This window comes from Nonomuraea sp. MG754425, from assembly GCF_021699195.1.
GTDB lineage: Bacteria > Actinomycetota > Actinomycetes > Streptosporangiales > Streptosporangiaceae > Nonomuraea.
Map to the genome: position 1 here is coordinate 1 of NZ_SSXE01000062.1, position 46,760 is coordinate 46,760.

Sequence of the window (46,760 nt, forward strand, 5' to 3'; positions counted from 1 at the left end):
GGCCTTCCACTTCTCGTTGCCGAGCAACCAGTCGAACGACTCGGTCTGCAGGGCGAGGAGGTCAGGAACTTCGAGAGGCTCCTGGATACGCGCGAAAGAAACCCGGCGGGGACCAGCGGGTACGGCGGAGGCGTTGCGCGAGGCTGCCAACGGTTGTCCTTCCGGATGGTACGGAGGCGTGAGAGGGCAGCATAACGCAAAAGGCAAACGGAAGACCACTCATATTGTGAGTGTCAACTCCTTCTGCCGAGTTCACTATCCCACACGCCTCGAGCACTCGTCAATTTCCACGGTCACAGGGGAGGGCGCGTCGTTCGGCTACCCAGGGTTATCGCAAAGTCGCGACGGGTAATGCTGTGGTTGCCGACCACTCCGTCGGCAGCCCCCAGAACGGAGAATCCCCCATGACCGTGTCCTCTGCGGAACGCCTGCGGATGCGCTTCCAACTCCTCGACATCGACGGCAGCGACACGCTCACGTCCGCCGACTTCGCGCTGTTCGCCGCGCGCGTCTGCTGCGTGCTGGGCGTGCCCATCGACGCACCCAAGGCCCACGCCCTGGTCGAGGGGTGCCAGCGCTTCTGGGAAGGGCTGGCCCTGTCCGCCGACCACGACCACGACGGGCAGATCACCTTCGGCGAGTACGAGGCGTTCTCGCACGACCGCTCGTGGTTCGCCAAGCACGGCGAGGCGTACGCGGCGGCGGTCTCCGCGATCTGCGACCTCGACGACGACGGCCTCATCGAGCGCGATCACTTCATCGGCCTGCACAGCGCGGGGGGCTTCCCGCTGGCGTACACGACGAAGCTCTTCGACGACCTCGACGGCGGCGGGGCCGGCCGGGTGCGCGCCGACGCCTTCGCCGCGTTCCTGCACCGGTTCTACACCAGCGACGACGACCTGCTCTGAGCGTGCGCCCGGCCACCCCTCCCACGCGGGCGCGCGGCCGATCGGCCCCCTTCCCCGGCGACGGCCGGGGGCATCACGCGAAGCGCTCGGTGAACGCGTCCCGGTTCGCCGAGCGCGGGGCGCGGTCCCGCACGGCGAACACCATGCGCTCGAACACCCCCGCGAACGCCCCGGTCAGGTGGGCGTGGAAGGCTCCGGCGACCTGGCGCGGATCGTTGCGGAACACGCCGCACCCCCACGCCCCGAGCACCAGCGCGCGGGCCCCGTGGTGCGCGGCCACGGCCAGCACGCGTCCGGCCCGCTCGTCCAGCGCCCGCCGGATCCGCTGGCCCGCGTCCGGGTCGCGGCGCAGCACCTGACCGGCGTTGGGGGCCGGGCAGGTGAGGAACGAGACGAGGTACGGCTCCGCCAGCAACCGCCCGTCCTCGCCGCGGTGCACCGGCACGCCGGGCGACCAGATGACCCGGTGGCTGTAGAGCAGGTCGGGCGAGGCGCGGTGCGCGGCGTAGTAGTCGGGGGCGCGCAGCAGGCACGGGTACAGCAGGGCGTGCCGGCACAGGTCCTCCTCCTGCGCCTTCGCGCCGCCGAGGTAACCGCCGCCGGGGTTGCGGGCGGAGGCGAAGTTCAGCACCGAAAGGCCGGCGGCGCCGTCGAGGTGCAGCCGCCGGGCCGCCCCGAGGCTGCCCTCGCCGGTGACCTCGAACGCCGTCGGGTACGCGCCGGAGCCCGCCCGGACGATCGGGCCGTCGGGCGGATGGCTGACCGTACCGGCGAGGGCGGCGCGCAGCGCGGGGGCCACGTCCACGATCGTGCCGTCGGGGGCCTGGTAGCGGCCCTCGGCGGCGATGCGCTCGTTGTCGGCCGCGACCTGTCGCAGTCGTCCACTCATGCGTCCTCATCGTAGATCGCGGGGGCCTGGTGAAAGGAGTGGTTTTCTTTCATCCCGCTCCTGAAAAGTTTCGGCGGACATAAGCGCTTGTCGAGATGCTGGTATCGACCCGTTCACAGCGTGGGTTACCGAAATATTTCTAGCCGACGTTGACATGTTTCGGGGGCGTATCCACAATGACCGCAAGCCACCCCCCACGATCAAGGACTCAGCGATGATCGATCGCAAACGCGGGCCGGGTCTCGCCGCCGGGCTGTTGGGCGCGCTCCTCGCCATCTGCCTGGCCGTCACCGCCACCTCCGCCATGGCCGCCGAACGCGTCCGCGCCGCCGCCGCGGACTGCAGCGCCGGCTACGTCGGGCTGACGTACGACGACGGGCCCAACCCCGGCAACACCGCCACCCTGCTCAACGCGCTGACCTCGAACGGCCTGCGCGCCACGATGTTCAACACCGGCCAGAACGCCCAGAACAACCAGGCCCTGGTGCGCGCGCAGCGGGACGCGGGCATGTGGATCGGCAACCACAGTTGGTCGCACCCGCACCTGACCCAGCTCAGCAGCTCCCAGATGTCGTCGGAGTTGCAGAGCACGCAGCAGGCCGTCCAGCAGGCGACGGGCACCGCGCCGCGGCTGTTCCGCCCGCCGTACGGGGAGACGAACGCGACCCTGCGCTCGGTGGAGCAGCAACTCGGCCTCACGGAGGTCATCTGGGACGTCGACTCGCAGGACTGGAACGGAGCCGGCACGGCCCAGATCGTCCAGGCCGCGGGACGGCTGCAGAACGGCCAGGTCATCCTCATGCACGACCAGTACGCGACGACGGTGGCCGCCGTCCCGCAGATCGCCGCGAACCTGCGCAGCCGCAACCTGTGCGCCGGGATGATCTCCCCCGCCACCGGCCGGGCCGTCGCCCCCGACGGCGGCACGACGCCGCCGACGACCCCGCCGCCCGGCGGCGGCTCCTGCACGGCCACGATCGCGCAGGGCCAGCAGTGGAGCGACCGGTTCAACCTGTCGGTGACGGTCTCGGGCAGCAGCGCGTGGATCGTCACGGTGACCATGACGCCGCCGCAGCGGGTCATCGCGACCTGGAACGGCACCCCGTCGTGGGACTCCGGCGGCAACGTGATGACCATGCGCCCGAACGGCAGCGGCAACACCTTCGGCTTCACCGTCCAGCACAACGGCAACTGGAACTGGCCCTCGGTCTCCTGCCGCACGGGCTGACCCCCGTGCGTCCCAACCTGTCGTACAGGTGATAAACCTGTACGACAGGTTGTGTTTCACCGCGAGGAGGACATCAGGTGGCCGACTACGACGTCGTGCTGGTGGGCGGCGGGATCATGAGCGCCACCCTCGGCGCGCTGCTGCGCCACGTCCGGCCGGACTGGTCGATCCTCGTGCTCGAACGGCTGGACGGCCTCGGCCTGGAAAGCTCCTCGGCCTGGAACAACGCGGGCACCGGCCACGCCGGGCTCTGCGAGTTCAACTACACGCCGCTGCGCGGTGACGGCTCGATCGACGTGAGCGGGGCCGTCGGCGTCGGCGAGCAGTTCCAGCTCTCCCGGCACCTGTGGGCGCGGCTGGTCGAGCGGGGCACGCTCGGCGACCCCGCCGGGTTCATCCGCACGGTCCCCCACTACGGCTTCGCCCGCGGCGCGGACGGGGTGGCGCACCTGCGGCTGCGGCACGCGGCGCTGCGCGGGCACCCGCTGTTCGAGGGCATGGAGTTCACCACCGACCGGGACGTGATGGCGCGCTGGCTCCCGCTGATGTTCGCCGGCCGCCCCGGCGGCGGGCGGCTGGCCGTGTGCCGCACCCGTGGCGGCACCGACGTCGACTACGGGGTGCTCACGCGGCGGCTGCTCGCGTCCCTGGAGCGTGACGGGGCCGACGTGCGGACCGGCCACGAGGTGCGCGCCCTGCGCCGCGCCGGCCGGTCCTGGCTGCTGCGGGTACGCGACCTGCACGGGGCCCGCGACCAGCGGGTACGCACCCCGTTCGTGTTCCTCGGCGCGGGCGGCGGCACGCTGCCGCTGCTCCGGAGCGCCGGGGTGACGGAGACGCGCGGGTACGGCGGCTTCCCGATCAGCGGGCGCTTCCTGCGTACCGCCGATCCCGGCCTGGTCGCCCGTCACCACGCCAAGGTGTACAGCCACGCCGCGCCGGGCGCGCCGCCGCTGTCGGTGCCGCATCTCGACACCCGGGTCGTGGACGGGCGCTCGTACCTCATGTTCGGCCCCTTCGCCGCGTTCTCCCCGCGTTTCCTCAAGCACGGACGTCTCGGCGACCTGCCGCGCTCGGTGACCCCGCGCAACGCCGGCACACTGCTGGGCGCCGCCCGCGACCACCGCGACCTGCTGCGCTACCTCGTCGGGCAGCTCGCGCAGACCCGGAGCGGGCGGCTGCGGGCGCTGCGCGGGTTCGTCCCGGACGCGCGGGCGGGCGACTGGGAGCTCGTCAGCGCCGGGCAGCGGGTGCAGGTGGTCAAACGGGTGAACGGGCGGGGGTCGATCGCCGGGTTCGGCACCGAGGTCGTGACATCGGCGCACGGTGGCCTGGCCGCGCTGCTCGGGGCGTCCCCCGGCGCGTCCGCGTCCGTGGCGATCATGCTGGACGTGCTCGGACGCGCCTTCCCCGGCCACCTGCCCGCCTGGGAGCCCGCGCTGCGCGACCTCGTCCCCGGGTACGGGGGCGCGCTGTCGGGACGTCCGGAGCTGCTGCGCGACCTCGTCCGGAGCAGCGGCGAGATCCTCGGCCTGAACGACGACCTGCCAGGAGGCGGACAGTGACCACACAACACGAGCCGGACCCCACCGGCCGGGCGTCGCACGCACCCGTCACGAGCCCTGCCGACCTGGTCGGAGCCGGGCATGGGGCGAGCCTCGCCGACCGGGTGGAGGGTGAGTTGCGGCGGGGCATGGGGCTGGGCGACTGGCGGCCGGGCGAGCTGCTGCCGTCCGAGGGCGAGCTCGCCGTCCGCTTCGACGTCAGCCGGACCGTCGTGCGCGAGGCCATCTCGCGGCTGCGGGCGGCGGGGCTGGTGGAGACGCGACGCGGGCGCGGCTCGTTCGTGCTGGCCCGACCGGCGGCGCAGGACTTCGCGCACTCCCTCGGCACCGTGCGCAGCCCGCTCGACCGGCGGCAGCTCCTGGAGCTGCGCCGCGGCATCGAGGTGGAGGCCGCCGCGCTGGCCGCCGCCCGCCGCACCCCGTCCGCGCTGGCCGCGATCGACGCCGCGCTGCGCCGGATGGCCGCGGTACGGGGCAGCGCCAGCGACGCGGTCGAGGCCGACTTCGCCTTCCACCGCGCCGTGGCCGCGGCCACCGCCAACCGTTTCTACCTCGATCTGCTCGACACCTTCGGCGCGGGCGCGATCACCCGGCCGTACGCGGGGACCGAGCACGACCCGGGCCACCTGGACCAGGTGGTCGGCGAACACCGCAGGATCCGCGACGCGATCGCCGCCGCCGACCCGCTGGGCGCCGCCGCGGCCATGCGCACCCACCTCGACGCCTCCATGACCCGCCTCCGAACCTGACCCACCGACGGCCTCCCACCGACTATTCATTGAATGTATAGTCCCGATCATGTCAACCGGTCACGTGTTGCTGGGCCTGCTCGTCGAGCGCCCGAAACACGGATATGAGCTCAAGAAGGAGCACGACCACCGTCTCGCCGGCGCCAAGCCGCTGCCGTACGGGCAGGTCTACGCCACGCTGCAACGCCTCGAACGCGACGGGTTCGCCGAGGTGTCCGGAACCCGGCAGGAGGGCGGCCCCGAACGCACCGTGTACTCGATCACCGACGGCGGCCGGACCGAACTCGAACGGTGGCTCAACACCGTCGAGCCACCGGCCCCGTATGTCACGAGCCCCCTGTTCTCCCGCGTCGCCGTCGCGGGCACGGCCGCCGACGGCTTCCTCATGCGGCAGCGGGAAGCGCACCTGGCCCGTATGCGGGAGCTGACCGCGCAGAAGGCGTCCGACGTACCCGCCCAGGTGCTGGCCGCCGACTACGCGCTGCAGCACCTCGACGCCGACCTGCGCTGGATCGAGACCGCGCTCGCGCGGATGAAGGAGGACGACCTTGCTTGAGGCCAGGAACGTCAGCAAGACCTACGGCCGGACGAAGGCGCTGGCCGAGGTCTCCCTGGAGATCGCCGAGGGCGAGATCGTCGCCGTCACGGGTCCGAGTGGCGCCGGCAAATCGACGCTGATGCACTGCCTGGCCGGGGTTGTCCGGCCAGAGTCCGGCGAGGTCGTCCTCGACGGCAGGCGGATCGACACGCTGGTGGAGGCGGAGCTGACCGCGTTACGGCGGGAGAGCTTCGGCATCGTCTTCCAGTTCGGCGAGCTCGTGCCCGAGCTCACCGCGGCCGAGAACGTCGCGCTGCCGCTGCTGTTCAACCGGCGGGACCGCCGGGAGGCGATGGCCACGGCGGCGGAGTGGCTGGCCAGGCTGAACGTCTCCGACTGCGCCGATCAGCGGATCGGGGAACTGTCGGGCGGGCAGCGGCAGCGGGTGGCCGTCGCGCGCGCCCTGGTGACGGGGCCCCGGGTGGTCTTCGCCGACGAACCCACCGGATCTCTGGACTCGACCGGCGGCGAGCAGGTGCTGCGGGCCCTGCTCGACACGGCCCGCGCCGACCGCACCGCCGTCGTCATGGTCACCCACGACAACCGGGTGGCCGCGTACGCCGACAGGGAGATCGTCCTGCGTGACGGCGCGGTGCCGGCGGGGGCGCCGCGATGATCGACGTGCTGCGAATGCTGAACAGGGGACGCTCGCGCCCGGAGCGGGTGCGTGCCTGGCTGGTCATGGCGGGTGCCGGGGTGGCGACGTTCCTGCTCTGCACGGCCGTCAGCCTGGTGGACGTCCGCGACGACGGCGCCTCGCTGACCGGGCTGGGGCTGGCGCTGCTGGCGCTGCCGGTCGCCGGGCTGGTCCACCAGGCCAACCGGCTGGCCTCGGCCACCAGGGAGCGGCGGCTGGCCGCGTTGCGGCTGGCCGGGGCGACGCCGGGTGACGTGCGGCGGCTGGGCGCGCTGGAAGGCGGCGGGCTGGCGCTGGCCGGGTCGCTGGCGGGCGCCGCCGGCTACGTGCTCACCCACCTGTCCGGACCACTGCCCCAGGTGCCTGTCGTGCTGCTGCTGATGACGGCCGCCGGGGCTGTGTCGGGGCTCCGTGCCGGACGGCAGGTCATCGCCTCACCGCTGGGGGTGGTTCGGCGTGCGCGCGTACCGGGGCCGCGCGTGCGGGATCTGGTCGTCGCCGTGTCGGGGGCCGCGCTCATTGCCTGGGGGGCCGTCGTGCGGGCCGGCTTTCCGATCGCGGGGCCGTACGGAATGGCGCTGGTCATGACCGTGGGAATGGTGCTGCTGCTGGTCGGTGTGACGATGGCCGCGACCTGGTTGATCAGGGCGTACGCCGTTCGGGCCGGAGCGCGGGCTCGCTCCCCCGAGGCGCTGCTGGCAGCGCGGCTGGTCGAGGCGAACCCGAGGGCGTGGGCCAGGGCGTTGTCCGTGGTGGGCCTGGCGGTCTTCTTCGGCGCGGCGTCCGGGGCCCAGCAGGCGGCCACCGGCTACTGGCAGGCGCACGCCCTCGTGGACGTCGCACTCCTTTTGGCCCTGGTGGCCGCGGCCGCCGCGCTGGTCGTGCACCAAGCGGAGGAACTGATCGACCTGCGCCGCTCGTTCGCCGCGCTGGCCGCCGCCGGGGTACCGGAGCGGTCGCTGGGTGGGGTGCTGGTCCGGCAGGCAGTCATCACCTCGCTGCCGGTCTGCGCGGTGGCGGCCGTATCGGGTGTCGCGGTGGTGGTCGCCAGTGCGATCGATATCTACCAGGTGGGCTGGCTCGGGTGGGCGGCGGGCCGGGCGCTGGTCATGACGGGTGTCGGGGTGCTGACCGCGGTGCTGGTCGCTCTGGCGGCCCGGCCACTGCTGCGCGGGGCGCTTCGGCTGGAGACGCTGCGTGGTGGGTGAGAGTTGCTCCGCTGTGTTCGTGGCGGTTCCCGTACAGGGTGTGGAGCTGGGGAAGTTGGCTTGGTGCCTACTGCAATAAGGTGGCAATTGCGGGGTATGTGCATAATGGGGTGATTCTCGTACCCGATCACCACCGGAGACTCACCGCATGAGCCGCCCGCCCCGTCTCGCCCTGTTCAGAAGGTCGCTCGTCCTGGTGGCGGCTCTCGCGCTGGCCGCCTGCGGGCAGGCGCCAGCAGTGCGGGAGGCCGGACCCGCGGCGGCGCCGCCGGCCGGGTTCCCCGTCACGGTCACCAACTGCGGGCGTACGCTCACCTTCGACCGGCCGCCCGCCAAGGTCGTGACCGGCTACCACCCGGCCCTGGAGACGCTGACCGCGCTCGGCCTCGGCGACCGGATCGCCGGGCGCACGAACTTCTCCGAGAGCACCTTCCTGCCCGGCCAGCAGGAGGTCTACGACCGGATTCCCGAGATCTCGTCGACGATCATGCTGCCGCAGAAGGAGGTCATGCTCGCCCAGGGCGCGGACTTCGTCCTGGACAACGCGATGGCCAGCTTCGACGCGGGCGGCGGCTACGCCACCGTGGAGGAGCTGGACGCGGCCGGCTCCCCGGTGTACATCCTGGGCGGCTGGTGCAGTCCCGAGGAGACGCTCGAGTTCACCCTCGACGACACCTTCACCGACCTGAGCAACCTCGGCAAGATCTTCGGCGTCCCCGACCGCGCCGAGAAGCTGGCCGCCGACCTGCGCGGCAGGCTGGACGACGTGCGCACGCGCGTCGCCGGCCGCCCGCCGGTCAAGGTGCTGGCCACCGACGGCGGCAGGGGCCCGGTCAACGCCTACGGCGGCTCGGGCATCACCGACCAGATGATCAACGCCGCCGGCGGCACGAACGTGCTGGCCGCCGTCAAGGGCGATTACACCGAGGTCAGCGTGGAGCAGGTCAGCGCCTCGCAGCCCGAGGCGATCCTGGTCAGCGAGTACGCCACCCTGCGCGGCGAGACGATGCCCACCGTCGCGGCCAAGACCGCCGACGCCCTGTCCATCGCCAGGAACAGCCCGGCCGCCGAGGACGAGCGGGTGCTGCCGCTGCCGGTGTCGGCCCAGCACCCGGGCTACCGCAACCTCCTGGCCATCGCGGACATCGCCCGCTTCCTGCACCCCGACGCGTTCGCCCGATGACCGGCGACACCCGGCGCGCCCCCGCGCAGGCCACGTCCATCTTCAAGGGCCGGGCGGGAACGGAGCGCCGGTTCGGGCTGCTCGTCGGCGCGCTGGCCGTGGCCGTGGTCGCCTCGACGTGGCTCGCGGTGAGCATCGGCGCGATCCCCGTCGCGCTGCCGCAGACCTGGGGCATCGTCGCCGACCGGCTCGTGCCCGGCCTGGTGCCGCGCACCTGGACGCCGGTGCAGGAGCAGATCGTGTGGGACTTCCGGCTGCCGCGCGCGCTGCTGGCGCTGCTGGTCGGGGCCGGGCTGGCGGTGGTCGGCGCGGTGCTGCAGGCCCTGGTGCGCAACCCGCTGGCCGATCCGTTCCTGCTCGGCATCTCCTCCGGCGCGTCGTTCGGGGCGGTTCTCGTGCTGATCCTCGGCATCTCGACGCTGGGCGGGCTGCCGCTGTCGGCCGCCGCCTTCGCCGGCTCCCTGCTGGCGCTGGGCCTGGTGTACGCGCTGGCCCAGCGTTCGGGACGGATCACGCCGTCGCGGCTGGTGCTGGCCGGTGTGGCGCTGGCCTACCTCTTCCAGGCCCTCTACAGCTTCGTGCTGCAGCAGGCGCAGAGCGGCCGGGCGGCCCAGCAGGTGCTGTTCTGGCTGATGGGCAGCCTGGGCGGGGCCCGGTGGGAGATGTTGCCGCTGCCGGCCGTCGCGCTGGCCGGGGGGCTGGCGTACCTGCTGCTGCAGCACCGGCGGCTCAACGCGCTCAGCGCCGGCGAGGAGACCGCCGTCTCCCTCGGCGTGAACGTGCACCGGCTGCGGCTCACGCTCTTCGTGCTCACCTCGCTGCTGGTCGGCGTCCTGGTGGCCACCAGTGGCGCGATCGCGTTCGTGGGGCTGATCGTGCCGCACGCGGCCCGCCTGCTCGTGGGGGCCGACCATCGCCGGGTGCTGCCGGTCACGGCGCTGCTCGGCGCGGCCTTCCTGCAGCTCGTGGACATCGCGGCCCGCACCGTCAACGCGCCGCAGGAGCTGGCGCTCAGCATCGTCACCGCGCTGTTCGGTGTGCCGTTCTTCCTGTGGCTGCTGCGCCGCCGCTCGGTCGATCGGGCGGTGACCGTCGCATGAGGCTCGACCTGAGCGGCGTCTCGGTGCGCCTCGACGACCGTCCGATCGTGCACGAGGCCGGGCTGCGGGTGGACGACGGCGAGTTCGTGGCCCTGGTCGGCCCGAACGGCTGCGGCAAGTCCACCCTGATGCGGACGATCTACCGCGCGCTGCGCCCCTCGGCCGGCCTCATCACCGTGGACGGCGACGACGTGCACGGCCTGTCCTGGCGGGAGTCCGCCCGGCGCACCGCCGTGGTGGCCCAGGAGACGCCCGCCGAGCTGGACTTCACCGTGGGCGAGGTCGTGCTCATGGGCCGCACGCCGTACCGGCTGGAGGGTCAGGCGGACGCGGAGCGGTGCGCGCGGGCGCTGGAGCGCGTCGGCCTGACGGACGGTGCGGACCGGGTCTACGCGACCCTGTCCGGCGGCGAGAAGCAGCGCGCCCTCATCGCCCGCGCCCTGGTGCAGGAGACCCGCCTGCTGCTGCTCGACGAACCCACCTCCCACCTGGACGTCCGCCACCAGTTGGAGATCCTGCACCTGGTCAGGGAGCTGGGCGTGGCCACGCTGGCCGTCCTGCACGATCTCAACCAGGCCGCGGCGTTCTGCGACCGCCTGTACGTCATGAGCGCCGGCCGCGTGCTCGCCGGCGGCCCGCCCGGGCAGGTCCTCACCCCCGAGCTGATCTCCGAGGTGTACGGCGTGCGCGCCGTGCGGCGCACCCAGCTCGTCTTCGAACGGCTGGAAGAGCGATGAGTTCTCAACGGGCCGGCGGCTGTTCGACGTCGTCGACGGGCCCCTCGGGTGGAACGAGAAGATGGGCTTCGGCGCCGCCGTTCTTCGTGGTCACCCACGAGCCGCCGCGCGAGGTGCGACTGGCGCGGGAGCTGGGGCTGCGTTTCACGTTCGCCGGCGCTCTGGTGTCCGCGATCGAGCAGGCCCGTGCCGCCGCGACCGGCGGCGACGTCGTGATCATGGGTGGTGGCGACGTCCGCCTCGTGTACGAGCGGGCCGGCGACGCGTGACCGCCGGACGGCCGCCCGGGGCGGGCGGCCGTCCGTGCCCCCGCCGCTCACACCGCGCGCTCACGGACGTTGACCAGGCGGGCGCCGAGCGCGCGGGCGCCGATCACCATGGCCGCGGCGGCCAGGACGATGTCCTTGAAGATGTACTGCGCCTCCAGCGTGGGCGCGCCGGGGAACAGGTTGGTGAAGAACAGCGCGTACGGTGCGAAGAACCCGGCCAGCGCGCCCGTCATCACCACCAGCCCGGTCTTCAGCAGCTTGCCGGTCACCAGCGTGAGGCCGATGAAGACCTCCATCGCCGCGATCACGGCCTGGGCGGCGTAGCCCGACAGCAGGCCCAGGGACAGCCGCTCCAGCGTGGCCACCGAGAGCGCCTCCGCGGGGCTGACGCCCGGGAAGAACTTGAGCGTGCCGAAGGCCACGAAGACCAGCCCGAGGCTGACCCGGAGGATGTCGATGCTGTTGCGGGCCAGCCAGCCGGCCAGCTTGGAGATCATGGATTCGATGGTGGCGGTCATGTCGTGCTCCCCTGTCGATGTCGTCTCGTGCTGCTTCAGCCTCGCGAAATCGGCGGCGGGGAACATCGGGCCGGAGGAGGCACCTGGGATACGTCTTCGCGGGTACGCCGGGGCCCGCGCGTACGCCCGCGGGCCTCGGGAACCCTCCCTAGGGGACGGCCCGCACCACGTCGGAGCGCGGCCGGGCGTACTCCGGCGGATGTATCAGGAGGCGGTGCGCGTCCATTGCTGGTTCGTGCCGGTGCCGCAGGTGTACTGCTGGATGTCGGCGCCGTCGGCGGTGGAGGCGCCGGTCACGTCGAGGCACTTGCCGCTGTGGCGGGCGCGGAGCTGGAAGTAGGAGCCGGTGGCGGTCCACTGCCACTGCTGGTTGGCGCCGGTGCCGCAGGCGTACTGGACGACGTTCGCGCCGTCGGCCGTGGAGGCGCCGGCCACGTCGAGGCACCTGCCGCTGTTCTGGCTGATCAGGCGGTAGTAGCCGCCGCCGGCGTCCTGGAAGAGCCATTTCTGGTTGCCGCCGCCGTTCCACGGGTACTGCTTCACCTCCGCGTTGTCCGCCGTGGACGCGCTGACGACGTCCATGACCTTGCCGCTGTGGCGGGCGGTGATCCGGTAGTACGGGACCGTGGCGTCCAGGCCCCAGGAGTAGCGCAACTGGTCGCGGCCGGAGGCGTTGGTCGTGGACAACGACAGGGCGGTGCCGGAGCCGTTGACGGTCTGCAGCCGGTACGGGTCGTTGGGCCGCACGCCCGGCCAGTAGACGGTGCCCAGTTGCAGGGCACGGGCCTCGGCCGCGACCCCGCGGACGAACGCGACGAAGCTGTCCCCCGCGCCGGGCACGTCGTAGTCGCGGCCGTCGGTCATGGGCGCGCCCCATTCGGTGACGACGACGCGGGCCGCGTAGCCGCCGACGCTGGTGCGCAGGGCCTCCCGCCAGGAGTCCTCGGTGGTGCGGCTGCTGTCGAAGAACTGGTAGATGTGCCGCGAGATCAGGGTGCCGTCGAACCGGCTGTCCGAGCCGATCGTGGTGAGCCGCTGGTTGTAGCCCGCGCCGCTGATGATGACCCGGCCGCGGGGGACGCCCGGATAATTGCCCAGCCATTGGGCGGCCAGGTTCTTCCAGTCGGCGTCGCTGTAGGCGTACGGCTCGTTCATCGGCTCGAAATGGACGAGGGCGGTGCTGCCGTACTTGGTGACGATGGTCTGCCACATCGCCCAGAACTGGTTGAGGTCGTCCACGGCGCCGTTGCGGGAGCTCGCGCTCTCCCAGTAGCTCAGGATGACTTTCATGCCCTTGGCGACGGCCGTGTCGATGACGCCGGTGTAGGAGTTCCAGTACGCGCCCGTGACGGTGGCGTGGTTGACGGGGAGGCGGACGGTGTTCGCGCCGAGGTTGGCCTGGAAGCCGGACAGGACGCGGTCGGCCTTGGCCTGCGTCGTCGCGTAGCTGTCGGAGGTGCTCAGGCCGCCGAGGACGAGCACGCCGTCCACGAAGTTGTCGCGCTCGTCGGCCCAGTTGACGCCCCGGAAGTCGGTGGTGGCGGCGAGCGCCGGGGTGGTGCCGGGCAGGGTCAGGGCGGCTGCGGCGAGGAGCACGGCGGCGGCCGAGCACAACCGTTTCACGTTCACGATCGATCACCTCTGTTAGCGCTAACATTCTGTCGCGGCGAATCCCCCGATGGTTCGGCGTATTACGGGTTGCGTGTCGAGAGTGTTGACTCTTACCCCGGCCTTGTCAACAGTGTCAGGAGCCGGACGGGATGATCAGCGGTTCGCCGTTGGCGCGGACGTTCCTGAGCACCAGGCCCTCCACGTGCTCCACCACGCTCGGCGTCGCGATCGTGCCGAAGTCGACGTCGGCCAGCGTGACGCCACGGATGGGCGCGTCGGCGTACCCGCGCAGGTTGAGCGCCCGGTTGGCGGTGCGCACGGTCACGTCGCGCACGTCGATCCCGCCCACCACGGGGTTGAAGCCGTGGCCCGGCCCCTCCTCGTAGTTGAAGTTGACGTCGATGACCGACCCGCCGACCTGGCCGATCTGCAGGTCGCGGGCGTGGAAGCCGTCGATGAACCCGCCGCGCACGGAGTTCGTCTTGAACCGCAGCGCGATGTCCAGGTTGGGGCTGGACATGGTGCAGTCCCTGATGAAGACCTCGCGCACGCCGCCGGACATCTCGCTGCCGATCGTCATGCCGCCGTGCCCGTCGCGGAAGGTGCAGCCCTCGACGACGATGTACTCGCTGGGCACGTTCACCCGGCGGCCGTCGGCGTTGCGTCCCGACTTGATGGCGACGCAGTCGTCGCCGGTGTCGAACGTGCAGCCCTGGATCACCACCATCCGGCTGGACTCGGGGTTGCAGCCGTCGTTGTTCGGGCCGTGCGAGCGGACCGTGACGTCGCGGACGAGCACCCGCTCCGACAGCGTGGGGTGGATCTCCCACATCGGCGAGTTGACGATCGTGACGCCCTCGATCAGCACGTTGCGGCACCGGTAGGGCTGGATGAAGGACGGGCGCAGGTAGCCGCCCTCGCCGTACACCCGCTGCTCGACCGGCGTCCCCTGCTCGGCCTGGGCGAACAGCGCGGCCCTGGCCTCGGCCTGGCGCGGCTCGCCCGGCTCCCAGCCGTGGTCGCCCGAGCCCTTCCACGGCCACCAGTGCTCGTCGTCCGCCTGCCCGTCGAGCACGCCGGAGCCGGTGACCGCGATGTCGTGCTGGCCGTGGGCGTAGATCAGCGGCGAGTAGTTGTACAGCTCGACGCCCTCGAACCTGGTCAGCACCGCCGGCAGGTACGCCTTCGGGTCGGTGCTGAACAGCAGCGTGGCGCCCGTGGTCACGTGCAGGTCCACGTTGCTCAGCAGGTGGATCGCGCCGGTCAGGTAGCGTCCCTCGGGCACGTCCACGTGGCCGCCGCCGGCCGCGTGACACGCCTCGATGGCGGCGCGTAAGGCCGCCGTGCAGTCCGTGCTCCCGTCCCCGACGGCGCCGAATTTCCTGATGTCGAAGCGGCGGTGCGGGAACCTCGGCCCGCGCACCTTGGCCACGACGCGGTTGGCGGCGGCCCACGGATCGGCGGACGCCCCCGCGGTCCCCGACCCGAGGACCGGGACGGCGAAGGCGGAGGCTGCCATGGCCAGCATGGCGTCGCGGCGGCTCAGCATGGACGGATCTCCCTACCCGCTCGGAACATCCCGGATGATATGCCGACCCATTGCAGTGATCTAGAGGGAAACGAGACATCACCCCAGGAACAGCACCGCAACCGTTTGCATCATCGCGTCCGGCGCCGGGCGTACCCGAGCAGCAGCAGGAGCGCGGCCACGGCGGTGAGCGGCGCGACGGCGGCGGCGGAACCCGGCCCGCTCGTCGCGGCGAGCGCGTTCACCATCGCTCCAGAATGCCCTCGGTCGGTTTATCACTAATTCGGTAGGTTATGCTGGTTTTGCCGCCGCGGTTCGCCCTGCGCGCTCCGGGAACGGTGACATCATCACCCGCGGGGCCGACCTGTTCACCTCGCACACCCTCGTCATCATGAGCAAAGGACGCATCGTGCAAACCGGAACCAGCCCGCGGCCCCGCACCGGCCCCGGGCCCGACGACGCCCGCCGGTCGCCGGCTCAGGCCACGGAGCGGGTGCGATGAGGCTCGGCTTCTTCACCCGGGTGCTCGACGACGCGCCGCCCGCCGAGCGTTACCGGCTGGCCACCGAGCAGATCCGGCACGCCGAGGCGTACGGGTTCGACAGCGCGTGGGTCGCGCAGCACCACTTCGACGGCGAGGAGGGCGGGCTGCCCGCGCCGCTGGTGTTCCTGTCCCAGGTCGCGGCCCGTACCGAGCGCATCAGGCTCGGCACCGGCATCATCACGCTGCCGCTGGAGCACCCGGTGCGGGTGGCCGAGGACACCGCCGTGCTCGACCTGCTGACCGGCGGGCGGCTGGAGGTGGGCGTGGGCGGCGGGGGCACGCCGTCGTCGTTCGCGGCGTTCGGGCACGACAGCGCCGAGCGCGCCGCCCTGTACGCCGAGCACCTGTGGGTGCTGCGCCGCGCCTGGGCGGGCGAGGACCTCGGCGGCGGCAACCGGCTGTACCCGTCCGCGTCCCGGCTGCTCGACGCCGTGTGGGAGGCCACGTTCTCGGTGCCGGGCGGGGCCAGGGCGGGGCGGGCCGGCCACGGGCTGATGTTGTCGCGCACCCAGCCCAGGCCCGCCGAGCAGCCGCAGGCCACGCTGGCCGACCTGCAGATCCCGATCGTCGAGGCGTACGAGGAGAGCCTGCCGGCCGGCGTCGCGCCGCGCGTCATGGCCTCGCGGACCGCGTTCGTGGCCGACAGCCGCGCCGAGGCGCTGCACTACGCCGAACTCGGCCTCGGCCGCCGCCGCCTGCCGTTCGAACTGCCCAGCAGCGACCTCGACAGCCGGATCACCGCCTTCGACGTGCATCTCGGCACGCCGCAGGACGTCATCGAGAGCCTGCTGGCCGACCCCACGCTGGAGCGGGCGACCGACGTCGTCTTCCAGGTGCACTCGGTGGACCCGCCGCACCCGCTCGTCCTGCGCTCCATCGAGTTGCTGGCGACCGAGGTCGCGCCCGCGCTGGGCTGGCTCCCCTCGGCGGGGGCGCGCACCACCTGATGCGGCGTTTGCGGGACAGCGGCGGTTGTGGTGCATTTGTCGGGTGGCAGGGAAGATCCCGCCCGGCCGCGTCCCGCTGACGGAGCAACTGTGATCAACGTACTGATCGTGGACGACCACGCCGTGGTCCGGGCCGGGCTGCGCCTGCTGCTCGACACCGGGCCCGGCCTGACCACCGTGGGCGAGGCCGCCGACGGGCTGGAGGCGGTACGGCAGTCGCACGCGCTCCGGCCCGACGTGGTGCTGATGGACCTGCACCTGCCCGGCATGGACGGCGTGGCGGCCACGGAACGCATCGTCACCGAACTGCGGGACACGAAGGTGCTGGCGTTGAGCACGTTCGACCTGGAGGAGCACGTGGTGGCGGCGCTGCGGGCGGGAGCGTCGGGCTTCCTGCCCAAGGACGTCTCGCCGGAGGAGCTGATCGACGGCATCAGGATCGTGCACCGGGGCGAGGCGACGGTGGCACCCCGGCTGCTGGCCGGGCTGATCGGCAGGTTCGTCCGGCCCGCGCGACCGGGCCGGGTGGCGCTCCCGCCGGAACTGGACGGGCTCAGCGAGCGGGAGCGGCAGGTGCTCGAACTCATCGCGCGCGGGCTGTCCAACCAGGAGATCGCCGGTGAGACCGGGCTCGCGGTCTCGACGGTGAAGAACCGGGTGAGCGACCTGTTCGCCAAGCTGGGCCTGCGCGACCGGGCCCAGGCGGTCATCGTCGCCTACGAGGCGGGGCTGGTGACCCCCGGCGACCAGCACCGCTGAGCCCGGACGCCGCCTCAGCCCTGGTGCGCGAGGGCGGCGGCGACCGTGTCGGCCGTCGGCGCGGCACCCGTCACCCGGCCAGCGCGCCGCGCAGCCGGCCCGCCTCCTTCACCAGGCGGGACTTCGGCGGCCGGGACGCCACCTCCGCCAGGCCGGGGATCTCGCCGCGCGCCCCGGCGCGGGTGGCGAGGTCCGTCGCCAGCGCCAGCAGATCGCTCAGCCCGTGGACGCGCGCGCCGGACGGCAGCAGCCGCGGCAGCAGCTCCGCCAGCACCGGCCACACCGCCCGCGCCCCCACCGTCACCGAGGCGTCCCGCAGCGCGGACGCCAGGCGGGAGGCCACCGGCACCGTCAGCTCCCCGAGGGCCGCGGCCAGCCGCGCCGGGTCAAGTTCCCCGCGCGAGACCATGACGACCAGCGCGTCCACCGCGGCCGCCCGGTGCTCGCGGCCGTTCTCGTTCAGTCCCCCGGCCAGCGCGCGGTGCGTCGCCTCGCCCTTGCGGCCGGGGAGCGACGCGAGCCGTTCCAGGGTCCGGCAGTCCATGCGCGCGCCGGAGCGGCGTGCCACGTACCACGCCCATTCGGCCTGGACGTCCGGGTCGCACGGGAGGTCCTCCGGGCGGCAGGCGAACACCGAGCGGGCGTGGACGGGGCTGCGCCCCTCGGTGGCGGCGGGTCCGGCCAGCAGGGTGGCGAACGGTTCGGGGTAGGCGGCCGGATCCGCGTCCCGTCCGCCGGTGCGGAGGCGGTCGGCGAGGCGGCGTCCCGCGGGCGAGGTCAGCGCGCCGGCCGCCGCCCGCACGTCGGGATCGTCCTGGGGCACGACCCGCAGCAGCGCCTGCGCCAGGTCCACCGGGCCGGGCTCGGCCGCCAGCCGCTCGTACGCGGCGATGCGCGCGACGAGTTCGGCCGCCGCCACCGTGCCGTCGTCGTGTGTGGCGGTGGCCAGCGGGAACGGCGTCGTGACGCCCTCCTGGAGCCGGCCGATCAGTTCCCGGCCCCGGACCTCGACCATGGTATTGAAGATCGACCCCCTGCTCGGACACGGCACCCCGCACACAACCGCCGCCACCCCCAGGAGGTTCCACGGTTCGTGCCCGGCCTGCGAGAACCACTCGAGGTGATCGGCGATCCCCGCCCGCAGCGCGGTCGCGAGCCTCTCGCGGTCCTGGTGGGCGTGCCGGATCAGGCGGTCCAGCAGGGCGTCCTCGAACGGGCCGTCGTCCTGGTGGCGGCGCCACCAGACGCGCAGGGCCGCGGCGGCGTCCTCGGGGGTGTCGTCCTGCGGGAGTTCCAGCCGCGCCGCCGTCGGCGGCGGGGGCGGGGCGAGGTCGGGCTCGCGCTCCGGGAGCGCGGACGGCTCGGGAGCCTCGGCGCTGCGCGGCAGATGGCGGGCGATCAGCCGCTCGACCCGCTCCCGCAGCGCCGCGTCCTCCAGCGTGTCCCGTGCCTCCGCCAGCACCGGGACCGCGGCGCCCGCCGTCTCGGGCTCCTGCCGGACGACCCGGTCCAGCCAGCTCAGTTGGGCCCGGACGAGCTTCTTCTCCGGGCGCAGCAGCACGTCGCGCGACACCTCGACGACGCGGGCGGGCGTCAGCACCTCGCCGAGCACCCGCTGCGCGTGGGCGGCGACGGTGGACGGGCCGTCCAGCAGCAGCCGGACGTAGTCGTCCGCGTACTTCGCGCACTCCTGCACCGGGGGCGCGAGCCGCTCCAGCGTCCACAGCCGGAACCGGACGTCCGCGGTCGCTCCGGTGCCGCGGACCAGCGCGGCGAGCACGGCGTCGTGGAGGCGGGCGGCGTCGAGGGTGCCGTCGGTGGCGAGGGCCGCGAGCGCGGCCGGCCAGGAGTCGTCCGGGTCGTCGCCGGAGTACGGCCGCAGCTCCGTGTAGCCCTGCGACCCGTCGATCTCGAACAGGCGGTGGACGAGGGGCCGCAGGAACGGGTCATCCGCCAGGACGACGGCGAGCGGGCGATCGTCCCAGGTCGGCGGGGTGGTGTCGATGTTGTACCGGCCGGCCGTCTCCCTGGCCCACGTGAGGACGAACGCGTCCGTGGTCGGGACGGCGCAGCCCGAGCGCCGGATCAGCTCGACGACCAGGTGGTAGTAGGGCAGTTCGCCCTCGTCGAGGCGGGCGGCGGCGAGCCGGCGGACGAGCTCGGCCTGGAAGGCGGCGTCGCGGGTATCGGGCCCGTCGGCGAACAGGCAGGCGATCAGGGACGCGTCGGGCCGCCAGCCCGGGATGCTGGTGACCCGGGTCTTACCCGTGAGCAGCCACTCGGCGACGGCCGGGGCAGTGGCCAGGCACCCCGCGCCGGCGAGCTGCACCGCGATGCGGCGCGGGTCGTCGTAGGTCCACAGGGTGATCCTGCTGAGGGCGGCGCGGGCGGCCTTCAGCGCGGGAACGGCGGCGCGGCGCTCGTCCTCGGTCATGGCGGCCAGGGCGTCGGGGACGGCGCGGTAGTCGCCGTCGTCGATGAGGGTGAACAGCGGGTGGTCGGACATGGTGGGCGCGCTCTCCTGTGCGGTGGTTCGGGTCGGTGGGTGGTGCTGGATCGAGGCGATGCGGTACGCGCGAGGCGGGCCGGACAGGCTGGCCGAGCGGGCGGGATGCTCGGTCAGCGGTTCTGGGTCGTTCCGGTGTCGCCGGGGGTGGTCGGCCCGGTCTCCGTGGCGCCCGCGATGCGTACGGCGAGGGCGTGGCTGCAGGGCCCGCGGCGGCCCTCGTGCTCGGCCCACCACTGGCACGTGCACGCCGGCACCCCCCGCGTGGTTCCGGCCTCGCCCCGCACCCGGTGCGTGCGCCCTTCGGCCGTCGTGACCTGCGCGAGGCCCGGACCGAGGCCGCGCACGCCGCCCGCGGCGACGATCGCGCGGGCGGCCCGCAGCCGCGGGTTGTGGTGCTCGGCCCGGCCGGGGACGAACGGCAGCTCGCGGTGGAAGAACGCGTCCGCGGCGAGGTCGTGGCCCACCCGGCCGTCCGCCCCGAGGCGGGTGAGCGCGGCGCGGGTGCGCTCGACCGTCAGCCCCGCCTCGGCGGCCAGCCCGGCGGTGTCGATCCGGGCGTCCCAGGCGAGCAGGACGGACAGCAGCTCGGCATCGGCCTCGACGTCGGGCCCGGCGAGATCGTCCAGCACCGCTCCCTCCCCCGAGAACCCGCGGCCCGTCTCGGGCGACAGCGTGAGCGTCAGCCGGAGACCACCCGGGAGGGACAGCTCCCACGCCGCGGCCTGCGCAGGGCTGCGGGCGGTCACCGGCGGCCCGTAGAGGCGCAGGCCGCGGGCGTGGCGCAGCACCCGGCGCAGCGCGGTGAGGCGCTGCGGCCCGGGCAGGCACACGGCCCCCGGCACGGGCCTGGACGTGCCGCGCAGCCGCCCGTGGCCGGCGACGACCCACTCCGCGCCGCGCGAGGCGTTGCCGGACCCGGCCCTCGGGAGGGTGCGCAGGAAGCGCAGCGCCTCGGCGGCGGACAGCTCGGCGCGCAGGCCGAACCGGGAGGTGATGACCGAGGTCTCGGCGAAGCCCCGGATCCAGCGGTCGGGCAGCGGGACCTTCTTCTCGACGATGCGCTCGCCGCCGGTCCGGACGGCGAGCTCGTCGGGCCCGACGGTGAGGCCGAGCGGCTCACGGGCGGTCAGCCGTCCGAGGGCGTCCCGCAGCGGGAGGTTGACGTCGACGTTCGTGGTGCCCCGGCCGACCTGCCCGCCGTCCAGCCCGTCCGGGGGCACGTCCAGCCGGGCGTGCACGCCGCAGCAGCCGGAGAACGACTCGAACCGCAGCCGGCCGCCCCCGGCCGTGACCACGGGATCGAGGCTGGCGCTCCCGCTCAGCCGGGGGTCGTGGTAGCGGGCGGACGCCACGTCGGCGACGGCGAGCAGCGCCGCGGCGGACACCTCGGGCTCGGTGAGGGCCCCGTCGAAGAAGCGGGGGTTCGCGGCGGCCCCGGCCGGGGTGCGTCCCCCGCAGGTCTGCAGGGCGAGGACGTGCACGGCGGCGTCCAGGGCGGACGGGGCGCGGTAGGTGTACGTCGTGGTGGCTGCGATCATGTGACGGAACCCTAAACCCGGGGTCCGACATCCCCCTGCTCGTGATCGCGACCCCGGCGAGCGGGTGCGCCGCCGGTCACCCCGTCAGCAGAAGCCGACCCAGTAGAACCGGAAGCCGTCGGCAGCGTCGGAGTTGAGGTTGGCGAGCCACCATTTCTCCCCCTTACGCACGGGAATCGTGTAACAGGACGGACTCCCCTTGATGTTCACCGCGATGGTCGACCCTTGACTCCATTCCTCTCTCATCACGAAGATGTACGGCTCGCTGCTGCCGTAGCTTCCTTGATAGGTGTTCTCGACAACCAGGATCCCGTCATGATCTACATGGACGTAATCCGTGCCACCGCCGCTGAACTCGGGTTCCAGCCGCACGGCCTCCTCGAACAAGGCCGACAGGTTGGCCTTTCCGAAAACCGTCGCATCATGGTCGACCTGGAGGTTGCTTCGGGCATAGAGGTCGCCGCGCGCGGTCGTGCTGCCGGAGACGTCGAGTGCGGACCGCGCGGTCAGGTCGCCGTTGACGATCAATCCGTTGGAGCCGACGGTCGTGAGCTTGTTCGCCACCTTCAGGTCATCGAGGGTGGGGTCGGTGATGGTGACGGTGAGGGTGGCGCACCGGTAGCTCGTCTCGAAACCGGTGGTCACGGACGCCCTGAGCGTCAGGGTGGTGTCGTTGACGATCGTGCTGCCCGCCAGCGTGCAGGACGTGGCGGTGCCTTCGTAGAGGGTCGTGCCGAAGCCGTCGTAGAGCTGGAATTCGCTGCCGTTGCTCTCCCAGGTGAGCAGGATTTCCGCCCCGGTCCTGAACTTCGTCCGGGGAACGGTCGGCTTGTCCGGCGCGCCGGACAGGAAGTTGTGCAGGTAGAAGGCGGGTTCCGCGGTGTCCCAGGTCAGGTCCTGCGGTGTCTTTCTGGCGTATTTCCCGCTGGTGGTGCCGGAGGTCTCGGTGGCCGGGCAGGTGAGGATGCTGCCGGGGGTGGCGGCGAGATCGCCGCTGATGCTGATGGTCAGCGGGGTGTCGATGAGGTCGAACCCGGGAATGGGCGGGGCCTGGAAGACGACGTGGTAGTAGTTCGTCGCCGGGGCGAGGCCCAGTTCCCGTCCGGTCTTCACCTGGGCGGACGCGATGCTCCATTTCCCGCTGATCGAGGACCGCGGGTTCTCGGTGAAGTACGCGCCGCCGTCGTCGGGCGCGCTGACCGGCACGGCGACGTCGAGCTTGTCGCAGTAGACGTTCTGACCGGCCGGGCTGGAGACGGTGATGTCGATCGCGTTGGCACCCGGTTTGTCGGGGGTGCCCGCCTGGAGCGGCGCGGTGCTGGTGCTGTAGCGCAGCAGAGGGGCATCGGACATGGGCATGGCCTCCTGGGAGCGAGCCGGCGGTGCGCCCCCGGCCCCGGCCGGAGACGCACCACAAAGATCAACTCCTTGATCCAATCGCCCGCCATTGGAGCGTGACAAGAACCCCGAAGAGCCTACAAAGGGGCAATTCGGTAACACTCTCCGTGTCTTGACACGCCCCCGAGACCGACGAACCTCCACACCGCGAAGCCCTGGATCCGCGACCCGCAGGCGACCACCGAGGCACGCCGAACGGTCAGGCCCTACGGGGCCGGGAAGGCACCGAGCTGCCGCAGCACGGACAGAACGTCGACGACCGCCCAGGTCTCGGCGACCTGCCCGTCGGCGAAGCGGACGATCAGGGTCTCCTGGTACGTGACCGTCTTGCCGGTCGGCGCGATGCCCATGTACTCGCCCTGCTGGGTCCCGGTGACCGTGTTCCTGGTGACCACCTTGTCCCCCTCCGCGATCACGTCCTCGATGTGCACGTCGAGGTCGGGGAAGGCGCGGTCGAGCGCCGCCAGCACCTCCTTCATCGACTGCCTGCCCGTCGTGGCGAGGGGCAACGGCGTGTGGATCAGCACGTCCGGGTGGATGATCTCGTCGATCGTCCTGGAGATGACGTCCGCGTCGCCGGTGCTGACGGCGTCGTGGAAGCGCCGCAGCGCCGCCTTGTTGGTCGCGACTTCGGTGGTGGTCATGTGATCGCTCCTCAGATCGAAAATCGAGTCGTACGTCGCAGTGCCGGCCCGGCGTCCGGTCACCAGCCGTAGGGGCCGAACCGCCCCCAGGCGACGAGCGCGCAGAGCACGAGCAGGACGCCGGGCGCCGCCAGCCCGGACAATTCCTTCCTGCGCAGGTGCAGGGCCCCGGCCAGCAGCATCATGATCGCCAGCCCGGTCGCGGCGATCGGCGTCAGGACGGGCGCGACCCCGGTGGCGGCCGGCACGATCAGCCCGATCGCGCCCAGCAGTTCCAGCACGCCGATGGACCGGACGGCCGTGCCGGAGAACATGTGCGTCCACAGATACTTGCCGGCCAGTGCGTCCATGGGCTGACGGATCTTCTCCAGGCCGGACATGGCGAACATGGCGGCGAGGATCGCCTGGACGATCCACAGGAACACGTTCATGGAGGCGTCTCACCTGTCGCGTCGAGGTTCGGGGCGTCCCGTCGCCGCTCGGGCGGAAGGCCGGGAGGTTTGTCGTTCATGTCCAGGTGACGAACGGGCCTCCGCCGGGGGGACAGCCGGCTCAGAGCTGTTCGAGCCGCCGGGTCAGGAAGCGCCGCTCGGGGGTCGAGGCGGCCAGTTCGAGGGCGCGCCGGTAGGCCGTCCGGGCCTCGGCGGCGCGGCCCAGCCGCCGCAGCAGTTCCCCGCGCGTCGAGTGGAAGTACAGGTAGCCGTCGAGCTCGAGGCCGTCGACGGCACGCAACGCGGCGGCGGGATCGCCGGCCTGGGCGACCGCCACGGCCCGGTTCAGCTCGACCACCGCCGAACCGGTGAGGCCGACCAGCCGCCGGTACAACTCGGCGACCTGCGGCCAGTCGATCCGCTCACGCGCCTGGAGCGAGGCGATGGCGGCCTGCACGACGTACGCGCCGCGCCCGCCCAGCTCCATCGCCCGGTCCAGCACCGCCCGCCCGTCCGCGATCTGCCGCTGGTCCCACAACGAGCGGTCCTGATCGTCGAGCAGGACGAGATCATCACCGGAGAAGCGGGCCCGCCGCCGCGCGTGGTGGATCATCATCAGCGCCAGCAGCCCGTGTGCCTCCGGCTCGCGCGGCATCAGCCCGGCCAGCACCCGCCCCAGCCGGATGGCCTCGGCGCCCAGGTCGACCCGGCCGCTGTAGCCCTCGTTGTAGATGAGGTAGACGACCGCCAGCACCGCGTCGAGCCGTTCGGGCAGGCGATGCGCGCCCGGGACCGCGAACGGGATCCCGGTCGCCTTGATCTTGGCCTTCGCGCGGGTCAGGCGCCGCTTCATGGTCTCCTCCGAGACCACGAACGCGCGGGCGATCTCCGCCGTCTGGAGGCCGCCGAGGGCCCGCAGCGTGAGCGCCACCTGCCCCTCCAGCGGCAGCGCCGGATGGCAGCAGGTGAAGATCAGCTCAAGCCGCTCGTCCTTGATCAGGGTGTCGTCGAACTCGTCCACGATGGCCTCCGGCGCCGGCAGCAGGTGGATCTTCTGGGCCAGGGTGCGTTCCCGGCGGATCCGGTCGATCGCCCGGTTGCGGGCCGTCGTCACCAGCCAGGCGCCCGGAGTGTCCGGCGCACCCGAGGCCGGCCAGCGCTCCGCCGCGATGGCGAACGCCTCCTGCGCCGCCTCCTCGGCCCGGTCGAAGTCACCGAGGAACCCGACCAGCGAGGCCAGCACCCGGCCCCACTGGTCGCGGAACACCTCCTCCAGCACGCTCAGAGCCGCACCACCGGCCTGACCTCCACGGTGCCGCCGAAGCGCAGGGCCGGGACGCGCGCCGCCAGTTCGAGCGCCTCGTCCAGGTCGGCGGCCTCGATCAGGCAGAAGCCGCCCAGCACCTCCTTGGTGTCGGCGAACGGGCCGTCGGTCATCAGCGTCCGGCCGCCGGACAGGCGCACACAGGTCGCCATCTCCGCGGGCTGCAACTGCGCGGCGCCGACGTAGCGCTCGTCGCCGGCCATCGCGACGTACTCGGCGTACGACGCCTCACGCTCCTCGTCCGACGACGTCTCCAGGTAGCCGGGCTCGGCGTAGATCAGCAGGGCGTACTGCATCCCAACCTCCAGGGCAGTGGGCTCTCACCAGCACGACGAACGAGCGGCCGCGCGGGGGACACCGCCGTCCGCTGCCAATGTAACGACTTTCCCGCCCCCGGCTCCGTGCGGCGCCTGTCAGGCGTGCGCGGGAGCCGGCCGTGCGGGAGCGGGGTGGGCGAAGTCGGGATGGGCGAAGTCCCTCTCCCGCAGCGACGCCAGCCTGCGCTGCCACGGCACGAACAACCAGGAGATCACCGGCAGCTTGAGCAGCCGCATCAGCGCCCTGCGCCACAGGAGTTCCACCCGGCTGATCGGGATGAACAGGCTGCGCATCCGCATCCCGTTGTCCTGGAGGTCGTCGATGGCCGGGCGCAGCCGCCGCTCCCACCGCTCCAGCGCCCCGGGCACGTCGCGGGGGTGGCGGGCCAGCATGGTGCCCAGCAGATCGGCGCCGGCCAGCCCGGCCGAGACGCCCATCCCCGCGTACAGGGTCACGCACCAGGCCGCGTCGCCCACGAGCACCACCCGGCCGCGCTGCCAGCGGTCCATGCGCACCTGCTCGACGGAGTCGAACAGGACGTCGTCGGCCGACTCCACCGCGTCCAGCGCCGCGCCCAGCGCCCGCCCCGTCGGCTCGGGACCGAACACCTCCCGTACCCTTGCCGCCATCGGCCGGGTGAACTCGGCCGCGACGTCGTCGGTGCGGTAGCTCAGCAGCAAGGTGGGCGGCCGGTCCTCGAACGGGAAGGTCCACATCGACCGTCCTGGCTCCATGAGGACGACGCCGTCGCTCTGCTTGTGACCGGGCAGCGCACCGGGCAACTGGCAGGCCACCGCCATGCAGTTCGTCGGCCGCAGGTACCTCTCGTCGGGCCCGAACACCAGCCGCCGCACCGTGGAGCGCAGTCCGTCCGCGCCGACGACCAGGTCGAACCGCTCGGTGACCGGCCGTCCGCCGGCGGTGGCCAGCGTCACGTCGGCCCCCTCGGCGTCCTGCTCGATCCTGGTCGGCACGGTGGCGTAGCGGATCTCGACGTCGGACGGCAACGCGGCGAACCCGGCCTTCTCCACATCGCCCCGTGTCATCAGCCACGGCCGGCCGGGAAAGTCCTTGAAGCTCCATCCGGGCCGCCGCCTGCCGGTGCGGTCGATGTCGTAGCTGGCGCCGTCCGAATCCCGGTCGGACAGGCCGTCGAGGATGCCCAGGCGTCCGGCGGCGGCCCGTCCGGCGCCGAACAGCGCGACGAAGTAGCCGCCGGAGCGCCGGGCGGGACTTCGCTCGACGATGACGGGCGTCCACCCGATCTGCCGCAGCCGCACCGCCGTGGCGATGCCGCTGATGCCCAATCCGACCACCAGAGCCCGGCGGCCACCATGGTCAGACGTGTCCATGCTCTCTCCTCACGAGGTCACGAGTTCAGGAGGTCACGAGGTGAAGGGGCGCGGGAGCCGTCAGCCCCACTGTCCCGGCCGGTAGTCGCCGGGGGCGGGCTGCCCGGAGATGACGTTCAGGCGGTTCCAGGTGTTCATCAGGGCGATGTGCGCCACCAGGGCGCCGAGTTGCGCCTCGTCGTAGTGCGCGGCGGCCTTCGACCAGACCTCGTCGGGGACGCCGCCGGCCGCGTCCGCGATGCGGGTGCCCTGCTCGGCCAGTTCCAGTGCGGCCCGCTCGGCCTCGGTGAAGACCGTCGTCTCCCGCCACACCGCGACCATGGTGAGCCGCTCCGGCGTCTCCCCCTCGTGCGCCGCGTCCTTGGTGTGCATCTCGACGCACGGGGCACACCCGTTGATCTGGCTCACCCGCAACGCCACCAGCTCCCGCGTCGCCGCGGGCAGGGGCGAGTCGTGCACGACCTTGCTCGCGGAGACGATGTACTTGCCGAGCTTGCTCGTGACCGGGTTCGCGGTGGTGTCGAGTCGCGCTTCCATGAAGTTCTCCTCTGGCGTGTTCGCTGTCACCCCGACGACGAACGAACCCACTCCAGGGGGACACCGACCCCGTCTAGCCCGCCAGCACGGACCGCACTGACCTGGTCACGATGTCCGCGGCCTCCTCCCGGGCCAGCCGCCCCGCGCGCACCTCGGCCGCCGCCCCGTGCAGGACGTAGTGGACGAGGTTGACCAGCCACTCCAGCGGCAGGTCGGTACGGAAGACGCCCTGGTCACGGCCGCGGCGGACGAGTTCCGTCATGCGTCGCACGGGCTTGTCGTGCAGTTCGCGGACCCGTCCGGCGGGCAGGACCTCCTCGGCCGCGGCCAGCAGCGCGGCGGACTCGGCCACGATCTGCCAGCTCGATGCCAGCAGCCGGTCCATCGCCTCGCGGGCGTTCCCGGTCAGGTCGACCGAGGAGAGCACCTCGTCACCGGCCTTCAGCGCCTCCACCAGCGCGGCGTCGATGAGCTCGGCCCGGGTGCCGAAGTGCCCGTAGAGGGTCATCCGGCCGACGCCCGCGGCCTTGGCGATGTCGTCCGTCTTCGCGTTCGGGTCGGAACTCAGCAGCTTGCGGGCCGCGGTCACGATACGGGCGATGCTGCGCTCGGCATCGGCGCGGCGCTTGGGACGCACGGACGGCTCAACCATGCCACCACTCTAACGCGTATACGCATATACGAGTTATAGTCGAGGCAAAGCTCGTACATGACGTACGAGTTATTGGAACGGAGTCATCGATGAACCAGTCACACGCGCACCCGGCACGGTGGCGCGTCCTCGGCCTGCTCGGCGTGGCCCAGCTCATGCTGATCCTCGACGTCACCGTCGTCGCCATCGCGCTGCCGCACATCGAGACGGAGCTCGGGCTCAGCCGCGAGGCGATGACCTGGACGGTCAGCGCCTACACGCTCACCTTCGGCGGGCTGATGCTGCTCGGCGGCCGGATCTCGGACCTCGTGGGCGCCAAGTGGGTCATGCTCACCGGGCTCCTGGTCTTCACCGCCGCCTCGCTGGCCACCGGCCTGGCGGGATCGGCGGCCCTGCTGGTGGGCGGGCGCATCGCGCAGGGCGTCGGCGCGGCCCTGCTCTCACCCGCCGCCCTGTCGCTGGTGGTGGGCCTGTTCGACGGGGAGGAGCGGAACCGGGCCCTGGGCATCTGGTCCGCGCTCGGCGGCGGCGGGGCCGCCCTCGGCGTCCTGCTCGGCGGCCTGCTCACCGCGGGGCCCGGATGGTCCTGGGTGTTCTACGTCAACGTGCCCATCGGGCTGGTGATCGCCGTGCTGCTCGCCGCCCTCCTGCCGCAGGGGCGGCCCGGGGCCGCCGACCGGCCCCGGCTCGACGTGCTCGGCGCCGTCCTGGTGACGGCGTCCTCCGCGTCGCTCATCTACGCCCTGATCGCCGCCGGCGAGGACGGGTGGCTCACCTGGTTCACCGGCTCGCTGGTGCTGGCCGGCGCGCTCGGTTACGTGCTGTTCGTGGTGTGGCAGCGGCGAGCGCGTTCACCGCTGATGGACGTCCGCCTGCTCGTCCGGCGGCCCGTGGCGACCGGCGCGTTCCTCATCCTGATGGCGACGGCCCTGATGATCGCGGTGTTCTTCCTGGGCACCTTCTACTTCCAGCAGGCCCAGGGCTACGGCGCGCTGCAGACCGGGCTGCTGTTCCTGCCGGTGGCGGTGGCCACGATGCTCGGGGCCAACCTGACCGGCCGCCTGCTCGGCCGGTGGGGCGGGCGCGGCCTGGCCGTCGCGGGCCTGACGGTCGCGGCCCTCGGCATGGCCGTCTCGGCTCTGTCGATGACTCCCGTCGGCATCGTGGCCGGCGTGTCCGTCGCGGCGGCGGGCACCGGCGCGCTGTTCGTGGTCGCCTCGGCGACCGCGCTGGGCCAGGTGGCGCCGCACGAGGCCGGGATCGCCTCCGGCATCGTGAGCACCTTCCACGAGTTCGGCGCCTCCCTCGGCGCCGCGGCCGTGTCGAGCGTCGCCGCCGCGAGCCTGGCGGGGGACACCCTGAGCGGCTTCACCAGCGGGTTCACCGTGGCCGCGATCGCGGCGGCGGCCGGCGTCGTCATTGCCGCCCTCGTGACGCCGGGCCGGCCGGCGGAGCGGGTCCCCGCCTGAGGACCGGTTCAGTACGGGTGGTGGTTCGGCTTGTTCGCCCAGGCGGCGTACGCCTGGGCGCCGAGCTCGGGATGGATGTGCTCGATCCGGATCTTGCGCTGGTCGAGGGGCCGCTGGAAGTCCTCGTACTGGAAGGCGTCGTCGAAACCGATCTTCCGCGTCGCCTCGAGGTCGGAGCTGAAGTGCACCGAGTCGATCCGCGACCAGTAGATGGCGCTCATGCACATCGGGCACGGAGCCCCGCTCGAGTAGAGGGAGTAGCCCATGAGCATCCGGGCCCGCTCGGGCAGGAGGTCGGGCGATCCCTCCGGGCGCGGCACGAGTGCGAGCGTCGAGGTGTTCTGGCGGTCCTCCGCGACGCTGGGCGCCTCCGGGTTCAGGATCTGGACGGCCTTGCGGATCGCCTCGATCTCGCCGTGCGCGGTCGGGTCGCCGGTGAGCAGGACGCGATTCTGCCCGCGGGCGAGAATCTCCCCGTCCTTGGTGATGACCGCGCCGAACGGGCCGCCCCAGCCGTTCACAACAGACTCCGTGGCGAGTCGCACGGCTTCGGCCATGAATTCCTCGGGTCCCATCTCATAACCTCCGGCAGGTAAATTACGGCTGAAATTTCGTCATGATCGACTGCCGTGTCCGAGCCATTGCCGCCATGCCTCTCCGGACGGCCGTGGACTATACTTGCCCAGGTGGAGCCCAGTTCGAACCGTGCGACCTCGGATCGCGGCGTGACCGTGGTCATTTCGTCAAAGGTTCGCGAAGGCCGTGCGGATGATTATCGCCGCTGGCAGCAGAAACTAAATGAGAGCATGCGCTCATTCGCCGGTTTCGAAGAGGCGGAGGCTTATCCGCCGGTGCCCGGTGAACAACCGTCGTGGGTGTCTGTTTTTCGTTTCTCGGATATCGCCAGGCTGACCGGGTGGCTGAATTCGGAGTCGCGCACGGCGCTGCTCGAAGAGGTCCAGCCGCTGCTGGACGAGCCGCCGGCGCTGGAGGTCCTCGCGGGGCGGACGGCCGGCGCGGAAGCGGTCACGGCGGTGATCTCCCACAGCGTGCGGCCGGGCCGCGAGGACGACTACGCGCACTGGCAGGACCGGCTCCACCGGGCCGAGGAGCGCTTCCCCGGCTTCCTCGGGTTCGAGTCGTTCGCGCCGGTGCCCGGCGTACAGCCGCACTGGGTGGTCATGACCCGGTTCGACACCCGCGAGCACCTCGACAACTGGCTCGCCTCCGACACCCGCAGAAAGCTCCTGGACGAAGGCCGCGACTGCGTCGTCGACTTCGACGTGCGCACCGTCAAGTCGGCGTTCGGCGGCTGGTTCCGGTTCGGCGGCGGGGCCACCGAGGAGGGCGCTCCGCCCAACTGGAAGCAGGCCATGTGCGTGCTGCTGGCCCTCTATCCGACCGTGATGGCGCTGAACCTGACGGTGAGCCGGGCGCTGAGCGGCGCGGGCCTGCCCGGCTACCTCGTCCTGTTCGTCGGCAACGTGCTGAGCGTCGCCCTGCTCACCTGGGTGCTGATGCCGCTGGTCAATCGGGTCTTCGCGGCCTGGCTGCGCACCGACGTGCCCCGCTCGTCCCGCGCCTCCGCCGCCGGGGCGCTGGTGATCGTGCTGTGCTACGCGCTGTCCATCGCCGCCTTCGCCGTGATCACCCGTTAAGCGTCCGCCTGGAGGATGTCCGACATGGAGCTGGGCCGAGACCTTCAGGGGCCGCTCGTCAGGCGGGGCGAGGCCGGTTACGAGGCCCTCAGGGCGGCCATGGTGTGGAACGGGCTCAAGCCGGAGCGGTTCCCCGACGTGATCGTCCAGGCCGCCTCCGAGCGGGACGTCCGGACGGCCGTCAGGTTCGCCCGCTCGGCCGGCCTGCGGGTCGCCGTGCGGTCGGGCGGCCACAACTGGGTGGGCTCCTCGGTACGCGACGGCGGCCTGCTCATCGACCTGTCCCGGCTCGACGCGTGCGCCGTCGACACCACCTCGGCCACGGCGAGCGCGCAGTCCGCCGTCAGAGGCCGCGAACTGGCCGCCGCGCTCGCCGGGCACGGGCTGGCCTTCCCCTTCGGGCACTGCGGCTCCGTCGCGATCGGCGGCTACCTGCTGAGCGGCGGGCTCGGCTGGAACCCCGGAGTGTGGGGGCCGGCCTGCCTGAGCGTCGCGGAGATCGAGGCCGTGACGGCCTCCGGCGAGGTGGTCCGGTGCGATGAGGACGAGAACGCCGACCTCTTCTGGGCGGCGCGCGGAGCCGGGCCCGGGTTCTTCGCGATCGTCACCCGGTTCCGGCTGCGCCTGAGCCGGCTCCCGGCGGCGATCACCACCAGCGCCTACGCCTTCCCGCTCCCTGACGTGGCGGACGTGACGTCCTGGGCCGTCGAGGTCGCGGCGGCGCTCCCCCCGGCGGTCGAGCTGAGCCTCACGCTCGGCACGGCCCCGCAGGAGCCAGGGACGAAGGCGGTCGTCGTCACGGCCGTCTGCTTCGCCGACTCCGCGGACGAGACGGCCCGATCGCTCGCGGCCTTCCGCGCGTGCCCCCTCGCCGGGCGCGCCCTGACCCGCTCGGACGGGCGACCGGCCACCTTCGGCACCCTGTTCGACGGCTCCGACGCGCTCTGGCCGGAGCACCACCGCGTCGCGGCCGACACCCTCTGGTCGACGCGGGACCTCGGCGCGCTGCTGCCGCCGCTCGCGGACGACGTCGCCGCGGCTCCGTCCGGCAAGTCACTCGTGCTGGCGAACATCGCGCCCGCGCCGCCCGGCGGCGCCGCGGACCTGGCCTTCTCGATGCTGGGCCGCAGCTACGTCGTCGGTTACGCGATCTGGCAGGACCCCGCGCACGACCAGGCCAACACCCGCTGGTTGCGCGCGACGATGGACAGGGCCGCGCCGCAGTCGGCCGGGCACTACATCGCGGAGGCCGACCTGCCGGCCGCCGCGTCCCGGAGCCGGCGGTCGTTCACGCCCGAGACGTGGGAGCGCCTGCGGGCGGTGCGAGCGCGGTGGGATCCCGAAGGCGTCTTCCAGCCCTACCTGGAAGCATGACGGGGGCCGCCGCCGCGACAGATGCGGACACCATCCGTCCGCATGGGGAGGCAGGCTGGCGGCATGTCGGACACCACCGCACGCGCGCTCGCCCTCCTCAACCTGCTGCAGACGCATCGGCACTGGACGGGCCAGGAACTGGCGGAGCGGCTCGGCGTCTCGCGGCGCACGTTGCGCCGCGACGTCGAACGCCTGCGTGACCTCGGCTACCGGATCGGGTCGGCTCCGGGGCTCGCGGGCGGTTACCGTCTCGAACCCGGCGGTGTGGTGCCCCCGTTGCTGCTCACCGACGACGAGGCCGTCGCCATGGCCGCGGGGCTGCGGCTGGCGGCGACGCGGCGTCTCACCGACGGCACGGACACGACGATCCGGGCGCTCACCAAGCTCGAACGCGTCCTGCCCGCCCCGCTGCGCGAACGGGTCAACGCGCTCGCCGCCGCGGTGCGTCCGGCCCTGGCCAGGCCCGGGGCCGGCGTGTCCCCGTCCGTGCTGACCGAACTGGCGCTGGCCTGCCGGGATCACGAGCGGGTCCGCTTCACCCACGCCTCGCGCTCGGGGCCGTCGTCCCGCCAGGTCGAGCCGCACCACCTCGCGCCGTCGGAGCGGCACTGGTATCTGCTGTGCCGGGATCTCGACCGCGACGCCTGGCGCACGTTCCGCATCGACCGGATCACCGACGTACGGCCCACCGGGGTGTTCTTCGAGCCGCAGCCGCTCTCGCCCCGGCAGGTCGAGGAGTTCGTGGCCGTCGCGGCGTCGTGGGCCGGGCAGCCGGCCGAGGCGAGCGCGACGATCCGGATGCCGATCGGCCGGCTGCGGCAGCTCTTCGGCGAGTGGGCGCAGGGCGCCGCGCCCGCGGGCCCCGGCACCACCGTCTGGCAGGTCGGCGGCGCCGGCTTCCGCGAGACGATGTACGCGCTGTCGTGGCTCCCGGCCGGCGTCGCCTACACCGCCGACCTGCCGGAGCCCGCGCGCTCCGAGCTGCGCGAGGTGCTCGAACGGATGCTGCGCGCCCTGGAGACAGCGCCGGACGCACGGGCCGGGGCCGTCCCGCGACATGCGGACGGGAGGTGACCTCATCTGCTGCGAGCATGCGTGCACCGCTCATCAGGGAAGGAACACCATGACCGCACGACCCCACGTCCCGGCCGGCTCGAACACGGTGAACCCGTTCATCGTCACCGACGCGGCCGCCGAGGTGATCGACCTGCTCATCGACGTGTTCGGCGCGACCGACGTGCCGGAGGCCCGCACGCTCGACGAGGACGGGCTCATCCTGCACGCCGAACTCCGGCTCGGCGACTCGCTGCTCACCCTCGCCGACCGCAAGCCCGGCTGGCCGTTCACCCCCGCGCTCACCCGCGTCTACGTGGACGACATGGAGGCGACCCTCGCCCGCGCGCAGGCCCGCGGGGCGCGGATCGTCACCCGTCCGACCGACTTCTTCGGCGACACCCTCGCGCGGTTCCAGGACCGCTCGGGGAACCTCTGGTGGGTGTACCGCCACGATCCCGAGGCGGGTCAGGACTGGGCCGCCGAATCGTCACCGGACGCCGGCGACTGGACGAGCTTCGCCACGCCAGAACTCGACTACATCCACGAGTCCCTGGTGGACGCCATGCGCTCCCTCCGCGACCCGAAAACCCGGTGACGGCGGGCGCTCCGGTGGACCGTCGCCGCTGATCGTCCTCACGGGACGGCAATGGTCACACAGCCTTCTGGGACAGGTCGTGTGACCATTGCCGTCCCGGTGTCGTCTGCATGTGACATGACATCCGAAACCGGTCGGGGGGCGACATCATCGAGGAGCTGTACCGCGAGCACTGGCCGCTCGTGTGCGGGTTCCTGCTGCGCAGGACCCGCGATCCGCACCTCGCCGAGGACCTGGCGCAGGAGACGTTCGTCAAGGCGACCAGGGCGCTGCTCGGCTGGCGCGGCGAGAACGCGGCGGCGTGGCTGCTCACGATCGCGCGCAACGTCCTGGTGGACCACGTACGCAGGAGCCGCCACGAGCCGGCCCTCCCGAACCCCGACGAGTTGGGCGTCCCGCCGCTGCACGTGGAGTCGCTGGACGTGCGCGACACGCTGGAGCGGCTGCCCGAACCGCAGCGCCGGCTGCTCACGCTGGTCTACTTCGAGGGTTTCTCGATGGTGGAGGTGGCCGCGATGACCGGCAGGTCACACAACTCGATCAAGACCGCGGTGTGGCGCGCGAGGGCCGCCTTCGCCGACCTTTACGGGGAGCAGAAATGAACATGCCCGATATTCCAGACCTGCCCGACTTCGACGACAAGCGCACCCGGCGTGCGGTCCGGCGGGGGCTGTTCAGGACGGTCGCCATCGTCCTGGCCGTACTGGCGTTGCTCGCGGTGGCCGCGACCGAGGGCTCGTCCCTGGTGCAGACCCGCGGTGACCGGGAACATCGCATGCAGGCCGTACTCGGCACCGCCGTCAAGATCTACAACCCGGCCTACACGGTGACGATCGACACCTGCTGCCGGACCACGCCGGTGTCGATGTCGTTCGACATGGCCGCGCGTCCCATCGGGCCTGTCGGGGCGTGGCCGGCCGGGAGCGAGTCGTACACGATCAGCCAGGACTTCTTCGGCCGCGTGGGACGCCTGCCGCTGGGCCACACCGCCAACACCAGGCTGTCCCAGTCCCTGTTCGACGTCGGCACCACGCTGGCGGCCAAGGACGAGGTGCGCGCGGTGCTGGCCCGGCTGCCCGCCGACCTCAGCGCACTGGCGGTGGTGGAGTTCGAGCAGCCGCTCGGCGAGGCCGACCTGAAGGCGTTCGTGAAGCGGTACCGCACCTGCGCCGAACGGGTCGTGTACGAGCGCAGACCCGGCTCCCTCCCGATCACCTGGGGCGACGACTATTGGACCGACGCGCTGGAGCCCGGCAAGGGCGGCGATGCGACCGATCGGGTGTGCGGCGGCCGCCTGCCGCAGTTCCGCGAGTGGGTCGGCCTGCTGCGTGACCACGACGACGCCAACCTGCGCTCCTTCGACCTGTCCCTGGACCGGCTGCGCAAGGCGGCCGCTGCCGGGCTAGCCCATGGCTTCGTGGACCAGCTCAACTCGGTCGGGGACCTGCGGGAACTGCTCAAGGACCCGAGGGTGCGCACGATCCGCCTGGCCGGCGTGGCGTTCGACCTGGACCGGCCGGACGACTGACACCCGTCCGACGGCGGCCTTGCGGACCTCTGTGGTGAGGTCCGTGAGGCTGACCATCCGGTCGCCGGTGAACGAGACCGGCGCGACGAAGCGACCCGCCCGCAGCGCCGCATCGGCCTCGCGAGCCGTTCTCCGCACCACACCAACCGCAACGAGCGCTGCTACCGTCTGCGGCGGCCTGATACGACAGTTCCGGCAGGATCTCGATTTCAACCCTGCGGTATGGGATCTGTCGGACAAGCGGCTGGTCCGGGTCACCGTGACCAGGTCCCTCGGCCGTCGCGCGCAGGTCACCACGATCCGCTGCTACGCCGACGACCCCGGCTCCGCCCTGCGCGGCCTGATGACGTGACGGCTCTCCCGGCACGTCATCAGGATCGGATCCGGGCGCACGCGCCGTCGGCTTCGCCGGGTGCGGCCTGGCCGGGCGCGGACGGGATCCAGGCCGCGATCTGGTCGCGGGCATGGCGGCACTCGGCGAAGTCGTGCGGGCAGGCGAGCGCGTGCTCGATCATGTCCTTGGCCGCCCGCGCCTTCGAGATGCGCCGCTCCAACTCGTCGAGGTGGCCGCGCAACAGGTCGCGGTGGGCCATCGGGCCGGCGCCGGACAGCAGCACCCGCAACTCCCCCAGCGTGAACCCGGCTTCCTTGCCCATCAGGATCAGCGCCACGCGTTCCAGGTCGGCCTGCCCGTAGCAGCGCTGTCCGCCCGAGCGCCGGGCGGGTTCCAGCAGGTCCATGCTCTCCCAGTGCCGCAGCACGTGGGTGGCCAGCCCGAACCGTTGCGCCAGTTCGCCGATGGCCAGTTCCTCGGTTGACTTCATGTGGACATTAACCGGCACCCTGACCGCATGATCAAGCCATCGATCGCGGTCACCCGCGTGGTCAACTCCCGCGTGCTCCTGGAGCACCTACGCCGGCCGGGTGTTCTTCGGCGGCGAGGTCGCCGAGGTCGCGCCGCCGGCCGCACCTCTTGAGGCGGGTCTTGCGTCAAAGCTCGGTCTAGAGGTAGAACCTTTTTACCCACGAGTTACGACATGATGCACTCTGGTAACAGTCATGCCGTTGGCTCAACTTCCGAGGGCGGCGCCTGCCGGACCTCGCCGGGGGAGGATGTGCACGTGATGTCGAGCAACCGGGCCGCGATGAGCCCGAGCTTCCAGCAGGTGAGTTCCGCGCGGATCTCGCGTCAGGTGGTGCAGCAGTTCCAGCAGATGATGCGGGACGGCGTGCTCAGCCAGGGCGACCGGCTGCCGTCGGAGCGGGAGCTGGCCGAGCAGTTCAGCGTCAGCCGCAACTCCGTACGGGAGGCGCTGCGCGAGCTGGACCTGCTGGGGCTGGTCGAGAGCAGGCACGGCGAGGGCACGTTCGTCCGGGTGCCGACTCCGTCCCAGTTGATGGCGCCGTTCCGGGCGGTGATCGAGCTGTCCACGCCCGCGGTCGACTCGGTGATGGAGTTCCGCATGGTGCTGGAACCGGGCGTCGCCGCGCTGGCGGCGACCAACCTCACCGAGGCGGGAGAGGCGCAACTGCGCGAGGCGCTGGAGGCGTTCGAGCGCGCGGTCACCGACGGCGGCCCGGTCGAGACGGTGGACGCGGACTTCCACCTCGCCGTCGCCAGGGCCACCGGCAACCCCGCGGTCATCTCCGTGCACAGCGGCGTCTACGAACTGCTGCACGGCCTGCGCAGCCGGCTCGGCCGCTCCAGCTACCACCCGCACGACCGGCTCGTCTCCGGGCACCGGGCGCTGTTCGACGCGATCGTCGCCCGTGATCCCGAGCGGGCGACCCGGGTCATGCGCGACCACCTGGGGGACGTCGCCGCGGACCTGGCCCTGGCCCGGGACTCGGAGGAGGCGGAGGGCACACCGTCCGCTCCCGGGGCCGCCGACTGACCATCCCGGGCGGCGGCCGGTCCGCCGCCCTAGCCATCAGAGGTAGAACCACTGATCCAGTCGCGCGCCGCGTGGCCGGAAAGGGGAGGACGAGGAGCACATGCCACAGGAGACCACCACCCGCGTCGTGATCGTGGGCGCCGGACCCGCCGGACTGACCCTCGGCAACCTGCTGCACGCCCGCGGCGAGCGGTGCGTCGTCATCGACAAGTTCGACCGTGCGCAACTGCTCGGCCGGGCCCGCGCCGGACTGCTCGAACACCGCACGGTCGCCACGATCGAACGGATGGGCCTGGCCAAGCGGCTCTTCGCGGAGGGCCACCGGCACACCGGCTGCGAGTTCCGCTCGGCGGGACGGCGCGACTACACCGACTTCGCCGAGTTGTACGAGGGCCGCTCCCACCACGTCTACCCCCAGCAGGAGGTGGTGGCCGACCTGCTCGCGGGCCTGGTGGACGCGGGCGGCGACGTCCGGCTCGGCGTGACGGCCGAGCGCGTCGGGACCGACGGCGACGGCGTCCTGGTGCACCTGTCGGACGGCACCACGGTACGCGGCGAGTTCCTGGCCGGCGCCGACGGCCAGCACGGCATCACCCGGACCGGTGTCCCGGAGGGCGCGGCCACCGAGTACGGGATGCGGCACGAGTTCCAGTGGCTCACGCTCCTCGCCTCGGCGCCGCCGTCGGCCGAGTGGACCATCTACGCCCAGCACGAGCGCGGGTTCGCCGGGCACCTGCTGCGCAGCGACACCGTCACCCGCTTCCACCTCCAGGTCCCCGTCGGTGACGACGTCGCGGCCTGGCCCGACGAGCGCATCTGGACCGAGCTGCGCGCCCGCCTCGCCCACCCCGGCTGGACCCTCAACGAGGGCCCGGTGATCAGCAAGAACATGCTGGACATGCGCAGCCGGGTGATCGAGCCGATGCGGTTCGGCCGGCTGTTCCTGCTCGGCGACGCCGCGCACATCATCAGCCCGTCCGGCGGCAAGGGCATGAACCTGGCGGTCGCCGACGCCGTGGAGCTGGACCGGGTGCTCGCCGAGTTCGACGCGGCGGGCGCCGACCCGTCCGTGCTCGACCGCTACAGCGAGCGCCGGCTGCCCGACATCTGGCGCGCGCAGGAGTTCAGCCACGCCCTGCTGCACATGATGCACACCTACGACCCCGCCGCCCCCGACGCGGCCTTCCGCCAGCGCCTGCAGCAGTCACGGCTGTGGCAGCTCACCCAGTCCGAGGCGTACGCGACGAGCTTCGCCCGCAGCTACATCGGGCCGCTCCCGATCACCGGCTGACCTGACCGCGTCCAAGGAGGAGACATGGACCAGAACCTGTTCAACGAGATCTGCCTGCGGCAGTTGACCCTGTCGGGAGTGCACGAGGGCGAGACGGTCGCGGTGCTGACCCGGGGGGACGACCGGGCCGCGTACGCGTCCGCGTTCATGTGGGCGGCGCAGCGACTGGGCGCGGCGACGTTCCACCTGCGGCTGCCCCCGCCGGCGTCGGCGTCCGGGGCGTGGGCCGTCGGCGACTCGGGGCTGGGGGCCAACCCGCTGGCGGTCGAGGCGCTGAAGAGCGTGGACCTGCTGGTGGACTGCACGTTCCTGCTGTTCAGCCCCGAGCAGTTCGCGATCCAGGCGGCCGGCACCCGCATTCTGACCGCCGTCGAGCCGCCCCCGCTGCTGGCCCGCCTGATGCCGACGAAGGAGCTGCGGGACCGGGTCGAGGTCGGCGCCGACCTGCTGGCCAAGGCCGGGACGATGCGGATCACCAGCCCGCACGGCACCGACGTCACTTACCGGCTTGGCGTCTACCCCACGATGAGCGAGTACGGCTACACCGACACGCCCGGCCGCTGGGACCACTGGCCCGCCGCGTTCGTGTTCACCGGCGGCGCCGACGACGGCGTGGACGGCAAGATCGTGCTCGCCCCCGGCGACGTGCTGCTGCCGTTCAACACCTACGTGCAGAGCCCGGTCGAGCTCACGATCGAGGCCGGGTTCATCCGCGACATCCGCGGCGCGGCCGGCACGCCGGGCCTCGACGCCGACCTCCTGGCGTCCTACATCGCGTCGTTCGACGACCCGCGCGGCTACGGCATGTCCCACGTCGGCTGGGGGCTCGACGAGCGGGCCCACTGGCACGGCCTGACCCAGTTCGGCGGCGGCATGGGCATGGAGCTGCGCTCCTTCTACGGCAACGTGATGTTCTCCATCGGCCCCAACAACGAGCTGGGCGGGCCCAACGACACCGCCTGCCACTTCGACATCCCCATGCGCGGCTGCTCGCTCCACCTCGACGACGAGCTGATCGTCGACGCCGGTGAGCTGACCGTCCCCGAGATGCGCCCCGCGGGCCGCAGGTGACGACCATGACGACCACGCCCCGCACCCATCACATCGGGATGATCGTGCCCAGCTCGAACCGCACGATGGAGACCGAGCTGCCCGCCATGCTGCGCGCCCGCGAGCAGGCCGACCCCGCCGACCGGTTCGTCTTCCACTCCGCCCGCGCGCGCATGCGGCACGTCACCCCGGACGAGCTGCGGGCGATGAACGCGCAGGCCGAGCGGGCCGCCGCCGAGCTGGCCGACGTCCGTCCCGACATCGTCACCACCGCGTGCCTCGTCGCGATCATGGCGCAGGGCCCCGGCTACCACTGCACCGCCGAGGACGCCATCTCCGCGGCGCTGCGCGCCGAGGGCTCGAACGCGCCCGTCATCTCCTCCGCCGGAGCGCTGCTGTCCGGCATCACCGCGCTCGGGGCCAGGCGGGTCGCGATCCTCACCCCCTACCTCAAGCCCCTCACCCAGGCCGTCGCCGACTACCTCCAGGACGCCGGGATCGAGGTCGTCGACACGTTGTCCCTGGAGGTCCCCGACAACCTCGCCGTCGCCCGGCTCGACCCGGCCGGCCTGCTGACCCGCTACCGCGACCTCGACCTGACCCGGGCCGACGCCCTCGTCCTGTCCGCGTGCGTGCAGATGCCCTCGCTGCCCGCCATCCAGGCCGTCGAGAACGAGGCGGGCATCCCCGTGCTGTCGGCCGCGACCGCCACCGTGCACCGCATCCTCACCACCCTCGGGCTCGACCCGCACGTCCCCGGCGCGGGCCGCCTGCTCGGCGGGGCGGCGGCGTGAGCGGCCTGCACGGGGCCGGGGTGGACGCGGTGTACTCGGCCGCCGGGTTCGGCGCCGCCGTCCCCCGGGGACGCCGTCCCGCGATCGTCGTCGTGGACCTCAGCCGCGGTTTCACCGAGGACCGCTTCCCCACCGGGGCCGACCTGTCCGGCGTGGTCGCGGCGACCGCCCGGCTGGTCGAGGCGGGCCGGGCCGCCCGGCTCACCACGGTCTTCACCACGATCGCCTACTCCCCCGCCGAGGCGGCCGGCGACGCGGTGGCCTGGCTGCGCAAGGCGCCCGGGATGCGCGCGCTGGCCGAGGGCGGCGAGGCGGCCTCGCTCGACCCGCGGCTGCCGGTGCGCGCGGCCGACCACGTCGTCGTCAAGAAGGGGGCGTCCGCGTTCTTCGGCACGGGGCTGGCGGCGACGCTGACGGCGGCGGGGTGCGACTCGGTGCTCGTCTGCGGAGCGACGACGAGCGGGTGCGTGCGCGCGACCGCCGTGGACGCCGTGCAGTCCGGGTTCGACACGCTCGTGGTGCGCGAGTGCGTCGGCGACCGCGCGGCGGGCCCGCACGACGCGGCCCTGTTCGACCTGCACGCCAAGTACGCCGACGTCGTCGGGCTGGACGAGGCGCTGGCGCACGTGACCGGGCTCGCCCCGGCGGAGGCTACGGCATGACCGGGGCCCGGACGTTGTCCCAGCAGGCCCTGGCCGACCTCGCCGACGTGCCCGCCACCGGGCGCTGGGTCCGCTCCGGCGGGCTGCGGCTGCACGCCCTCGACTACGGCGGGGACGGCGTGCCCGTCATCGTGCTGCCGGGGATCACCACCCCGGCGATCGGGATGGACTTCGTGGCCCGCCGCCTCACCGGCCCGGTACGCCCGATCGTCCTGGACGTGCGCGGACGCGGCCTGTCCGACGACGGGCCGGCCTCGACGCAGGCGTACGCGGACGACGTCGAGGCGGTCGCGGCCGATCTCGGGCTGGACCGGCCGGTGCTGCTCGGGCACTCGATGGGCGCCCGGATCGCCGCCGTCACGGCGGCGCGCGGCAGGCTGCCGACGCGCGGCACGCTGCTCGTCGATCCGCCGATGAGCGGGCCGGGGCGCGGGCCGTACCCCACCACGCTGGCGACGTTCCTGGACCAGCTCGGCCAGGCCCGGCGGGGCACGACGGCGGACGAGGTCGCCCGCTCGTGGCCGCGCTGGCCCCGGCGCGAGCAGGAGTTACGGGCGCGCTGGCTGGCGAGTTGCTCGGCCGACGCCGTCGCCGCCACCCACCTCGGATTCGAGAAGGAGGACTTCTTCGCCGTCTGGCCCGCGGTCCCCGCCCCGACGACGCTGCTGTACGGGGCGGACAGCCCGGTGGTCACGGCCGAGGGGGCGGCCGAGGCCGTCCGGGCACGTCCGGACGCCGCGGTCGTCGCCGTCCCCGGGGCCGGCCACATGGTCTTCTGGGACGTCCCGGAGGCGGCCCTGGAGGCGACGCGTCAGGCGCTGACGGCCCTGTGCGCCGGGCCCGTCAGCGGGACGGGTCCGCCGACCTGAGCAGCGCGACCACCCGCTCGCGCAGCAGCCGTAATGCCTGCCGCAGCTCGGTGATCTGCTGCTCCTCGGGCTCGCCGACGAGTTGTTCGGCGAGCCCGGTCATCCGCGCGCTCGCGTCCGTGAGCGAGGCGTGGCCGGCCTCGGTGAGGCTGAGGATGGACCGCCGTCCGTCCTCGGGGTCGCGCTCGCGGCGCAGCAGGCCGCGCTGCACGAGCAGGTCCACGCTCTGCGAGATCGACGCGAGGCTCATCGTGGCCTGCTCGTAGATCGCGGTCGCCGTGACCTGTCCCTGGTCGATGACCCGCAGCAGCCGGTACTGGCGGGAGGTCAGCGGAGGCTGCAGGGCCGCCAGTGTCTCGCTCTCCAGCCGTGCCACGAGGGCGGCCACGCCCAGTAGCTCTTCGCTGTCCATCCCCGTCATATCCGGTCCTTTCCTCGTGAACCCGCTTGTCACGCTGAGCGCCGATCTCAATCTAGAGAGAAACTTAAGCCCCTTGACTACTTCTTGTCCCGACCGTAACGTCCATTTCGCCACCGGACATTTCGTACCTGGCCGAAACCGGCCAGAGGAAGGTGCAGCCATGCGTTTGCCCATGCCTGCCGAACCGCTGGACATCCCCGCCGCCTGGCTGGGCCGCGACATCCAAGACCAGCCCGAGCAGTGGTCCTACGAGTTCACCGAGCGCGACGTGGCCGAGCTGCTCGCCGCGACGGAGCACATCACCGAGCTCGGAGTGGACCTGACCGGCATCAACCCGCGGAACTTCCGCCTCGCCGGCCTCGGCCCGACGCTCAAGGCGGCGGCGCTGCAACTCAGCCAGGGCCTCGGCGTCGTGCTGCTGCGCGGGCTGCCGATTGCCGAGCTGCCCATCGACGTCGTCGAGAAGATGTACTTCGGCCTCTCCACCCACCTCGGAATTCCGGTCGCCCAAAATGCCAAGGGCGATCTGCTGGGCAACGTCAGGAACGAAGGGGCGAGCTACGGGCGGACGGTCCGCGCCTACCAGTCCAACGTCCCGCTCACCTACCACAACGACTCGACCGACATCGTCGGGCTGGCCTGCGTGCGCCCGGCGAAGAGCGGCGGGCTCAGCCGCGTCATCAGCGCGGTCACCCTGCACAACACGCTCATGCGGGAGGCCCCCGACGCGCTGCGGACCCTCTACGACGAGCCGAGCTACTTCAGTTGGAAGGGCGAGGAGCCCCCCGGCCAGCACCCCTACTACTGGGCGCGGGTCTTCAGCTACTACCAGGGCCAGCTCACCACCTGCTACTCCAACCGGCTCATCCTCGAGACGCAGAAGCACTACTCCGACGTGCCGCCGATGTCGGACGCGCACCGCGCCGCGCTCGAGACCGTCGAGGAGATCGCGGCCCGCCCGGAGATGTGCCTCGACATGGACTTCAAGCCCGGCGACATCCAGTTCCTGCACAACTTCCACGTCTGGCACAGCCGGACCGGCTTCGAGGACTACGAGGACCCTGCGCTGCGGCGGCACCTGCTGCGCGTCTGGCTCGCCGAGTACTCACCGCGTCAGGTCTCGGTCGCCAGCACCAACCGCACCGAGCAGCTCGCCGAGCACGGCCGGCTCCCCCGCCGCCGCGTCTTCGACGTTCCCGCCTTCGCGGAGTAAAGGGCGATCCCCCGTGACCACCAGCTACCCGCCCGGCGTCGTCGGGCCGAAGGATGTGGCGACCGGCCGGCAGGCGATGGTGTCGAGCCAGAACGTCGCCGTCACCGACCTGATGCTCGACGTGCTCCGCCAGGGCGGGAACGCGGTCGACGCCGCGATCGCCGGCTCGATGCTCCAGGCGACGGTCTCGCAGGAGATGACCAACCACGCCGGCACGGTCACGGTGCTGTTCTACGAGGCGGCCACCGGCCAGGTGCACGAGCTGAACAGTTGCGGGACGATCGTGCCGGACCTGCCGCCGTTCCGGCAGGTGCCGGTCGGCCGGGGGTTCTACGCCGTGCCGCCGGGGCCGTTCGCGGTCGTCCCGGGGTTCATGCCGGGCGTCAAGGAGCTCTACTCGCGCTTCGGCACGCGGCCGTGGGCCTCGCTGGTCGAGCCCGCGGCGGCGGCGGCCCGCGAGGGGCACGTCGTCTCCTCCTTCGAGCACTACGTCGCCGCCGACATGCACCCGTACTTCTCCTTCACCCCGTCCGGGCGACGGCACTTCGCGCCCGGCGGACGGGTGCCGCAGGTCGGCGAGCGGTGGGCCAAGCCCGAACTGGCCGTCACGCTCGACCGCCTGGCGAAGGAGGGCCCGGACGACTTCCTCACCGGGCAGTGGGCCCGCGACTTCGTGACCAGGGCGAACGAGGTGGGCTGGCACATCACCCTGGCCCACATGACCGCCGTCCCGCCCCGGTGGGGCGAGGGCACCCGCTTCCGGCACGGCGAGCACGAGATCGTGCAACTGTCGCCGCCGCAGATGCAGGCCCTGTTCTGCGGCATCGTGCTGGGGATCCTGCGCGAGCTGGACGTCGCGGGGATGGGGCACTACGCCGAGTCGGCCGAGTCGGCCTACTACCTCGCCCACGCGCTGCGCCGGGCGAAGATCGACATCGGGCACGTCAACGACCCCCGCGTCTTCGAGGACCCCACCGAGGTCCTGCTGGACCCGGACTACCACCGCACGCTGGCCCGCCTGCTGCGCCGCAGCAGGCCACGGACGAACCTCAGCGGGCACATCGAGGTCACCTCCGGGCCCGCGCACCTGCTCGCGCCCTACACCGCGCCCGAGTACACCGACAGTTGCGAGATCAGCGTCGTCGATCCCCACGGCAACTGGTTGCAGATGATGAACACGATGTCCTGCAGCGGGATCCCCGGCGAGGTGGTCGGCGGGGTGCCGATGACCGGCTGCCAGGGCACGACCAGCCTGAACGCCGCGCACAACATCAGCGGCTGGTTCACCGGCGGCGGGCACGTGCGCTCCGTCATCGGCAACACGCTGGTGCTGAAGGACGGCGCCCCGGTGCTCGCCCTCGGCACCCCGGGCAAGGTGGACGCGACGATCCCGCAGGTGCTGTCGAACATCCTCGACTTCGGCATGTCGCCGGAGCAGGCCGAGGCGGCGCCGCTGATGATGCCGCTCGGCGACGACTACTCGCTGCGGGTGGAGAGCCGGCTGCCCGACGACGTCGTCGGCGGTCTGCACGCGCTCGGCATCCGGGTCGATCCCCTGGACGCCTTCAACTGGCACATGGGCTCGTTCGAGATGTCGTGGACCGACGCCGACGGGACGTTGCACGGCAGCTCGGGCCGGCGCAGGGAGGGCAAGTCGGCCGGCTTTTGAGACGTTCAGAGGTAGAACCTTTTAACCATTTACTAACACGAGGACGCCCGGCTGACACATCCGCGGCGTTGACTAGGCGAAACGCCGCAAAAGCGGGCGAAACACCCCCAAGGACGGGCCCGGCACAGCCGGAGCACCCCACGGGCGGCGGACCGTCCGGCGCGGCGGAGGCGAAAGGTGTGGAACACATGACAGCGACCCGCAATCCGCGCGGGACGGAAATGCGCCTGGGACTGTTCCTGGGCCGATCCGACGGCTTCTGCGAGTGGCTCAGCCCGCACAGCCGGGCGGAGGAGCACCACCGGCTCGCCTACAGCCGCGACCTGGCCGCCCTCGCCGAGCGCGGCCGGTTCGACCTGGTCTTCCGGGCCGACGGGCTGGAGATCAACCCGTCGAAGCTGGGCCGCAAGGCGACGTTCGGACTGGAACCGATCGTGCACCTGGCCGCCCTGGCCGGCGTCACCGAACACGTCGGCCTGGTCGGCACACTCAACACGACGTTCAGCGATCCGTACATCACCGCCCGCCAGTTCGCCACGCTCGACCACCTCAGCGGCGGGCGAGCCGGCTGGAACATGGTGACCACCCCCGGCTCGGTGAAGAACTTCACGAACAAGGAGGTGCTCGCCCACAACATCGCCTACGACCGGGCCGAGGAGTTCGTGCGGCTGGCCGAGGCGCTGTGGACGAGCTGGGACGCCGACGCGCTGGCGATCGACCGCACGGCGCAGGTCTACGCCGACGGCTCGAAGGTGCGCCCGGTGCACCACCGCGGCACGTACTTCGACGTCGAGGGCCCGCTGAACATCCCGCGCAGCCCGCAGGGCCGCCCGCTGCTCGCCCAGGCCGGGATCTCCCCCGTCGGCAAGGACTTCGGGGCCAGGCACGCCGACATCATCTACACGGTCGCCTTCCGCAAGGACGTCGCCCGGTCCTACTACGACGACTTCCGCTCGCGGGTGGTCGCCGCCGGCCGCGACCCGGAGCACGTACTGATCATGCCCGGCGTCAAGGTCTACGTGGCGCCGACCCGCGCCGAGGCGGTCGAGATGTACCACGACCTGGCCCGCGGCATCGACGTGCCGACCGGGCTCGTCCAGACCGCGGACGCCATGGGCGGAGTGGACCTGTCCGGGCTCGACCTGGACGACAAGGTGCCGGTCGAGCGGCTCGACGCGATCGGCGGCAGCCAGGGCCAGCGCGGCCGGCCCGCGATGCTGCGCGGGCTGGCCCGCGACGAGGGCCACACCGTGCGCCAGTTGATGGAGCTGGTGCTGAGCACCGCCGGCCACGGCTCCATCGTCGGCTCGCCCGCCGACGTCGCGGACCACTTCGCCGACTGGTTCGACGACCACGCCGCCGACGGCTTCAACATCCTGCCCTCCAACGAGCCGGACGGCGTGCGGGTGTTCGTCGACGAGGTCGTCCCGATCCTGCAGGAGCGCGGCTACGTCAAGACCGAGTACCGGGAGGGGACGCTCCGGGACAAGCTCGGGCTCCCGCCCGCGTACCCGGCCTGACCGGCCCCCAGACCC

General features: G+C 72.4%; 47 protein-coding genes. 30 read left to right on the forward strand and 17 right to left on the reverse strand.

The genetic code is table 11. The features are described 5' to 3' along the window. The first annotated feature begins 404 nt into the window (after nucleotides 1-404). Nucleotides 405-908 carry an EF-hand domain-containing protein gene (locus tag FAF44_RS21900; RefSeq protein WP_237105090.1) on the forward strand — a complete coding sequence of 168 codons (504 nt, stop codon included), beginning with the start codon at nucleotides 405-407 and terminating at the stop codon, nucleotides 906-908. 73 nt (nucleotides 909-981) lie between these two features. Here FAF44_RS21900 and FAF44_RS21905 read toward each other — a convergent pair whose 3' ends face one another. After that, nucleotides 982-1,797, reverse strand: coding sequence for a TIGR02452 family protein (locus FAF44_RS21905; RefSeq protein ID WP_237105091.1), 816 nt, complete (start codon nucleotides 1,795-1,797; stop codon nucleotides 982-984). 214 nt (nucleotides 1,798-2,011) lie between these two features. Here FAF44_RS21905 and FAF44_RS21910 point away from each other — a divergent pair, with 214 nt between their 5' ends. From FAF44_RS21910 to FAF44_RS21955, 10 genes are all read left to right on the forward strand, one after another. Beyond that, nucleotides 2,012-3,025 carry a polysaccharide deacetylase family protein gene (locus FAF44_RS21910; RefSeq protein ID WP_237105092.1) on the forward strand — a complete coding sequence of 338 codons (1,014 nt, stop codon included), beginning with the start codon at nucleotides 2,012-2,014 and terminating at the stop codon, nucleotides 3,023-3,025. Nucleotides 3,026-3,102: 77 nt separating this feature from the next. Then, complete coding sequence (gene mqo, locus FAF44_RS21915; protein WP_237105093.1) at nucleotides 3,103-4,590, forward strand: malate dehydrogenase (quinone); 1,488 nt, start codon at nucleotides 3,103-3,105, stop codon at nucleotides 4,588-4,590. After that, the gene (locus FAF44_RS21920) at nucleotides 4,587-5,339 is read left to right on the forward strand and encodes a FadR/GntR family transcriptional regulator (protein ID WP_237105094.1); all 753 of its coding nucleotides are present in this window, start codon (nucleotides 4,587-4,589) and stop codon (nucleotides 5,337-5,339) included. Before mqo ends, FAF44_RS21920 begins: the two co-directional genes overlap by 4 nt. Before the next feature lie 49 nt (nucleotides 5,340-5,388). After that, nucleotides 5,389-5,895 (forward strand): PadR family transcriptional regulator, encoded by a 507-nt coding sequence (locus FAF44_RS21925; RefSeq protein ID WP_237105095.1) that lies wholly within the window; start codon nucleotides 5,389-5,391, stop codon nucleotides 5,893-5,895. Then, nucleotides 5,888-6,553, forward strand: a complete 666-nt coding sequence (locus tag FAF44_RS21930) for an ABC transporter ATP-binding protein (protein WP_237105096.1) — start codon at nucleotides 5,888-5,890, stop codon at nucleotides 6,551-6,553. Before FAF44_RS21925 ends, FAF44_RS21930 begins: the two co-directional genes overlap by 8 nt. Nucleotides 6,554-6,558: 5 nt before the next feature. After that, nucleotides 6,559-7,782, forward strand: coding sequence for a hypothetical protein (locus tag FAF44_RS21935; RefSeq protein ID WP_237105097.1), 1,224 nt, complete (start codon nucleotides 6,559-6,561; stop codon nucleotides 7,780-7,782). A gap of 148 nt (nucleotides 7,783-7,930) precedes the next feature. After that, entirely contained in the window at nucleotides 7,931-8,965 is a 1,035-nt protein-coding gene (locus FAF44_RS21940) for an ABC transporter substrate-binding protein (RefSeq protein WP_237105098.1), read from the forward strand. Beyond that, nucleotides 8,962-10,065 carry an iron ABC transporter permease gene (locus FAF44_RS21945; RefSeq protein WP_237105099.1) on the forward strand — a complete coding sequence of 368 codons (1,104 nt, stop codon included), beginning with the start codon at nucleotides 8,962-8,964 and terminating at the stop codon, nucleotides 10,063-10,065. Before FAF44_RS21940 ends, FAF44_RS21945 begins: the two co-directional genes overlap by 4 nt. Continuing rightward, nucleotides 10,062-10,802, forward strand: coding sequence for an ABC transporter ATP-binding protein (locus tag FAF44_RS21950; protein ID WP_237105100.1), 741 nt, complete (start codon nucleotides 10,062-10,064; stop codon nucleotides 10,800-10,802). The genes FAF44_RS21945 and FAF44_RS21950 overlap by 4 nt, the downstream gene beginning before the upstream one ends. Then, nucleotides 10,799-11,071: a hypothetical protein gene (locus tag FAF44_RS21955; protein ID WP_237105101.1), complete on the forward strand. Its 273-nt coding sequence runs from the start codon at nucleotides 10,799-10,801 to the stop codon at nucleotides 11,069-11,071. The genes FAF44_RS21950 and FAF44_RS21955 overlap by 4 nt, the downstream gene beginning before the upstream one ends. Nucleotides 11,072-11,118: 47 nt before the next feature. Here FAF44_RS21955 and FAF44_RS21960 read toward each other — a convergent pair whose 3' ends face one another. From FAF44_RS21960 to FAF44_RS21970, 3 genes are all read right to left on the reverse strand, one after another. Continuing rightward, nucleotides 11,119-11,589 carry a DoxX family protein gene (locus FAF44_RS21960; protein WP_237105102.1) on the reverse strand — a complete coding sequence of 157 codons (471 nt, stop codon included), beginning with the start codon at nucleotides 11,587-11,589 and terminating at the stop codon, nucleotides 11,119-11,121. 204 nt (nucleotides 11,590-11,793) lie between these two features. Continuing rightward, a complete protein-coding gene (locus FAF44_RS21965; protein ID WP_237105103.1) occupies nucleotides 11,794-13,218 on the reverse strand; it encodes an RICIN domain-containing protein in 1,425 nt (474 codons plus the stop codon). 115 nt (nucleotides 13,219-13,333) lie between these two features. Further along, nucleotides 13,334-14,749 (reverse strand): glycoside hydrolase family 28 protein, encoded by a 1,416-nt coding sequence (locus FAF44_RS21970; RefSeq protein ID WP_237105104.1) that lies wholly within the window; start codon nucleotides 14,747-14,749, stop codon nucleotides 13,334-13,336. A 477-nt stretch (nucleotides 14,750-15,226) separates the two neighbouring features. Here FAF44_RS21970 and FAF44_RS21975 point away from each other — a divergent pair, with 477 nt between their 5' ends. Both FAF44_RS21975 and FAF44_RS21980 read left to right on the forward strand, forming a co-directional pair. Next, nucleotides 15,227-16,219, forward strand: coding sequence for a putative FMN-dependent luciferase-like monooxygenase (locus FAF44_RS21975; RefSeq protein WP_237105105.1), 993 nt, complete (start codon nucleotides 15,227-15,229; stop codon nucleotides 16,217-16,219). A 90-nt stretch (nucleotides 16,220-16,309) separates the two neighbouring features. Beyond that, nucleotides 16,310-16,978: a response regulator transcription factor gene (locus tag FAF44_RS21980; protein WP_237105106.1), complete on the forward strand. Its 669-nt coding sequence runs from the start codon at nucleotides 16,310-16,312 to the stop codon at nucleotides 16,976-16,978. A 70-nt stretch (nucleotides 16,979-17,048) separates the two neighbouring features. Here FAF44_RS21980 and FAF44_RS21985 read toward each other — a convergent pair whose 3' ends face one another. The 10 genes from FAF44_RS21985 to FAF44_RS22030 form a co-directional block, all read right to left on the reverse strand. Next, nucleotides 17,049-19,484, reverse strand: coding sequence for a hypothetical protein (locus tag FAF44_RS21985; RefSeq protein ID WP_237105107.1), 2,436 nt, complete (start codon nucleotides 19,482-19,484; stop codon nucleotides 17,049-17,051). Nucleotides 19,485-19,597: 113 nt separating this feature from the next. Next, nucleotides 19,598-21,025, reverse strand: a complete 1,428-nt coding sequence (locus FAF44_RS21990) for an SWIM zinc finger family protein (RefSeq protein ID WP_237105108.1) — start codon at nucleotides 21,023-21,025, stop codon at nucleotides 19,598-19,600. Between the two features lie 84 nt (nucleotides 21,026-21,109). Next, the gene (locus FAF44_RS21995) at nucleotides 21,110-22,378 is read right to left on the reverse strand and encodes a polymer-forming cytoskeletal protein (protein WP_237105109.1); all 1,269 of its coding nucleotides are present in this window, start codon (nucleotides 22,376-22,378) and stop codon (nucleotides 21,110-21,112) included. 251 nt (nucleotides 22,379-22,629) lie between these two features. Beyond that, nucleotides 22,630-23,067, reverse strand: coding sequence for an ester cyclase (locus FAF44_RS22000; protein WP_237105110.1), 438 nt, complete (start codon nucleotides 23,065-23,067; stop codon nucleotides 22,630-22,632). Between the two features lie 59 nt (nucleotides 23,068-23,126). Continuing rightward, entirely contained in the window at nucleotides 23,127-23,498 is a 372-nt protein-coding gene (locus FAF44_RS22005; protein WP_237105111.1) for a DoxX family protein, read from the reverse strand. 121 nt (nucleotides 23,499-23,619) lie between these two features. Continuing rightward, nucleotides 23,620-24,777 carry an RNA polymerase sigma factor gene (locus FAF44_RS22010; RefSeq protein ID WP_237105112.1) on the reverse strand — a complete coding sequence of 386 codons (1,158 nt, stop codon included), beginning with the start codon at nucleotides 24,775-24,777 and terminating at the stop codon, nucleotides 23,620-23,622. 2 nt (nucleotides 24,778-24,779) lie between these two features. Continuing rightward, nucleotides 24,780-25,118, reverse strand: coding sequence for a YciI family protein (locus tag FAF44_RS22015; RefSeq protein ID WP_237105113.1), 339 nt, complete (start codon nucleotides 25,116-25,118; stop codon nucleotides 24,780-24,782). A gap of 117 nt (nucleotides 25,119-25,235) precedes the next feature. Continuing rightward, entirely contained in the window at nucleotides 25,236-26,492 is a 1,257-nt protein-coding gene (locus FAF44_RS22020) for an FAD-dependent monooxygenase (protein WP_237105114.1), read from the reverse strand. A gap of 60 nt (nucleotides 26,493-26,552) precedes the next feature. After that, nucleotides 26,553-27,029 (reverse strand): carboxymuconolactone decarboxylase family protein, encoded by a 477-nt coding sequence (locus FAF44_RS22025; RefSeq protein WP_237105115.1) that lies wholly within the window; start codon nucleotides 27,027-27,029, stop codon nucleotides 26,553-26,555. A 73-nt stretch (nucleotides 27,030-27,102) separates the two neighbouring features. Further along, nucleotides 27,103-27,681, reverse strand: coding sequence for a TetR/AcrR family transcriptional regulator (locus FAF44_RS22030; RefSeq protein ID WP_237105116.1), 579 nt, complete (start codon nucleotides 27,679-27,681; stop codon nucleotides 27,103-27,105). An 89-nt stretch (nucleotides 27,682-27,770) separates the two neighbouring features. Here FAF44_RS22030 and FAF44_RS22035 point away from each other — a divergent pair, with 89 nt between their 5' ends. Further along, nucleotides 27,771-29,150 (forward strand): MFS transporter, encoded by a 1,380-nt coding sequence (locus FAF44_RS22035; RefSeq protein ID WP_237105117.1) that lies wholly within the window; start codon nucleotides 27,771-27,773, stop codon nucleotides 29,148-29,150. Nucleotides 29,151-29,158: 8 nt separating this feature from the next. Here FAF44_RS22035 and FAF44_RS22040 read toward each other — a convergent pair whose 3' ends face one another. Further along, the gene (locus FAF44_RS22040) at nucleotides 29,159-29,725 is read right to left on the reverse strand and encodes a nucleoside deaminase (protein ID WP_237105118.1); all 567 of its coding nucleotides are present in this window, start codon (nucleotides 29,723-29,725) and stop codon (nucleotides 29,159-29,161) included. A 156-nt stretch (nucleotides 29,726-29,881) separates the two neighbouring features. On the opposite strand from FAF44_RS22040, the gene FAF44_RS22045 reads away from it, so the two are divergent. The 7 genes from FAF44_RS22045 to FAF44_RS22075 all read left to right on the forward strand — a co-directional run bounded on the left by FAF44_RS22045 (nucleotide 29,882) and on the right by FAF44_RS22075 (nucleotide 35,713). Next, the gene (locus FAF44_RS22045; RefSeq protein ID WP_237105134.1) at nucleotides 29,882-30,808 is read left to right on the forward strand and encodes an antibiotic biosynthesis monooxygenase; all 927 of its coding nucleotides are present in this window, start codon (nucleotides 29,882-29,884) and stop codon (nucleotides 30,806-30,808) included. A 24-nt stretch (nucleotides 30,809-30,832) separates the two neighbouring features. Then, on the forward strand, nucleotides 30,833-32,182 hold the full coding sequence (locus FAF44_RS22050; RefSeq protein WP_237105119.1) for an FAD-binding oxidoreductase: 1,350 nt from the start codon (nucleotides 30,833-30,835) through the stop codon (nucleotides 32,180-32,182). A 63-nt stretch (nucleotides 32,183-32,245) separates the two neighbouring features. Then, nucleotides 32,246-33,256: a YafY family protein gene (locus FAF44_RS22055; RefSeq protein WP_237105120.1), complete on the forward strand. Its 1,011-nt coding sequence runs from the start codon at nucleotides 32,246-32,248 to the stop codon at nucleotides 33,254-33,256. 49 nt (nucleotides 33,257-33,305) lie between these two features. Further along, nucleotides 33,306-33,833 carry a glyoxalase/bleomycin resistance/extradiol dioxygenase family protein gene (locus FAF44_RS22060; protein ID WP_237105121.1) on the forward strand — a complete coding sequence of 176 codons (528 nt, stop codon included), beginning with the start codon at nucleotides 33,306-33,308 and terminating at the stop codon, nucleotides 33,831-33,833. Between the two features lie 158 nt (nucleotides 33,834-33,991). Continuing rightward, a complete protein-coding gene (locus FAF44_RS22065; protein ID WP_272894845.1) occupies nucleotides 33,992-34,435 on the forward strand; it encodes an RNA polymerase sigma factor in 444 nt (147 codons plus the stop codon). Then, nucleotides 34,432-35,361, forward strand: coding sequence for a hypothetical protein (locus FAF44_RS22070; protein WP_237105123.1), 930 nt, complete (start codon nucleotides 34,432-34,434; stop codon nucleotides 35,359-35,361). Before FAF44_RS22065 ends, FAF44_RS22070 begins: the two co-directional genes overlap by 4 nt. 43 nt (nucleotides 35,362-35,404) lie before the next feature. Next, the gene (locus FAF44_RS22075; protein ID WP_237105124.1) at nucleotides 35,405-35,713 is read left to right on the forward strand and encodes a hypothetical protein; all 309 of its coding nucleotides are present in this window, start codon (nucleotides 35,405-35,407) and stop codon (nucleotides 35,711-35,713) included. Between the two features lie 19 nt (nucleotides 35,714-35,732). On the opposite strand, the gene FAF44_RS22080 is transcribed toward FAF44_RS22075, so the two are convergent. Continuing rightward, entirely contained in the window at nucleotides 35,733-36,185 is a 453-nt protein-coding gene (locus FAF44_RS22080) for a MerR family transcriptional regulator (RefSeq protein WP_237105125.1), read from the reverse strand. Nucleotides 36,186-36,485: 300 nt separating this feature from the next. Here FAF44_RS22080 and FAF44_RS22085 point away from each other — a divergent pair, with 300 nt between their 5' ends. The 6 genes from FAF44_RS22085 to FAF44_RS22110 all read left to right on the forward strand — a co-directional run bounded on the left by FAF44_RS22085 (nucleotide 36,486) and on the right by FAF44_RS22110 (nucleotide 41,922). After that, nucleotides 36,486-37,256 carry a FadR/GntR family transcriptional regulator gene (locus FAF44_RS22085; protein WP_237105135.1) on the forward strand — a complete coding sequence of 257 codons (771 nt, stop codon included), beginning with the start codon at nucleotides 36,486-36,488 and terminating at the stop codon, nucleotides 37,254-37,256. Nucleotides 37,257-37,356: 100 nt separating this feature from the next. Further along, nucleotides 37,357-38,547: a 4-hydroxybenzoate 3-monooxygenase gene (locus tag FAF44_RS22090; protein WP_237105126.1), complete on the forward strand. Its 1,191-nt coding sequence runs from the start codon at nucleotides 37,357-37,359 to the stop codon at nucleotides 38,545-38,547. Between the two features lie 24 nt (nucleotides 38,548-38,571). Further along, complete coding sequence (locus tag FAF44_RS22095) at nucleotides 38,572-39,618, forward strand: leucyl aminopeptidase (RefSeq protein ID WP_237105127.1); 1,047 nt, start codon at nucleotides 38,572-38,574, stop codon at nucleotides 39,616-39,618. 5 nt (nucleotides 39,619-39,623) lie between these two features. Then, nucleotides 39,624-40,391, forward strand: coding sequence for an Asp/Glu racemase (locus tag FAF44_RS22100; protein WP_272894839.1), 768 nt, complete (start codon nucleotides 39,624-39,626; stop codon nucleotides 40,389-40,391). Next, complete coding sequence (locus FAF44_RS22105; protein ID WP_237105128.1) at nucleotides 40,388-41,053, forward strand: isochorismatase family protein; 666 nt, start codon at nucleotides 40,388-40,390, stop codon at nucleotides 41,051-41,053. The genes FAF44_RS22100 and FAF44_RS22105 overlap by 4 nt, the downstream gene beginning before the upstream one ends. Next, the gene (locus FAF44_RS22110) at nucleotides 41,050-41,922 is read left to right on the forward strand and encodes an alpha/beta fold hydrolase (protein ID WP_237105129.1); all 873 of its coding nucleotides are present in this window, start codon (nucleotides 41,050-41,052) and stop codon (nucleotides 41,920-41,922) included. Before FAF44_RS22105 ends, FAF44_RS22110 begins: the two co-directional genes overlap by 4 nt. Here the strand turns inward: FAF44_RS22110 and FAF44_RS22115 are convergent. After that, nucleotides 41,897-42,343: a MarR family winged helix-turn-helix transcriptional regulator gene (locus tag FAF44_RS22115; RefSeq protein WP_237105130.1), complete on the reverse strand. Its 447-nt coding sequence runs from the start codon at nucleotides 42,341-42,343 to the stop codon at nucleotides 41,897-41,899. The genes FAF44_RS22110 and FAF44_RS22115 overlap by 26 nt on opposite strands. A 160-nt stretch (nucleotides 42,344-42,503) precedes the next feature. Here FAF44_RS22115 and FAF44_RS22120 point away from each other — a divergent pair, with 160 nt between their 5' ends. The 3 genes from FAF44_RS22120 (at nucleotide 42,504) to FAF44_RS22130 (ending at nucleotide 46,745) form a co-directional block, all read left to right on the forward strand. Then, nucleotides 42,504-43,556, forward strand: a complete 1,053-nt coding sequence (locus tag FAF44_RS22120) for a TauD/TfdA family dioxygenase (protein ID WP_237105131.1) — start codon at nucleotides 42,504-42,506, stop codon at nucleotides 43,554-43,556. A gap of 13 nt (nucleotides 43,557-43,569) precedes the next feature. Continuing rightward, nucleotides 43,570-45,225, forward strand: coding sequence for a gamma-glutamyltransferase (locus FAF44_RS22125; protein WP_237105132.1), 1,656 nt, complete (start codon nucleotides 43,570-43,572; stop codon nucleotides 45,223-45,225). 188 nt (nucleotides 45,226-45,413) lie between these two features. After that, entirely contained in the window at nucleotides 45,414-46,745 is a 1,332-nt protein-coding gene (locus FAF44_RS22130) for an NtaA/DmoA family FMN-dependent monooxygenase (RefSeq protein ID WP_237105133.1), read from the forward strand. Nucleotides 46,746-46,760 lie beyond the last annotated feature (15 nt).

What these genes read in the sequence shown, in the direction of transcription:
- FAF44_RS21900 (WP_237105090.1), top strand. Translation starts at nt 405, where the DNA reads ATGACCGTGTCCTCTGCGGAACGCCTGCGGATGCGCTTCCAACTCCTC.
- FAF44_RS21905 (WP_237105091.1), bottom strand. Translation starts at nt 1,797, where the DNA reads ATGAGTGGACGACTGCGACAGGTCGCGGCCGACAACGAGCGCATCGCC.
- FAF44_RS21910 (WP_237105092.1), top strand. Translation starts at nt 2,012, where the DNA reads ATGATCGATCGCAAACGCGGGCCGGGTCTCGCCGCCGGGCTGTTGGGC.
- FAF44_RS21925 (WP_237105095.1), top strand. Translation starts at nt 5,389, where the DNA reads ATGTCAACCGGTCACGTGTTGCTGGGCCTGCTCGTCGAGCGCCCGAAA.
- FAF44_RS21940 (WP_237105098.1), top strand. Translation starts at nt 7,931, where the DNA reads ATGAGCCGCCCGCCCCGTCTCGCCCTGTTCAGAAGGTCGCTCGTCCTG.
- FAF44_RS21945 (WP_237105099.1), top strand. Translation starts at nt 8,962, where the DNA reads ATGACCGGCGACACCCGGCGCGCCCCCGCGCAGGCCACGTCCATCTTC.
- FAF44_RS21950 (WP_237105100.1), top strand. Translation starts at nt 10,062, where the DNA reads ATGAGGCTCGACCTGAGCGGCGTCTCGGTGCGCCTCGACGACCGTCCG.
- FAF44_RS21955 (WP_237105101.1), top strand. Translation starts at nt 10,799, where the DNA reads ATGAGTTCTCAACGGGCCGGCGGCTGTTCGACGTCGTCGACGGGCCCC.
- FAF44_RS21960 (WP_237105102.1), bottom strand. Translation starts at nt 11,589, where the DNA reads ATGACCGCCACCATCGAATCCATGATCTCCAAGCTGGCCGGCTGGCTG.
- FAF44_RS21970 (WP_237105104.1), bottom strand. Translation starts at nt 14,749, where the DNA reads ATGCTGAGCCGCCGCGACGCCATGCTGGCCATGGCAGCCTCCGCCTTC.
- FAF44_RS21975 (WP_237105105.1), top strand. Translation starts at nt 15,227, where the DNA reads ATGAGGCTCGGCTTCTTCACCCGGGTGCTCGACGACGCGCCGCCCGCC.
- FAF44_RS21985 (WP_237105107.1), bottom strand. Translation starts at nt 19,484, where the DNA reads ATGTCCGACCACCCGCTGTTCACCCTCATCGACGACGGCGACTACCGC.
- FAF44_RS21990 (WP_237105108.1), bottom strand. Translation starts at nt 21,025, where the DNA reads ATGATCGCAGCCACCACGACGTACACCTACCGCGCCCCGTCCGCCCTG.
- FAF44_RS21995 (WP_237105109.1), bottom strand. Translation starts at nt 22,378, where the DNA reads ATGTCCGATGCCCCTCTGCTGCGCTACAGCACCAGCACCGCGCCGCTC.
- FAF44_RS22000 (WP_237105110.1), bottom strand. Translation starts at nt 23,067, where the DNA reads ATGACCACCACCGAAGTCGCGACCAACAAGGCGGCGCTGCGGCGCTTC.
- FAF44_RS22005 (WP_237105111.1), bottom strand. Translation starts at nt 23,498, where the DNA reads ATGAACGTGTTCCTGTGGATCGTCCAGGCGATCCTCGCCGCCATGTTC.
- FAF44_RS22015 (WP_237105113.1), bottom strand. Translation starts at nt 25,118, where the DNA reads ATGCAGTACGCCCTGCTGATCTACGCCGAGCCCGGCTACCTGGAGACG.
- FAF44_RS22020 (WP_237105114.1), bottom strand. Translation starts at nt 26,492, where the DNA reads ATGGACACGTCTGACCATGGTGGCCGCCGGGCTCTGGTGGTCGGATTG.
- FAF44_RS22025 (WP_237105115.1), bottom strand. Translation starts at nt 27,029, where the DNA reads ATGGAAGCGCGACTCGACACCACCGCGAACCCGGTCACGAGCAAGCTC.
- FAF44_RS22030 (WP_237105116.1), bottom strand. Translation starts at nt 27,681, where the DNA reads ATGGTTGAGCCGTCCGTGCGTCCCAAGCGCCGCGCCGATGCCGAGCGC.
- FAF44_RS22035 (WP_237105117.1), top strand. Translation starts at nt 27,771, where the DNA reads ATGAACCAGTCACACGCGCACCCGGCACGGTGGCGCGTCCTCGGCCTG.
- FAF44_RS22040 (WP_237105118.1), bottom strand. Translation starts at nt 29,725, where the DNA reads ATGGGACCCGAGGAATTCATGGCCGAAGCCGTGCGACTCGCCACGGAG.
- FAF44_RS22050 (WP_237105119.1), top strand. Translation starts at nt 30,833, where the DNA reads ATGGAGCTGGGCCGAGACCTTCAGGGGCCGCTCGTCAGGCGGGGCGAG.
- FAF44_RS22055 (WP_237105120.1), top strand. Translation starts at nt 32,246, where the DNA reads ATGTCGGACACCACCGCACGCGCGCTCGCCCTCCTCAACCTGCTGCAG.
- FAF44_RS22060 (WP_237105121.1), top strand. Translation starts at nt 33,306, where the DNA reads ATGACCGCACGACCCCACGTCCCGGCCGGCTCGAACACGGTGAACCCG.
- FAF44_RS22070 (WP_237105123.1), top strand. Translation starts at nt 34,432, where the DNA reads ATGAACATGCCCGATATTCCAGACCTGCCCGACTTCGACGACAAGCGC.
- FAF44_RS22080 (WP_237105125.1), bottom strand. Translation starts at nt 36,185, where the DNA reads ATGAAGTCAACCGAGGAACTGGCCATCGGCGAACTGGCGCAACGGTTC.
- FAF44_RS22085 (WP_237105135.1), top strand. Translation starts at nt 36,486, where the DNA reads ATGTCGAGCAACCGGGCCGCGATGAGCCCGAGCTTCCAGCAGGTGAGT.
- FAF44_RS22090 (WP_237105126.1), top strand. Translation starts at nt 37,357, where the DNA reads ATGCCACAGGAGACCACCACCCGCGTCGTGATCGTGGGCGCCGGACCC.
- FAF44_RS22095 (WP_237105127.1), top strand. Translation starts at nt 38,572, where the DNA reads ATGGACCAGAACCTGTTCAACGAGATCTGCCTGCGGCAGTTGACCCTG.
- FAF44_RS22100 (WP_272894839.1), top strand. Translation starts at nt 39,624, where the DNA reads ATGACGACCACGCCCCGCACCCATCACATCGGGATGATCGTGCCCAGC.
- FAF44_RS22110 (WP_237105129.1), top strand. Translation starts at nt 41,050, where the DNA reads ATGACCGGGGCCCGGACGTTGTCCCAGCAGGCCCTGGCCGACCTCGCC.
- FAF44_RS22115 (WP_237105130.1), bottom strand. Translation starts at nt 42,343, where the DNA reads ATGACGGGGATGGACAGCGAAGAGCTACTGGGCGTGGCCGCCCTCGTG.
- FAF44_RS22120 (WP_237105131.1), top strand. Translation starts at nt 42,504, where the DNA reads ATGCGTTTGCCCATGCCTGCCGAACCGCTGGACATCCCCGCCGCCTGG.
- FAF44_RS22130 (WP_237105133.1), top strand. Translation starts at nt 45,414, where the DNA reads ATGACAGCGACCCGCAATCCGCGCGGGACGGAAATGCGCCTGGGACTG.